A 56434-nucleotide genomic window follows, 5' to 3' on the forward strand; every position below is an offset into this window, starting at 1 on the left:
CTCTCCCTTATCAAATCACCCTAATTGGACCCATAGGTGCTGACGTCAGACAGCATCGATGCGAAGAACGATCAGAGGCGCAAAACAGAAGCCCTGGGGAACAAAGCCCGCCTTGATGCCATCCAAAGCAAACAGGAGATAGATCGAGATGTGGAGACGCAAGACGATACCGCTCTTATTGACCGCCTCACTCGTAACTAGCGCATGCTCTCAATCTCCCGCTGGAGATTTCTGCGACATTGCCGAACCTATCCGTTTCGAGCGTTATGTCGCTTCGGTGGTTGTGACAGGAGATCGCGACACCGCCGAAACGATAGATGCCCAGAACCGCTATGGGGAACGGCACTGCGGATGGTGAGCCATCCGCGATTTGTCATGCGTCGGTTATTGCGTGGCTTACCTTATAAGGCAGATAGACCGAGGCGGTCGAACTATTTGCCAGACACAACAGCCTCAAACACGCGAATGGTATCGGCTCCGTCATGCGCATAACGTGTCCATTGAGGTCTGTGTCAACGGCTGCGACCCTCGAGTAGCCAAGGATATTGCCTCGGCGGGTCAGCCGTTGTCTTGATCTCTGTGTTTTGTTGCGTTCGCAAATAATTTGATAGTTGGTGTGATCAGTGGCTTGTAGGCATAGCGCAACAACCACCCAGGGAGAACGTTGCCTCTTTCCTCATAGGCAACGCGCGCACGCGGATGCTCCATGAACCGAAACCCCGAAGGCCGATACCCTGGGTTTTGTATATGAAAAGCAATTCGATTGATGTACTTAATATTTTTATAACCATAGTGATCTGGCGCAACCAAGCGAAGTGGAGCGCCATGTTGCTCGGCCAGAGGCTGATCATTCAATCGATCAGCCAAGATGACGTTATCTTGCAAGAGATCGCTTAGCGGCAGGCTGGCCTTGGCTCCGTCTCGCGCTTTGAGAATGACAAAGGTTGCGTTTTCATCCGGTTTCGCTAAAGGGCGAATGAGTTCTTCAAAGACGTGTTTGAACAGGATTCCCTGCCATCGCAAGCCAAGACTGCTCCACGTTGTTACGCAATGGAAATCTGCAACAATCTCTACTCGGTGCAAGTTGGCAAGCTCTTCGCTCAGTGCCACCTCGTGCTCAACATCTCCAGATATGTGAAGGTTAGGATCATCATCTTGAGAGGGAAACCGATTTGCAAATTGAGTAAGACCAAATCTTGGCATCTCGCCTATATCAAATTGACCTTTGGGCAGCGGCAATGACATTTTCTGCATCCTTTAACCGTTTGTCTGAGAGATAGGATCCCGAGAAAGCTGAATAATCGGGGTTTTCACTGTATGAAGTGTCTCGTTTTTCTCCACAAAATTGTGGACTTTCTCGCAATGATTAACACTATTTTTTTGAGGACACCTCTATGCGCCAATCAACCGCCATTAGGCGTCCGAGACCAAACGACGCTCCTGATCAGGCGCGAGCAAAGTGCTCGTTTTCTTGGAAAGGGGTAAGGAACAGCCTCGATCGATTGCCTGCTCAACAGACTCCCTGTTCTTCATCACCAAGTAGAAAAATGAGGCTCTTGGATCATCGCGGATTGATCTAACATCTTCAATCCATTGTGGAAGCATCTTGATTTTTTCACCCTCGGCAACGCCGAGCGCGCTGCGTCCGTTTTCTTCTTGAGCGTAGGCAAAGATATTGCCGCAAGTATATTTCTGGTAACCGTCGTAGCGCCGTTTCGAAAGATGTTCTTGCGGACGTTCTGAACAGATAACGTATAAGCCTGTCATGAGTGTTTTCCTAATGTTTCTGCAACGAAACCATAGGGCATACGAGAAGACAACGATGATAGAAGTTGTTCAAAACGTCTGTTTGTCCATTGGTTAGTACAAACAGACACTGGCGCACATTTATCAACCGATATTTCCCAAGTATTTTGGTGTTTGGGTGAAGCTGACGGATTTTACCGTTGTTTTCAAGCTCGGCGTTAGCCGCGTCAGCTGGCTTGGCGGCTTCGCGGTGCTTGCAGGCGTTATTGCGAAGATTTCCGGCGGTTTTTATCCATTTGGGCAGCGCCAAGACGCTGCTGTGGAGCCACTTTTGTTCGGTTTTCTGTGAATGAGGCGTCATGCAAGCCTCGGCGGCGGCTCAAGCACATGTTTTGATGGCTATGGCCATTTTCAAGTGTGATTTCAACTTTGGCTATGGGGGAGCAGCGCCGAGACATCAAAGGCGCATTTGTGATGTCCATCAATGACACACCCGAGATCCGGGAGTGGTTTGATGGTTTCCATATCTATGAAGTGCGGTTGAACTATACGATCGCCAAGTCAGGCGGCAAGAAGGTCCAGGAGCTTATCATCTCAAACCGCGAGTCGCGGGCAGGGCTGCTGTAACTGCGGGGCAGCAGCCTTTGTGCTGCCTCAAGTTGGCGTTTCACACATTCACCCTTTGTTTTGCGTATGTCCTGTGAAACTAAAAGGCTAAGTGTTTGGCTCGGCTGGCTCTTCGCTAGTTTTAGGTTCTGGCGCCAAACAGGGCAGTCTATCGCGATCTTGCGGCGGGCTGTAGGTAAGTCTGTTTCAGCCCCGACAATCCCGACAAACATTTCCTTCCTAAACCGCCCAAAGCGTCCGCAGTGGTCGCATTGGATTTCGACGGTTTTGAAGGGCCAGCCGCGTGATTTCATGTCTATCTGGCCTTACGTGAACAAAAAGGGAGTGGCCCCTGTTTTGCCCTTGTTTCATGTATTGGGGTCTCAACTATAGGAGCCGAAAACGGGAACAAACAGGGGCTTTACCGCGAATTCGCTTACTAGTAGCGCCCTCCGAAGGCAGAGGCCAGAGGTTCGAATCCTCTCAGGTGCGCCACTTCTCTTAACAATTAGACGTTGATCGCCCCCGAAGAGATTCGGTTTTTGCGCGCCAATTGTGGCGCAAACCGGCGGACTTTGAGGCGCAAATTTGGCGCGTTGGGGCAGCCTGGAGGCACCATTGTGGCAACATTTGGGCATGCCCAAACTGCCTAAAATCCCGCTAACATCGCTTTTCGGCCGATTTTGAATTTCCCGACTGGGAACCCCCTGTTTTTCAGGGGTTTAAGCCAAGATTATCGAAGCCCAAACAATTTGAAATGAAGCTGTCCGGTATTGTCCGTTTCCTGTTTGGGACTCGTAAGCCCTGCCGATCTACCACTGAGGGTGGGATTTTAACGGCTCAGGGGTGGGCCATAGGTGGGAACGAGTAGATGTCTCTCAAACATACGAGCTTCATCAAGACCAAGACGCATAGATCGGTCGCTATGCACTCAGAAGGGTGTGCGCAGACGCAGCAGGATCAAAACCTGGCCGCGACTTTGTAACGATTTCTGAGGATAGTTAGATGCCTATTACCATTACTGTGGATCGCAGTAGTGCGCCGATAGAGGTGCGCCCGGACATGTTTGGTGTGAACCTGCTGACCAGCACTAACGAGGTCAACGGGGTTCCAAATGACCGCTATGTGGAAGCTGTGGAATTGGTAGGAGCCACGCGGTTGCGCTATCCGGCCGGACGTGCAGCCAACGAACAGATTACCGAGTTGGATCGTGGTGAAAGTGGTTTCAACCAGATCCGCGAAGATGTGCGCAACTACTTAGATTGGGTCATGGAGAATGATGCGCGCACCACCCTTGTGGTGCCTGCATTGGCGGATGCGCATACCAATCAGCAAGACATTCGGGACTGGGCTGAACTGGTTCTGGAATACATGGGTGACAAGGCTGAATTGATTGTCGGCTATGAAATCGGAAATGAGTTCTGGCAAACCATCGATGAAGTAAAATACGGCGAATATGCAGAAGACATCGCGAACGCTCTGCGTGGAGCCACTGTTGACGGCTATCAGCCCGAAATTTGGGTTCAAACCGCCAACGTGGCCGGTGGCGCGTCCAATTACAAAGGCGGCAATTTTGGCTCGATCAGTGATGCTGATGCTATTGCGGCTATGGAGCATTGGGACGAGGATCATCGGCCTAGTGATTGGAGCGATTCCCAATCTGCAGAGCAATATTACAAAAGCCTAAATGGCTATGAAAAACGCATTGTCAAAGGCAACCTCGAGCTGCTGGAGCAGCTTGATGCGGACCACAACATTGCCAATGGGTTTCAGACCAATAGCGCGACTTCCGCCATTGATGGCATTGTAGCGCATTATTACTTCGACAAGGAACTCGAGGGCTACGATCAGAGCGAGTCTCTGACGCGTTCAGAAAACAAATACCTGGATTTGCGGTTTTCAACTTGGGAAGCCATGTTGCCCCAGGATTTGAGCATTCAGATGACAGAGTGGAATGTCGAAACCGGGCACTGGCATTGGTTGGGCCTTAAGGCGGCCGGTGTAGTGGTCGAGCAGTTTCAGAACATGGTTGAGATGGGTGTAGATGGTGCGGACTTCTGGACCGTGCGTCACAATACGTCCACATCGATTGCTGGCGGCAATGCGGATGACAATCCGGTAGAATTGACACCTGCTGGCGTGATGTTGCAGCTGATGTCGGAGAGCTTAAACCCGGACGAGGGCGCCATGTACGCCCTATCTACTGATGGCTTTGACGAGACAAAGCTGGAGGTCAACGCCTATTCAAATGGCTACACAAGCGTTGTGTATGTCACCTCACACACCGAGACCTTTAACAAGAGTTTTTCTCTGGATTTGACCGAGCTGGTCGGCGACGCAGAGGCCTGGAGTGGCCGGGTGGTCGGCATGGATGCGAGTTCGTCGGACGGATTTAGCGACAATGCGGCTTATGACGAGCATGGCAATCTGGTACAGCGGGTTGGAAAGCGGACCATTGATAGTGCTGAGCGGGCAGATCTGATCGAGGTTCTAGGCGATGCCTATGATGACAGCTTGATCAAGGAAAGCTCCGGTAGCTGGAAGACCTATTTGCCCAAACCGGAGGACATTTATGTTCGGCCTGGCGTTGGCAATCCAACATCGTTAGATGATTTTTACTTTGCGACGGAAACAGACGTTGCCGGCTCGCTGACACTTCTCAGTCAGTCGCAGCTTGGTAGTAGTGCGAGCAACATAAGTTTTCGATTGAACCCCTATGAGGTGATTGAAATCACGCTGGAGCATTCCAACGTGCAATCCGGTGACGGCTCGTCAGAAGTGATGCGCGGCGGTTACGGCGTAGATGAGTTCAATGGCAGCGGAGGCGATGATTTCCTGCGTGGCTACGACGGTATGGATATCCTTGTCGGCGGCACCGGGCACGACTCTGTTTATGGTGATGCAGGAAATGACCGCTTGGAAGGTAAATCCGGCCACGACCGCCTGTACGGAGGCACCGGAGATGACAAACTTGTGGGCGGTGACGGCGACGATTATCTTCGCGACGACGCCGGAAGAGATGACTTCTTTGGTGGCAACGGGATAGATACGGTTTCCTATTGGGGGCACACAAAAGGTGTCTCAGTGAGCCTAAAGTCTGGCAACAATTCCAGCGCAGACACTTATAACAGCATTGAGAATCTGTACGGTTCAAATATCGCCAATGACACGTTGTTCGGCGATGATGCGGACAATTTGCTGTACGGCGCCGGTGAAGATGACCGGTTGTATGGTTACGCTGGCAATGACACCCTTAAAGGGGGAGATGGCGACGATTATCTGCGTGATGACGCGGGCAGTGATGTTTTCCTAGGTGGGGATGGCGAAGATACAGTGTCCTATTGGGGGCATTCTCAGGGTATGACCGTGAACCTGACCACAGGGTATAACACTGGTGGCGATAGCTATGAGAGTATTGAACATCTTCTTGGATCCAATTTTGCGGATGACACGTTTTATGGAAACGCCCGTGGGAACACACTGGATGGAGCAAATGGTGACGACACGCTCTTCGGATATGACGGTGATGATTCCTTAGTAGGACGTGAAGGAAAAGATCGACTGTATGGTGGTACGGGGGACGACACACTTTTAGGTGGCGACGATGACGACTATCTGCGCGACGAGTCCGGGCGGGACCTTTTTGACGGCGGATCTGGGCGCGACATGGCTTCTTATTGGGGGCATGGTTCCGGCGTATCGGTCAACCTTTCAACGGGATACAGCAGCAGCGGCGATACCTATATCAGCATTGAAGACCTGCTCGGGTCCAACAATGCTGACGACCGTCTGACCGGAAACTCCGGTGACAACTACCTCCGTGGTGCCTCTGGTGATGACACCTTGGCTGGAGAGGGCGGAGATGACAGTCTACGTGGTGACAATGGGGCGGATATCCTGATCGGCGGCACCGGGGCAGATAGCCTCCTTGGCGGTTCCGGGAACGATAGCCTAATCGGTGACGATGGAGAGGATCGTCTTTATGGGGACACAGGTAACGACACCCTAATCGGAGGGGATGGAAACGATTACCTGCGCGACGAATCCGGTCGAGATGTCTTTGACGGCGGAGCCGGACGAGATACGGCCGCGTATTGGGGCCATGCCACTGGCGTTACCGTGAACCTTGAAACAGGCGTAAACAGCAGTGGTGATACGTACATCAGCATTGAAGATCTCTTAGGGTCAAACAAAGCGGCAGATCACCTGACCGGCGATTCTCAAGCCAACTACATTCGGGGCGCGTTTGGAAATGACACTTTGATCGGTGGCTACGGCGGTGACACACTTAGCGGAGACCAAGGAAGCGATGTTCTTGAGGGCGGACTTGGCGCAGATAGCCTGTTTGGCGGAAGCAATAATGATGTCCTAAGCGGTGGTGACAACGATGACCGCCTTTACGGCGACAGCGGGAACGATACATTGCTCGGCGGGAACGGAGACGACTATTTGCGAGACGATTCAGGTCGAGACGTTTTTGATGGTGGTAACGGTCGAGACATGGCTGCGTACTGGGGGCATTTATCTGGCGTCACCGTGAACCTTGAGACTGGTGAAAACAGTTCTGCAGACACATACATCAGCATTGAAGACCTGTTGGGGTCCGATCATGCAGCGGATCACTTGACCGGTGACGCGCAAGCAAACTATCTGCGTGGAGCTGCCGGTGACGATACTTTGATCGGTGGAGGAGGCAACGACACTCTGCGCGGTGATGCCGGTGACGACGTCATGACCGGTGGGGATGGCAGCGATCTGTTCCTGTTCCACAATGATTTTGGCCAGGATATTGTGAGCGATTTTGACCTCGCCGAGGATGTATTGAGCTTTGCGTCTGTTGATGCGCTGACGAGTTTCTCTGATGTAGTCAACAATCACGCCACTCAAGTGGGGTCGGACGTGGTGATTTCTGTCAGCGGTAGCCATGAAATTTCGCTGGAAGATGTAACGCTTGGCGATTTGGCTGCGCACCACTTTGACTTTTAAAGAAAATACAGACCGCTTCCGCGGTCCTTATTTTTGGAAAGACTGTCGCCATGTCTGCCATGCTTCGGGTGTGTCCAAGTCAGTTAACGCATGGCGTTCTGGAAGAGGAATAAAATGTACTCCGTCTGCGTGGGATTTTAGAACCGACCGCGCACCAACGTCGCCAGATAGGGCGCGCAATTCTCCAAACAGCTTTTTGGGAAAAACAACCGGGTGGCCCGGTTGGTTATCGATGGAAGTGGCGCGCAAAATTTTGTCTGCTTGCGCCTCGTGAGCCGAGATCATCGAGCGCAAGTCTTGCTCAGTGAGTTCCGGCATATCTGCAGGAACCACCATCACTCCGCTGGCCTGTGCTGGAAGTTGTGCAATGCCGGCACGCAGTGAATGGGCCATGCCTTCAGCTGCGTCAGGCACGGTGACTGTTTGGCAATCCAGCCCCGAAAGAGCAGAATACCTCGCTTCGTCGCCTTCCCGCAGGCACACCAGAACAAAATCACATACTGCGCAAGCATGGCCCGCAAGTTTGCGCAGCAAAGGTTTGCCGTCCACTTCTTCGAGAAGCTTGTCACCTCCGCGCATGCGAGAGGACGCGCCTGCCGCCAAAAGCAAAATGGCTATGTTGCTTTCAGTTGAATGATGTCTCGTCATATAGGGACTTTGGCGTAGGCCTTGTTGAAAGGCTAGCCCTTCATGCGCGCTCCATCCCCGTCAAAGAGCGGTTTGGACAACAGGCGGGCAGGGCGCATTTTGCCGAGAATTTCAATTTCAACTTCAAGGTCGTCTGATATTCGTTCTGTAGGGACAAATCCAATGGCGACAGATTTCTTAGCGTTGTGGGCATAGCCGCCCGAGGTGCAGAACCCGACCACCTCGCCGTCAAGCCAAATTGGCTCATAGGCCTGCACGTCCGCATCATCAGCGTCTACCTCAAAGGCGCAGAGTTTGCGATCTGGCCCCACCTCTTTGTCATGTTCAGCGGCTGCGCGGCCAATGAAGTCTTCCTGCTTTTTAAATGCGATAAACCGATCGAGGCCGGTTTCGGCGGCTGTGTAATCCGGAGAATACTCAGACAGCCAGGACCCGAAGAATTTTTCCAGCCGCAATGACATCATCGCCCGCATGCCAAAGGGGCGCATGCCAAGGGGCTCACCCGCTTCCCAAAGCGTCTGCCACAGCGCGCGTTGCGCCATGGGATCGCAGAATATTTCGAAACCAAGGTCACCGGTATAGCTCACGCGCTGCACGAGGCAATCAACCATGCCGACCGTCAGTGGACGTACGTCCATAAACGCCATGTCGGAAATGTCGTCTCTTGTACAGGTTTGTAGAATTTCACGGGCTTTGGGTCCGGCGAGCTGGAAGCCTGTCAGTCGGTCAGAGACGTTTTTGACCAGCACGCCGTCCATTTCATTCTGTTCAAACCAGCGCATGTGATAGGCCTGCGCGCCGTAAGATGCGGTGAGTTGGAACGCGGTTTCAGACAGACAAGAGACGGTGAAGTCACCGACCAACTTGCCTTTGTGCGACAACATTGGCGTGAGGCTCAAGCGGCCTTGTTTGGGGATACGTCCTGCCATGATGCGGTTGAGCCAGGCACGGGCGTTGGGGCCGGTGACCATGTATTTCCCGAAGTTGTGCACCTCGTTGATGCCAACGGCGTTACGCACAGCCGCCACTTCTCGCGCTGTTGCATCAAAGGCGTTGGACCGGCGGAAGGAGGGGGTTTCATAGCGGGGTTCGTCATCTTGTGCGAAGTAGTTGACCACTTCGAGCCCAAATTGTTGCCCCCAGACCGCGCCCATTTTGTCAAAGATATCATACATTGGCGTTTGCCGGAATGGGCGGGCGGCAGGCAGTTCCTCGTTAGGGTAAGAGACAGAGAAGCGGGTTTGGTAGTTTTCGATGACTTTGGGACGGGTGTAGCCGGGCGTGATCCAGTCACCAAAACGGGCGCAATCCATGGCGAATGTGTCGCGCTCGGTTTCGCCTTCTACCATCCACTGCGCGAGCATCAGGCCAACGCCACCGCCCTGAGAGAAGCCGGCCATCACGGCGCATGCGGACCAATAGTTCCGCATGCCTGGTACTGGTCCAACCAGCGGATTGCCGTCAGGAGCAAAAGTGAAAGGGCCGTGGATCACGGATTTCACGCCAGCGGTGGCAAGGGCCGGGAAGCGTTTGTAGGCAAACTCAATGGAGGCTTCGATTTTGTCGAAGTCATCGGGCAGCAGCTCATGGCCAAAATCCCAAGGTGTGCCGTCTACACCCCACGGGCGACAGGGTTGCTCATAAAAGCCAATGCACAGCCCGCGGCCTTCTTGGCGGAAGTAGCTCTCACCGGCTGGATCCATCACATGCGGATGCTCTTTGCCGTCCTGCATCATCTCGACAATCAGCGGCACATCCTCAGTGACGATATATTGGTGCTCCATTGGATGAAGAGGGAAGTAAACTCCCGCCATCGCGCCGACCTCCCGTGCCCATAGACCCGCTGCGTTGACGACATGCTCGGCGTGGATCGTGCCTTTGTCGGTGACAACGTCCCAGGTGCCGTCCGGACGTTGGGTCGTTGCGGTGACTTTCGTGTGGGTTTTGATTGTCGCTCCGCCCAATCGCGCGGCTTTGGCATAGGCGTGCGTTGTTCCGGACGGATCAAGATGACCGTCCAGCGGATCATACAGCGCGCCGATGATGCCATCGGTGTTCGTGGCTGGGGCAAATTGTTTGATTTCATCCGGTGTGAGAATCTCGGTATCGAGCCCCATAAATCGATGTTTGGCCCGCTCTGCGAGCAACATGTCAAAGCGATCCTGATTGTCCGCTAGGGTCACTCCGCCCACGTGGTGCAATCCGCAGGACATGCCGGTGAGCTCTTCCAGCTCGCGGTAAAGATTGATTGTGTACCCTTGCAGCGCCGCCATATTGGTGTCGCCATTGAGCGTGTGAAATCCGCCGGCTGCATGCCAGGTTGAGCCGGATGTGAGCTCTGAACGTTCGATCAACATGACGTCGGACCAGCCAAGTTTGGTTAGGTGGTACAGAACAGAGCAGCCAACGACGCCGCCTCCGATCACTGCTACGCGGGTCGTCGTCGTGGTCATGGATGCCTCCTGTGTTCCCTGACGTCTATGAAATCGGGGGCATCAGGTGCACAGCATGCTCAAACGCGACACTTTTCGTCGCAAATGGCTTTAAGGCGGTGAGGTTGTTTGGAGGACTTTGACTAAAGCTCTATTTCTTGAGCGGAACGCCGTAGAGCTCAAGCCGATGGCCCTTGAGCTGAAACCCCAGTTTTTCGGCGATTTTTTCTTGCAGCGCTTCAATCTCTGGATCGACAAATTCAATGACTTCACCAGAGGAGATATCGATCAGGTGGTCGTGGTGCTCGCGCTCCGCATCCTCATAACGAGCGCGGCCATCGCCAAACTCCAGCTTGTCCAGAATTCCGGCTTCTTCGAAGAGTTTGACGGTCCGGTAGACAGTTGCGAGGGAGATGCCAGAATCGCGAGCTGAGGCGCGGGCATAGAGCTCTTCCACGTCAGGGTGGTCGGTGCTTTCCTGCAAAACAGTGGCGATGGTTCGGCGTTGCTCCGTCATCCGCAACCCTTTGGATTCGCACCGTTCAATAATGGAGTCGCCCATGCCGCACCTGTGACCTGACTTGTGGTTCTTGATTTGGCTTTCCTGTCTATCCAAAGCTGTCTTAGGTTTCCACTGCTTTTGCACAGCCGCGACAAGAAAGACCGATGCTCAGTCGAGAAGCAGTTTGCCTTCCATTGTCCGCCGCGCTTGCCCAGATACGGTGACACCGCTTGCATTGACGGAAACCGAAATTTCGCTGGGCCGGCGCATTTCGACGCCTTGACGGATGGTTAGTTCCAGGTCGCGACCTTCTATTCTGGACAGAAGCGCGGCGGTCGCGGCGCAAGCGCTGCCGGTGGCGGGGTCTTCGGGGATGTTGTCCAGCGGTGCAAACATACGCGCGTACAAGGTGTTGCCATCGCGGGCGTAGACAAATTGCGCAAAGTCCAAGCCGGATGGATAGCGTGCGTTGCCTTTCCGAATAGCTGCGATATCTGGCGATGTCTTGGCCAGAATGTCCCGGTTTTTGACCTCGGTGATCGTGAACGCCAGTCCTAAGGAAGCCATCACCGGGGGATGCACTTGAAACTGCAGATCGCCGGTTTCGATGCTTAAAGCCTCGGCGACCAAGGCCGGGTCAGGCTCACACAATATCTCGAGCGGTTGTGTGGCCTGAAAGGACGCGCTTTGGCCGTCTGATGTGCAGGCTAGCGGACCCACGCCGAGCTCTAACACCATGTTGTTTGGCGCGCCTTCCTGCGCCAATGCGCAAGCGGTACCGATTAGTGGATGCCCGGCAAAAGGGATTTCCATGGTTGGGGTGAAGATGCGCACTTTGGCGGTGTGTGCGGGGTCATTGGGCGGGTATACAAAGGTTGTCTCAGAGAAATTGAACTCGCGCGCAATTTTCTGCAGGGACTCTTCTGCGATGGTTGTCGCATCGGGAATGACCGCCAACTGATTGCCGCCAAAGGGGGAATTCGTGAAAACGTCATAGACAAAATACTGCGTCATGGCGAAAGCGGCCTTTCCAAAAGGAAGCAGCGTGGATCATGCGCTGCGGTTTAATTCGAGCCAAATTGGCAGGTGGTCGGAGGCAACATGTGCCGGGATACGGCTCAGTACGCCGTGGGCTTGCACATCAATGCCTTTGGTGTGCGCAAAGCCATCCAAACCGGCGATTGGCCGTGGGGCGGGAAAAGTGTGGCCGGTCGACAGGAAGTCAAAACCCGGGGTCACGGCGTCCAGCGCAGCCTTGGAGCCCCATTCGTTGAAGTCGCCCGCTATGAGGGTGGGCATGTCCGGCAACCGACGCACAGCCCGCGCCACCGCGCCAAGTTGCATAAGTCGGTAGCGCCGGATCAGGCCAAGATGCACACCGATGATCCGGATGTCGCCGATGGACGTGCGTAGATCGGCGCGGATTGCGCCGCGCGGCTCCAGCCCTGGAAGATCTAGACCAGACGTTTCCAAAACCTCAACATTCGGGCGCACCAGCATGGCGTTCCCGTGGAACCCAAGCGAGCCTATTGGTTGCCCGAAGTCTATGTGTTGAAAGCCTTTCTTCTTAACCAAGTCGTGTGGAAGGGCGGCTGGTCTTGGCGGGAGACGTTTGTCGGCTTCCTGCAATACCACCACATCGGCCTTCAAAGCACGGATCACCACCATGCTGCGCGCAGGGCGGCGTTGCAGGTCAACGCCGACGCATTTTTGCAGATTGTAACTGGCAATGCGCAGCAATGTTCAAATCCGCTTCAAGAGAGCTCAAAGAAGTATCTCTTTGAGAATAGGGTGTTTTGCTATGATGTTAAGTGCCGCAGAAGGTCTGCGTCACTTTTTCTTCAGCGGTTGGAGGCGTGGTCAGGTCGGTGGCCTCAACGGACGCTTCAAACGGCGCGGCGAGGACGGCGTTGAGGCGGTGAAACAGCTCATAGTCTCCGGCCACGGCCTGGGTGATCATCAACTCAATCTGGTGGTTGCGCGGGATGAGGTAAGGGTTGGATTTTGCCATGACCTCTTCCGGGGATGTCGACTGGTCTTGTTTTCGCGCGGTCCATTGCGCGTGCCATGTGGCGTAGTCACCATGCGCCTCAATCCCGGTTTCCGATACGGAGCCATCGGTCAAATAACGGAAACTATTGGTGAAATCCGCTTTCTGATTCGTCATTATGGCCAGTAGTTGGGTAATCAGCGCTTCGTCGCTATCAATGATTTTCGACAGGCCGAGCTTAGCGGCAAATTTCTCCTGCCAGATGCGTCGCAGCATGCTAGGCATGTCGTTGATGATGTTTGTGAATTCTTCCACTGCGGCGTCTGAGTTGTCCTCCAGCGGGAGCAGTGACGTTGCAAGCTGTGCCATGTTCCAGGCGATGATTTGTGGTTGGTTGCCATAAGCATAGCGTCCATTGCGGTCGATGGAGGAAAACACTTGGCCGGGATGGAACGCGTCCATGAAAGCGCAAGGGCCGTAGTCGATGGTTTCGCCGGAGATGGCGCAGTTGTCGGTGTTCATCACGCCGTGGATGAAGCCAACCGACATCCAATGTGCGATCAGCTCCGCTTGTTTGGCAACAACCGCTTTGAGAAAGTCGGCGGGCGTGCCGGTTGACGGATAGTGCCGTGCGATGGCGTAGTCCAGAAGGGACTGTAATCCTTCAACATCTTGACGCGCGGCCAGGACCTGAAATGTGCCGACCCGGATGTGGCTTGAAGCGACGCGAGTGAGCACGGCACCGGGCAAGGGGCGGTCGCGCATGATTTCTTCGCCAGTTTCTGCGGCGGCCAACGCGCGGGTGGTTGGGATGCCAAGCGCGTGCATGGCTTCTGACACCACATATTCACGAAGGACTGGGCCAAGCCAAGCGCGTCCGTCGCCGCGTCGCGCATAGGGTGTCGGGCCTGACCCCTTCAATTGTATGTCGTAGCCGTTTGATTCCCCGAGCAAAACAGCGCGCCCGTCACCCAGTTGTGGATTCCATTGACCAAACTGGTGGCCCGCATAAAGCTGCGCGATTGGCTCCGCACCATCTGGCACCGAGCTGCCCGAAAACACATTCGCCAGTTCGACGGCGTCGTCCGTCTCGGTCATGCCGAGCGCCTCTGCGAGCGGATGATTGAACGCGAGCAGTTTTGGCCCTCGAACGGGTGTGGGTTTTTGATGTGAAAACAGCCGGTTGGGCAGTGACACATAGGTGTTGTCAAAGGGGATATGCAGCGTCATGGGCGCAGCATATCTGGGTTTGACAAGATTGCCACCGTGGATGGCTCACAAGGCCGCGATTGTGTTCACAGCCTTGCTTTGAAGGTCTGAATCTTAGCGCTTACAAGCGGCTAAGGCGTTCTGCCAAAAGGGAAAAGAACCCGTCTGCATCGACGTCGCCCATAAACATGGCATTGGGCTTGCGATCAGTGACCCGCCACCAATCGGCCACGGTCATGCCCATGGTGAGTTCGGATTGGGTTTCGATCTCCACATTGATATGGCGACCGGAGAACAGCTCTGGCTGGATCAGGTAGGCTGTTACGCATGGATCGTGCAAAGGTGCGCCGTCGGAGCCGTATTTTTCTTTGTCAAATCTCTCAAAGAAATCAGTCATTTCCGCGACAGCAATTCCAACTTTTGTGCCGAGGTTGCGGAAGGCATCGTTGCGCGGCTTGGTGACCAAGGCCTTGTGCGTGACATCCAGTGGCATGACCACTATTGGTACGCCGGATTTGAACACAATATCAGCGGCTTGCGGGTCAACGTAGATGTTGAATTCTGCTGCGGGCGTGATGTTGCCAACTTCGAAGTAGGCGCCGCCCATCAGGACAATTTCCTGTACCTTTTCAATGATATCAGGCGCTTTTTCAAACGCCGTGCCGATGTTGGTCAAAGGGCCGAGCGGGCAGAGTGTGACAGTTCCGGCGTCATGCGTGCGCAGTGTGTCGATGATAAAGTCAACGGCGTGTTGATCCTCGATCTGCATAACGGGGTCCGGAAGCACTGGCCCGTTGAGACCGGTTTTGCCGTGTACGTGTTCCGCGGTGACCAACTCACGGCCCATCGGACGGTCACAGCCTTCATACACTTTGGTGTCCGGCTTTCCCGCTAACTCACAGACAATACGTGCATTTTTTGATGTCAGGGCCAGAGGCACGTTGCCTGCAACAGCAGTGATCCCAAGAACGTCGATCTCTTCGGGGCTTGCCAAAGCCAAGAGAATGGCGACGGCGTCGTCCTGGCCTGGATCCGTGTCGATGATGATCTTGCGCGCGCTCATGATGTGCCCTCGTAGCTGTTGGAAGTCGCACCCTGTCAAGGCATGACGGGCTTGTCTAGCATGGATCACATCAGGCGTGAAAAAAATTTACCAAATGGTCCAAAAAGCATTCAAAACCACGTCGGTATTGCGTCTGTATCACGGCTGTTTTGCGGAGGTGCAAATTTGTGCGTCACGCGTGCCGTTGCACGATTGTGTTAACCCGCCGTGCGGTGGCGGTTTTGTGGTTGCGCTGGGGTACCATCCCCGAAATTCTGCGACGCATGCGGCAGCGAAAGGAATATGACCGGTGGGGATGACAACTCAAACCACGCTGACACGGGATTTGGTGCTGGTAGGCGGCGGACATGCGCATGCCTTGATGTTGCGCATGTGGGGCATGACGCCGGTGCAGGGTGTGCAGGTCACGTTGATCAATCCCGGACCAACCGCGCCTTACTCGGGTATGTTGCCGGGGCATATTGCCGGGCACTACACACGCGAAGCTTTGGAAATAGATCTGGTCAAACTGGCGCGGTTTGCCGGTGCGCGGGTGATCTTTGGGGCGGCGGATGGGATCGATGCAGATCGCAAGGTTATTCATGTGCCCGGTCGCGGCGAGATTGCTTATGATGTGGCCTCACTGGATGTTGGTTTGCATGCGCGGGCGGCGCATATTCCGGGGTTTTCGCAGTTTGGCATCGGGGCGAAGCCGCTGGATGCGTATGCAGACCGCTGGGATGCGTATTTGTCGGAGGTCGATGCTGGCAAAAAAGCAGGCATTGTGGCGGTGATTGGCGGCGGCGTGGCGGGCTGTGAATTGGCTCTGGCCATGGCGCATCGCTTACATGGTTTGGGCAAGACCAATTGTGTCACGTTGATTGAGACAAACACCAAGCTCGCGAATGGGACACCTGGCGCGGATCGGACTCTGCGGGAAGAGATGCTGCGATTGGGCGTTACGGTCGTGAGCGCAGTCGAGGTAGACGCGGTCACTGCGGAGGCGGTGAAGCTGCGCGGGTATTCTGATGTGGCGTCGGAGTTCACAGTCGGGACGGCTGGAGGCTTTGCGCATGACTGGTTGGCGACGTCGGACCTGCCCAAAGATGCCCAAGGGTTTGTTCATGTGGATGAGCGGCTTTTGGTATCCGGCTATGAAGATCTGTTTGCTGCGGGGGATTGCGCGGCTTTGATGGCCAGTCCCCGTCCCAAGGCTGGGGTCTTTGCAGTACGCGCGGCGCCGGTGCTGTATCACAACATTTCCGCCGCATTGACCGGCAGCGAGATGAAACCGTTCCGACCACAGGCGGATTACCTCAAGCTGATGTCGCTTGGCGACAAAAGCGCGATGGCCGCGAAGTGGGGGCGGTGTTTGGTCGCTCCGAAGGCGCAACTGTGGCGTTGGAAAGATTATATTGATCAGAGCTTTATGCGGAAGTTCTCCGAGTTCCCGAAGATGAAAGCAGCAGCGCCAGTGGGGCCAGTGGCGTTGGGTGCGCAGAGCGATCAGATGTTGTGCGGCGGCTGCGGAGCGAAGGTTGCACCGGGGCAACTCAGCGCGGCCTTGGCAGAGATGCCCACCGTGAAGCGATCGGATGTACTGCAGGGCGCCGGCGATGATGCCGCCGTGTTGGAAGTTGGTGGTCAGAAACAGGTCCTGAGCGTCGATCACCTGCGTGGGTTTGTGGCGGATCATGGGCTGATGGGGCGCATCGCTGCGGTGCACGCGCTTGGCGATGTTTGGGCCATGGGCGCCAAGCCGCAATCTGCGCTGTTGTCGGTGACGTTGCCGCGTATGACGAGAGAGCTGCAGGCGCGGGCGATGCGCGAAATTCTGGCGGGGGTTGGGGAGGTCGTGCGTGGCGCCGGTGCGGAGATTGTCGGGGGGCATTCCACCATGGGGGAGGAATTGACCATCGGGTTGACCGTCACAGGGTTGCTTGATGGCGCAGCGATTACTTTGGAAGGAGCCAAAGTTGGGGATGTACTGATCCTGACGCGGCCGATTGGGTCCGGTACAGTGTTGGCGGCAGAGATGCAAGGCAAAGCCAACGGGCGGGACGTGGCCGCGTTGTATGAGATCCTGGCACAGCCGCAGGGCGACGCGGCAGAAATCTTGAGCGTTGCACATGCGATGACGGATGTGACCGGCTTTGGGTTGGCCGGGCATCTGACGGCCATGTGTCGAGCGTCTGAAGTGGCGGCGGATATTAGTCTGGAGGATGTGCCAACCTATGCAGGGGCGGAGGCGCTGGCAGAAGCCGGGCACCGCAGCACAATATTTGAGGACAACAAGCTGGCCGCGCCAGTGTTTGGGCCGGAGAACGCTAAGATGGCTTTGCTGCATGATCCGCAGACGTCCGGCGGGTTTTTAGCGGCAGTTACGGCGGGAGAGGCCGAGCGTTTGCGAGAGGAATTGCAGGCTGCAGGGCACAAAGCAGCGGTGATAGGGCGCTTGATTGAGGGCGCGCCAGCGATTGTGTGTCGCTGAGCGCAAAAGAGGGGCGTTGCCCCTCGCGCAGGCGCGCTCACCCCAGGATATTTGGGGTAAGAAGAAGCGGTCTAAGGCGTTTCAGATGCGATGATTTGGGTGGCCGTGGCGGCGAGCGTTTGGTCAGTAAGGTCCGGTAAGGCGATGTCTTTCGCTGCGCTTGGGTGCGCGCGGGACAAGCGCCTATACCGGGGATCGTAGTGGGTTTCGATCAAGGCGCGGGTGAGCGCTGCGTAGTCTCGTGAAATGGAGAGAGCTTTCCACCGCGCCACTTTTTCGTAGCCGTGATAGCGGGTGAGCATGTCCAGCACTGTGTGCAACTTGGTATCGTCCGCGCGCATGTCCGGATAGGCGGAGATCAGATGGTCGACGCGGGCTGCCAACGGTGCCGTGAGGCGTAGGTTTGGCGCCGCGATCATGGCCTGCCACAGGACCGGTGGGATGATCAGGCGGCCAATTTTGGAGCTTTCCGCCTCGACATAAACAGGGCGGTTGGGCCGCAGTTTGGCGAGGCCCATGGCGAGGCGGCTTTCAAAGGCTTTCTGGCTGGGTTGGGTATCTCCCATGGGGCCAAACAGGCTGCCGCGATGTTCGGCCATGGCTTCCAGATCCAGCGTCTGAGCGCCTTGTTGGGCGAGGTGATCAAGCAGTCGGGTTTTGGCGGTGCCGGTGCCGCCGTCGATCACCACAACAGGGCAAGGCATGGTGCCTCCATAGAGCGCTTTGGACACCAGCCGGCGGTACGCTTGATAGCCGCCCTCTATGGTGTCGGCGCGCCAGCCTATTTGTTTCAGGATGATGGCGACAGAACCGGAACGCTGCCCGCCGCGCCAACAGTAGACCAAAGGTTTGTAGCTGCCTTCTTTGTCAGACAGGGGGCCTTCGAGATGCGTGGCGACGTTGCGTGCCACAATGGCGGCACCGATTTTGCGGGCCTTGAACGGGTCTTCCTGCACATAGATGGTGCCAACGCGTGCGCGCTCGTCATTGGACATGGCCGGAAGGTTGATCGCTCCGGGGACGTGATCCAAGGCGAATTCCGCCGGGGAGCGCACGTCGATGATCTGATCAAACGGCAGGATGGCGAGATCAGAGAGTTGGGTCAGTTTTAGCGGCATGGGTTGTCCAAAAAAGGGGTCCCATGTGCATAGAGGCAAAGGCCGCGACGCGCCATAGGGCAGGCCGCGGCCAATCCGCGCTTAGTAAGCCACCATGGTCAGCAGTTCGTATTCCGCGACCATCTCGTCATCCTGATTGGAGGCGGTGACGTGCCAGCGGACCTCGCCATATTCGTCGTTGCGCTTTGTCTTCTTTTTGACCGTCAGGCGCACTTTCAGGCTGTCGCCGGCGACCACAGGTTTCATGAACCGCAGAGTGTCTAGGCCGGTGTTGGCCAACACTGGGCCTTCGTTGGGTTCCACAAAGAGACCAGCGGCGAAGGACAGGAGGAGGTAGCCATGGGCAACGCGGCCGGGAAAGAACGGGTTCCGCGCGGCGGCGTCTTCGTTCATGTGGGCATAGAAGGTGTCGCCGGTGAAGTTGGCGAAGTGCTCGATGTCCTCCAGCGTGATTTCACGCGGCTTGGTGTAGAGCGTTTCGCCTACGGCCAATTCTCCAAAGCGACGGGTGAACGGGTGTGCGCCTGCGTCGATTTCCTTGGCACCGGGGACCCACTGTTGACCGATGCTAGTGAGGATGTCCGGGCTGCCTTGGATCGCGGTGCGCTGCATGTAGTGTTTTACCGCGCGGATGCCGCCGAGTTCTTCGCCGCCACCTGCGCGGCCGGGACCGCCGTGGACCAAATGGGGCAGGGGTGAGCCGTGGCCGGTGCTTTCGCCCATGCTGTCGCGGTTGTTGAAATAAAGGCGGCCGTGGAAGGCGCCTGCGCCCATGGCGACTTCGCGGGCAACCTCTGCGTCATGGGTGATGACGGAGGCCACAAGGGAGCCCTGGCCTTTGTTAGCCAGCGCGATGGCGTGGTCGAGATCGCGGTAGCCCATGAGGGTGGAGACAGGACCAAAGGCTTCAGAGGCGTGTACGTATTCTGCGGTATCAGGTGACGCGCAGTGGAACAACATCGGTGGGACAAAGGCGCCTTTCTCAGCGTCGGCACCTTCGACTAGGAAATCGTCTGGGTTGCCAAAGACACGCTCAGCTTCGGTGCCCAGCAGGGCGGCTTTTTCCAGCACGTCGCGTTTTTGACCCGCAGAGACCAGCGCGCCCATGCGGGTGGCTTCTAAGCTCGGATCGCCGATCACGATTTTGGCAAGACGCGCGGAGAGCGCTTCGATCACGGCCTCGGTTGCGCTTTCTGGCGCGATGATGCGGCGGATGGCGGTACATTTTTGTCCCGCTTTGGTGGTCATTTCACGACTGACTTCTTTGATGAAGAGGTCAAATTCGGGTGTTCCTGGCGTGGCATCTGGGCCGAGGATCGACGCGTTCAGGCTGTCGGCTTCGGAGGTGAAGCGCACAGAGTTACCCAAAATCAGTGGGTTGGAGCGCAGCTTTAAGGCCGTGTCGGCGGAGCCGGTGAAGGCCACCGCATCCTGGCAGGTCAGATGGTCGAGCATGTCGCCGAGGCCACCGGCCACCAGCTGCACTGCGCCGTCAGGCAGGATGCCGCTGTCGACCATGAGGCGCACACAGAGTTCGGTGACGTAGCAGGTGGATGTGGCGGGTTTTACAATTGCTGGCACACCGGCGAGCAGGGTGGGGGCGAGCTTTTCCAGCATGCCCCAGACCGGGAAGTTGAAGGCGTTGATGTGTACCGCAACGCCCTGAAGAGGCATGCAGATGTGTTGACCCATGAAGGTGCCGTTGCGGGAGAGCTGCTCCACGTCGCCATCTAGATAGACAGTGCTGTCGGGCATTTCGCGGCGGCCTTTGGAGGCAAACACCAGCATGGTGCCAATGCCGCCATCGATGTCGATCATGTGATCGGCCTGAGTGGCGCCTGTGTTGAAAGAGAGCTCATACATGGCTTTGCGGTGCTCGCGGAGATGCAGGGCGAGCGCTTTCAACATGCGGGCGCGGTCATGGAAGGTCATCTTGCGCAGCGCCGGGCCGCCGACGCTGCGGGCATAGTTGAGCATGGCCTGCACATCGAGGGCGTCATTGCCAGCGGTGGCGATGACGTCGCCTGTGATGGCAGAGGCGATGTTGCGCGCACCGGCGCCGGGCGCGATCCATTGACCTGCGGCAAAGCTTGAAACGTTTTGGATGGACATGGCTCTCTCCCCGATATGTCTCCGTGAATCATTTATTGACCAACCGTTCGGTTTATGCAAGCTGGAGCGTGAGGAGATTGTGTTGGGAGGCACAGATGACGCCAAAAGAGCGGGCCGAGAAAAGCGCGGCGGCGATGTGGTCGACAGACCGCGCAAGCCAGCACATGGGCATGCAGATTGTTGAGGTGGATGAAGGGCAGGCGACGCTCTCCATGACGGTGAAGCCAGAGCATTGTAACGGCCATGGGATTTGCCATGGCGGGTTCACATTCACACTGGCCGACAGCGCGTTTGCCTTTGCCTGCAACAGCCGCAATCTGGCGACAGTGGCGCAGCACAACAACATTTCTTACATCGCGCCGGGGCGTGAGGGGGATGTTCTCACAGCGAAGGCGCGGGAGATCAGCCTGACCGGGCGCAGTGGGATTTATGATGTGACTGTTTCCAATCAGGACGCTCAGGTGATTGCCGAGTTTCGTGGCGCGTCGCGCGCGATCAAAGGGCGCCTGTTTGACGAACAGACTGAAGAATAATCGACGTTGGGGAGGACGTTATGAAAGATTTGTCACCACGTAAGGAAGAGCTGGAACCCATTGAAATTGCGTCGATTGATGAGATCCGCGCAACGCAGTTGGAGCGACTGAAGTGGTCACTGAACCACGCCTACAATAACGTGCCGATGTACAAGCAGCGCTTTGATGACGCTGGGGTGCATCCGGATGATCTGCAAAGCCTGTCTGATTTGGCGAAGTTTCCGTTTTCCTACAAAAACGACCTGCGCGACAATTACCCTTTTGGCCTTTTGGCAGTGCCGCGCCAACAGATTGCGCGGCTTCATGCATCTTCTGGCACCACGGGCAAGCCAACGGTGGTGGGCCATACCGCCAAAGACATCGACAATTGGGCGGATTTGATGGCACGCAGCCTGCGGGCGTCGGGGCTTCGGGCTGGCGATTTGGTGCACAACGCCTATGGCTATGGGCTGTTCACCGGCGGTTTGGGCGCGCACTACGGGATCGAGCGGCTTGGCGCCACGGTGGTGCCGATGAGCGGCGGGCAGACCGAGAAGCAGGTTGGGTTGATCACCGATTTTCAGCCGGATGGGATCATGGTCACGCCAAGTTACATGCTCAACATTCTGGAGCAGTATCATAAGCTTGGTATGGATCCACGTGAGAGTTCGTTGTCTGTGGGCGTGTTTGGGGCGGAACCCTGGACCGATGCGATGCGCAAAGAAGTTGAAGCCGCTTTTGACATGCATGCGGTGGACATTTACGGGCTTTCCGAAATCATGGGACCCGGTGTGGCCAATGAATGTGTGGAGACCAAAGATGGGCCAGTGATTTGGGAGGACCATTTCTATCCTGAGATAATTGACCCGGAGACCGGTGAAGTCCTGCCAGATGGCGAGTTGGGCGAGTTGGTGTTCACCACGTTGACCAAAGAAGGACTGCCGATGATCCGCTATCGCACGCGGGATTTGACGCGGCTTTTGCCAGGCACGGCACGATCGATGCGGCGGATGGAGAAGATCACCGGTCGCTCCGATGACATGATCATTCTGCGTGGCGTGAATGTCTTCCCAAGTCAGGTGGAGGAGCAGGTGCTTGCGACCGGAGGGCTTGCGCCATATTACCAGATTGAACTGTATAAATCAGGTCGCATGGATGCGATGCGGGTGTTTGTGGAGGCGATGCCAAGTGCGGCAGACAACCTGTCCAAGACCGCAGCGGCGCGTATGTTGACCAAGCATATTAAGGACATGATCGGCGTGACAGTGGAAGTGATGGTGGGCGATCCCGGAGAAGTGGAGCGCAGCCAGGGTAAGGCGAAGCGTGTGGTCGATAATCGGGGCGCCGGATAATGGCGCGCACAATTGCCAAGGATCACGAGCAGAAACGGGTGCATATCCTGAAATCGGCAGCACGGGTGTTTGCCGAGCAAGGGTATGACCGCGCGTCCATGTCGGTGTTGGCCAAGGAGTGTGGCATCTCCAAAGCCAATATCTATCACTACTACGACAGCAAAGATGCGCTGTTGTTTGATGTGCTGGACACCTATCTGAAAGCCCTGCGGGATCGTATTTGTGGGATTGATTTGAGTGGCTTGGACGTGAAATCTCAACTTAGATCGGTGGTGCGGGAAATCCTTTTGGCCTATCAGGGTGCAGATGACGAACACCGCGTTCAGAGCACCGGCATGCGGGCGTTGCCGGTGGGGCAACAGCAAGTGCTGCGCGGGTATCAGCGGGACCTGGTGAACCGGGTGAGCGAGGTGGTTGCTGCCAGCGCCGAGGGTGTGTTTGACAATGATCCGGTGCGCCTGCGCGAGACCACCATGTCGGTATTTGGCATGCTCAACTGGTATTACATGTGGCAGCATGGTGCCGACACAGAAGCCCGTGAGCGGTATGCAGATCTGGCGACAGATTTGGTGCTAGGAGGGGTGCGCGGCCTTGCCTAGACGGGCAGGGCGCTAACGTCGCCCTCAGATCGTTTTTGGACCACTTAGTTAATTTGTGTTAAAACATGCCCATTACCGTTTCTATTTATAAAGGGTAGCGTTTTGAAAAAACAACTTTGTGGCGTGGCGTTGGCGGCGATTTTGACCGGGAGCGGCGCAGCTCAGGCCGATCCGTCTTTTGGATTTGGTCTGACCTATGTCTTTGGCGGCGATTGGGCCTTGGGCGTACGTGTGTTCCATGATGATGAGCCGGAAAGCGCGGTTCTGGCCTTGGGATTTGACTACAAGTTTGGCTCTCAGGCATTCCGCCCCACGATTGGGGCGGCTTATCTGGACGAAGATTTCTACATCGATTTTAGCCTTGGCTACGACACCCGATTGCAGGCGTTGGACTATGGCATTGGCGTTGGCGCGGCGTTTGAAACCGAAAAACCTGCATCAGCTGGCGGTGGGGGTGCGACAACCACCGGCGGTGACAGCACGCCAACCCCAACCGGCACGGACGCTGGGAGTGGGGCCTCGGGCGGGGGTGACGCTGACACTGGCAGCGGTACGGGTGCAGGTGATGATGGTGGTGGGACCGACAGCGGCGGTGACACGGATACCGGCGGTGACACAGGAGGTGGTGGTGATACTGGTTCGGGCGATGGCGGTACCGGCACCGATGGCACAGGGGATGGAGGTTCTGACACTGGCGGATCAGGCGATGGTGGGACAGATACCGGCGGCACCGGGGATGGCAGCACTGGCGATGGGGGCACTGATGGTGGTGGCCCCAGTGACGGTGGCACTGATGGTGGTGGCACCGATGTGGGTGGTACGGATGGCGGAAGCACTGATGGGGGAACCGATGTGCTTTGATACCAGTATGGCATAATCATCCAATTTGGATCCGGAAAACCGCGTGAATTTCCGTTGTAAGCGCGGGTTCACAATTGGGTGCGGGTGTTTTTGACACATTGGCGCGTCCAAGCGATCCATGGTATTTTCCCATCAACTAATTGCGGTGGGAGAGAAAATTATGAAACGAGCTTTAACAGCCGGCCTTTTGGGCGCTGTCTTGGTTTGTGGAACTGTCGCGCAGGCAGACCCGTCTTTTGGCCTAGGTCTGACCTACACCTTTGGCGGAGATTGGGGTGTTGGTGTGCGGGTGTTCCACGACGACGAGCCGGAAAGCGCGGTTCTGGCGATTGGAGCGGATTACAAGTTTGGCACACAGGCGTTCCGTCCAACTGTTGGTGCGGCCTATCTGGATGAAGACTTCTATGTCGATTTCAGCTTGGGGTACGACACGCGCTTGCAAGCGTTGGATTACGGCGTTGGCGTCGGTGCTGCATTTGAGACCCAGCCGAAGCCGTAAGGTCTTTGGTGCTTGCGGAGAAAATAAAAGGGCGCCTTTGCCGCGCCCTTTTTTTATTGATCGTAGTCGACAACCACTTTGTCGGTGACCGGATAGGACTGACAACTGAGGATGAAGCCTTTTTCAACCTCATAGTCCTCCAGCGCGTGGTTGGTCATCATCTCAACTTCACCTTCGATGACGCGGCATTTGCAGGTCGAGCAGACGCCCGCCTTGCACGCATAGGGCGCGTCCATCGTGTTGGCGCGCGCGGCGTCCAGGATTGTGGTGTCGCGGTCCATCTCGATGGTCTGAGTGGCGCCGTCCAGGGTAATTTGGGCGGTAACCGCTTTGCCGGCATCTTCGGTGCTAGCAGCCTTGCGCTTGGCGCGGCCGGGTTGACCGGAGGCGAAGAGCTCGAATTTGATCTGGTCTTCAGAAAGACCGTGGTCTTTCAGTGCCTTCGCGATTCCCAGCATCATCGGCTCCGGACCACAGATGAAGGCGGTGTCCACAGAGTTGATGTCGATCCAGCCGGTTTGGAACAGCTGCGCGCATTTTTCTTCGGTGACCATGCCGGTGAAGAGATCAATCTCCTGCGCGTCGGTTTCCAGCACGTGGATCACGTTGAAACGGCCCATGTATTGGTTTTTCAAGTCCTCCAGCTCCTCGCGGAACATGATCGAGGTCACACCTTTGTTGGCGTAGATCAGGGTGAAGGAAGACTGCGGTTCTCGCGCCAGCGTGGTTTTGATCAGCGAGAGTACAGGTGTGATGCCGGAGCCGCCCGCAAAGCCTAGGTAAGTCTTGTCTGCGGTTGCATCGAGTTCGGTGAAGAAGCCGCCCATTGGAGGCATGGCCTGCACCGTGTCGCCAACCTTCAGTTCGGTGTTGGCCCAGGTGGAGAATGCGCCGCCGTCGACGCGCTTGATGCCAACTTGCAGGATGCCGTCGTCTTTGCCGGCGCAGATAGAATAGCTGCGGCGCAGTTCTTCGCCGTCAAAGTCGCGTTTGAAGGTCAGATATTGGCCTTGGGTGAAATCAAACGCTGCCGCTGCGCCGTTCACAGGCGCAAGCGTGACCACCACGGCGTCGCGGATGGTTTTGCGTATGTTGATGACCTCAAGGTCGTGAAAGCGCGCGGATTGGGCCATTCGGGTCTCTCCTCAGATGCACTTGAAATAGTCAAAAGGCTCCAGACAGGCGGTGCAGCGCCATTGGGCCTTACAGGGCGTAGAGCCAAATTGGCTCATTTTCTCAACAAGTTGGCTGCCGCAATGCGGGCACTTGTCGGGGCCGCCAGCGGGCTGGGGCGGGGCGATGCCATAGGCTTCCAGCTTGTCGCGGCCGGATTGGGTCATCCAGTCGGTGGTCCAGGCGGGGCTAAGTTTGCGACGCAGCTCAAGCTTCTCAATACCGTGGCCGCGCAGAGCAGTTTCGATGTCGAGATTGATGATGCTGGTCGCTGGGCAGCCCGAGTAGGTTGGCGTGACGGTCACGATCAGTGTGTCACCCTCGTAGTCCACGTCGCGAATGATGCCGAGATCGGTGAGGGAAATCACCGGGATCTCGGGGTCAGGCACCGCGTGCAGCCAGGTCCAGACCTGCGCCACGTCTGGTAAGCCAGTCTCCCGACCAGCAGACATATGCCGGTCGCCGATTACCACGTTGCGCCAGGATACGCGCGTTGCAGCCACTGCATTTGGGTCAGCAGGTGACCGAGATGCTCAGTGTGGGTTTTGCCGTTGCGACCACCTTTGTGGGCAAAGTCGCTGTCTGGAATGGTCAGGGTAGCCTCTGCAAACACTTTGCCGATCAGCGCGTCATATTCTGCGCGCAGGCTGGCTGGATCAGGCGCCACACCTGCCGCAGCCATGGCGGCGTCAACTTCATCAGAGACAAACATCTCGCCGACATAAGGCCATAGGCGGTCCAGCGCGGCCTGCATGCGCTTGTGGCTTTCCTCTGTGCCATCGCCGAGGCCGACCACGGTTTCGGCAGAACGCTCGACATGGTAGGCGGCTTCCTTGCTGGCTTTTTCTGCAATCTCTGCAACGGCTTGGTTGGAAGACTTCATCAAGCGCGGCAGAAGGATCGACTGATAGGCGTCAAACAGGAATTGGCGCATCAGTGTTTGCCCAAAGTCACCGTTTGGCAGCTCCAGAAGCAGCAGATTGCGAAAATCCCAGGCGTCGCGCAGGAAGGCGATGTCGTCGGCTGTTTTGCCGTCATCCATGACTTCGACGGCATAGCCGAGCCAGAGCTGGGTCTGACCAATCAGGTCCAGCGCGGTGTTGGCGAGCGCAATGTCTTCTTCCAGCACCGGCGCATGGCCGCACCATTCAGAAACCCGGTGGCCCAGAATGAGGGTGTTGTCGCCCATCCGCAGCAGGAACTGCGTGAGCATCTCCTTATCGACGTTTGCCATCACATGTGCCCCACTTCGTCAGGGATGTCGAAGAAGGTTGGGTGGCGGTAGATCTTGCTCTCGGACGGCTCATAAAGCGGGCCTTTTTCCGACGGGGAGGAGGCCGAGATGTTGTTGGCTTCCACAACCCATATCGACACGCCTTCGTTGCGACGGGTGTAGACGTCGCGGGCGTTTTTGATCGCCATCTCGGCGTCCGGCGCGTGCAGGCTGCCGACGTGACGGTGGCTCAGGCCGTGTTGGCCGCGAATGAAGATTTCCCAAAGGGGCCATTCTTTGCTCATGATCTCAGTCCTTATTCTGCGGCTGTTTTTGCGGCGCGTTTTTTCTCTGCGTGGGCCATCAGACCATCCCGCACCCAGGCACCGTCATCCCAAGCTTTGTTGCGGGCTTCCAGACGGTCGACGTTGCAGGGGCCGTTGCCTTTGAGCACGTCAAAGAACTCGGACCAGTCTGGGTCGGAATAGTCGTAACCGCCTTTTTCCTCGTTCCATGTCAGGTTTTCATCCGGAATGGTCAGGCCGAGGTATTCGGCTTGTGGCACGGTCTGGTCGACAAATTTCTGGCGCAACTCGTCGTTGGTGTTCATTTTGATTTTCCACGCCATGTTTTGCGTGGAGTGCACGGAGTCCTTGTCGGACGGGCCAAACATCATCAGGGATGGGTACCACAGACGGTTGAGCGCATCCTGCGCCATTTTCTTCTGTGCCTCAGTGCCTTGGGCCATCTTCATCATGATGTCGTAGCCCTGACGCTGGTGAAAGCTCTCTTCTTTGCAGATGCGGATCATCGCGCGGGAGTAGGGGCCATAGGAGGTGCGTTGCAGCGGAACCTGGTTCATAATAGCGGCGCCATCGACCAGCCAGCCGACCGCGCCGATGTCAGCCCAGTTCAGCGTGGGGTAGTTGAAGATGGAGGAATACTTCATCTTGCCGGACAGCAGCTGTTCGGTGAGGTCATCGCGGCTCACACCCAGCGTTTCGGCGGCGGCATAAAGGTAGAGGCCATGGCCAGCCTCGTCCTGCACTTTGGCGAGCAGGATCATTTTACGCTCCAGCGTTGGGGCGCGGGTGATCCAGTTGCCTTCCGGCAATTGGCCAACAATTTCGCTGTGCGCGTGCTGGCCGATCTGGCGGATCAGGGTTTTGCGATAGCCTTCCGGCATCCAGTCACGCGGCTCGACCTTGATGTCGGCATCGATCTTGGCCTGAAACTCTTTGAGTTGCTCCGGATCGTCGGTGGACGCCTCGGATTTGATCATCTGTGCATACATGACTGGGTTCCTCCTCAGGCTTGGGGTGCCTTAGACCCGTTCGAGAATGATGGCGGTGCCTTGGCCAACTCCGACGCACATGGTGCAGAGCGCATAGCGGCCGCCGGTGCGTTTGAGCTGGTAAGCGGCGGACATCACGATGCGTGCGCCGGACATGCCGAGCGGGTGGCCCAGCGCAATCGCGCCGCCTTGGGCGTTTACGTGGGGCGCGTCATCCGCCACGCCCAGTTCACGCAGGGAAGCAAGGCCCTGTGCGGCAAAGGCTTCGTTCAATTCTATCACATCCATCTGCTCGATAGTGAGTCCGGTACGGGCGAGCACTTTGCGGGTGGCTGGGACCGGGCCGATGCCCATCACGCGGGGCTCCACGCCTGCGGCGGCCATTCCCACAATGCGCGCGATCGGGGTCAATCCGTTTTTGGCGGCGGCAGCTTCAGTGGCCATCAGAATGGCGGCGGCGCCGTCGTTTACGCCAGAGGCGTTGCCTGCGGTGACCGAGAGGTCAGGACCGTTTACACCACGTAGTTTGGCGAGCTTGTCCACGCCAGTGCCTGGCCGTGGGTGTTCGTCGGTGTCCACGACCAGATCGTCACCCTTACGTTGGGGAATGGTCACAGGTGTGATTTCATTAGCGAAGTGACCGGCCTCATGCGCAGCAGCCCAGCGCGCTTGGGAGCGGGCGGCAAAGGCGTCCTGGTCTTCGCGGCTGATGTTGTAGTCTGCGGCGACGTTATCGGCGGTTTGCGGCATGCTGTCGATGCCGTATCGCGCCTTCATCTTCTTGTTCACAAAGCGCCAGCCGATGGTGGTGTCAAAGACTTCGTTGGCGCGGGAGAAGGCGGTTGTCGCCTTCGGCATCACAAAAGGCGCGCGGGACATGCTTTCAACACCACCTGCGATGGCGAGATCATAGTCGCCAGCGCGCAGTCCGCGGGAGGCCATGCCCACCGCATCCATACCAGACGCGCAAAGGCGGTTGATGGTGGTGCCCGGCACATCGGTTGGAAGACCCGCGAGCAGGGCTGCCATACGGGCTACGTTTCGGTTGTCTTCCCCAGCTTGGTTTGCGGAACCGTAGATCACGTCATCCAGAGACGCCCAATCAACTTGCGGGTTGCGGTCTACTAACGCCGCAATTGGAAGTGCAGCGAGGTCGTCGGTGCGAACCGAAGAGAGCGCGCCACCGTAGCGGCCAATTGGGGTGCGGGTCGCGTCGCAGATGAAAGCTTCGGTCATAGTGTCTCCGTGGCAGTGGTTCCGGTCCTGTTCGCATTAGCCGACCGTATGGTTGGGATATAGTGCCCTGCGATTCGAAGCAATTAAAATGTTACGATCGTGTTAGGGTAAAGTAATTATGGTAACGTTTTGGTGTGGTGTGTCGCAAAATTCCGGGCGTCGGTGAGCGGTGCACGAATCCTAAGATGCCCGATGGAAACAGAGGTAAACCATGCTGCTCAAATGGCTCGAAATCGCGATGTTGAGTCAAAATGATCCAGTCTGGTTTGCCCGTTGCAAAAGGGAATTTGAGCGTGGGGAACGGCAATTGTGATACATATAAAAAAGCGTATGTGTATCGCGCCTATTCCTGCTTAGCGTGCAGTTTTTGTGAGCAAATGGCCAGTCCTTTGCTCCGTTAAATCTGTTCTTTGACGGCTTTCACTTCCACGGCATGATTAAAGTAAATTACAGGCAATCGTTTTGCAGCAAACCTGACCTCACTACGAGGTAGCAGGAAAACATCAGCAGGTGTTTACGTGGCAAGAATGACGACCCATTCGCCCCAAAGACGCGAGTTTTTGCGGGGGGCATTTTGACAAAAGCGATTTTCTACGTCCACCCGGGGCGTTGGATTTGGCGTCTTTTGTCGAGACCTGCACGCGATGTGGGGACTGCGCCGCCAACTGCCCGCAAGCAATCATCACAGCTGATGAAGACGGCTTTCCTATGGTCGACCTTAACGCCCGTGGATGCATCTTTTGCGGTGAATGCGCTGAGGCGTGCCAACCCGCAGCTATTCTACCCACACAAACTTGGTCTTACCGTGCCGTTGTCAGTGACAATTGTCTGTCGCTGCAAGGCGTGACCTGCCGCAGCTGCGAAGATCATTGTGATGAGAGCGCGATCCGTTTCCGGTTGATGACCGGTGGACGGTCTGCGCCACTTATTGACCTAGAAACCTGTACCGGATGTGGCGCCTGTGTGGCGCCTTGCCCGTCTGATGCCATCACCGTTGAGCGCCCAGCGTCTCAACATACCGCCAGCCCATCAACTGCCAGCGAGATCAACGAATGTACAATATCTGCGGATGCCTAGTCCACGCGATGCCTGAAAAAACGCCGGCCGTTGTGTCGGCGATCGAAGCGTCTGAGGGGTGCGAAGTGCACGCCCATGAGGACGGACGCATCGTGGTGACGGTGGAAGATACCGACACCCGGCGCGCGTCCGAAATCATCATGGACATGCACCAGATCCCCGGCGTGATCACGGTCACGCTGACTTATCACCATTTTGAACCAAGCGGCGCAGATGCGACCGCATCCCAAGCGCTCTAAGGAGGACCAGCCATGACATTGCCAACGTCCCGTCGCACATTTTTGAAAGCCTCTGCCGCAGCCGCCACGGCGTCTGCAGCGGGCATCACTTTGCCGAAAGAGGCCCAGGCGCAGGTGGGGACCCCTGACATCCGCTGGGACAAAGCGCCGTGCCGTTTCTGCGGCACCGGATGTTCTGTTCTGGTTGGTACCAAAGAGGGGCGGGTGGTTGCGACCCAAGGTGATCCGAAGGCGCCTGTGAACCGGGGACTGAACTGTATCAAAGGCTACTTCCTGTCCAAGATCATGTATGGCGAAGACCGTCTGACCACGCCGTTGTTGCGTAAGACGGGCGGTGTCTATGACAAAGAGGGCGAGTTCACCCCGGTGAGCTGGGAAGAAGCCTTTGATGTCATGGCGGAGAAGTGGAAGGCTGCGCTGGCCGACAAAGGCCCAACCGGTATTGGCATGTTTGGCTCCGGTCAGTGGACCGTTTGGGAAGGTTATGCCGCGGCCAAGCTGATGAAAGCGGGCTTCCTGTCCAACAACATTGATCCTAACGCGCGCCACTGTATGGCGTCTGCTGTGGTGGGCTTCATGCGCGCCTTTGGGATTGACGAGCCCATGGGCTGCTACGACGACCTTGAGCATGCAGACACCTTTGTGCTCTGGGGCTCCAACATGGCGGAGATGCACCCGATCCTCTGGTCGCGTCTGACCGACACCCGTCTGACCAAGCCAGGTGCGCAGGTGCATGTGCTTTCGACTTTTGAGCATCGTTCGTTTGAGTTGGCCGACAACGGCATGATCTTCACGCCCCAGACCGACCTCGCGATCCTGAACTTCATCGCCAACTACATCATCGAAAATGATGCGGTGAACTGGGACTTCGTGAATGAAAATGTGAACTTCACCAAAGCCGTGACCGACATCGGCTATGGCCTGCGCGATGAGCACCCGCTGCAACAGGCGGCCGCAAACCCGAACAACGGCAAACTCGAGAGCATCGATTTTGAAGCCTACAAAGAGTATGTCTCTGAATACACGCTTGAAAAAACAGCCGAAATCTCTGGTGTTTCCGAAAACGCGCTTCTGCGCCTCGCGCAGCAATATGCGGATCCAGACCGCAAGGTGATGTCGCTCTGGACCATGGGCTTCAACCAGCACACGCGCGGGTCTTGGGTGAATGGCCTGATGTACAATGTGCACCTGCTGACCGGCAAAATCTCTGAGCCCGGCAACTCGCCATTCTCCCTGACAGGTCAGCCATCGGCCTGTGGTACGGCGCGTGAAGTGGGTACCTTTGCCCACCGACTGCCGGCGGACATGGTTGTGGCCAATGATGAGCACCGGGCGATTTCTGAGAAGAAGTGGAAGCTGCCTGCCGGTATCCTGAACGCCAAAGTGGGTTCCCACGCGGTGAAACAGAACCGTGACCTGAAAGACGGCAAGATCAACGCCTATTGGGTGCAGTGTAACAACAACATGCAAGCCGCACCGAATATGAATGAGGAAGGCTACCCGGGGTATCGTAATCCGGACAACTTCATCGTTGTGTCTGACCCATACCCAACAGTGACCACATTGGCCGCCGACCTGATCCTGCCAACCGCGATGTGGGTGGAAAAAGAAGGCGCCTATGGCAACGCCGAGCGTCGGACACAATTCTGGCGTCAGCAAGTGGATGCGCCGGGTGAAGCCAAGTCTGATGTGTGGCAGTTGATGGAGTTCTCTAAGCGCTTCACCACCAATGAGGTGTGGCCTGCGGAAATTCTCGACGCCAATCCGGAGTACAAAGACAAGACTTTGTTTGAAGTGTTGTTTGCCAACGGTCAGGTCGACAAATATGGTCTGGACGAGCTGCAGGAAGGCTTCGCCAACGATGAATCCAACCACTTCGGGTTCTACGTGCAGAAAGGGCTGTTTGAGGAGTATGCCTCCTTCGGTCGCGGCAAGGCGCACGATCTGGCGGAATTTGACACCTACCACAAAGCGCGTGGCCTACGTTGGCCTGTCGTGGACGGCAAAGAAACGCTTTACCGCTTCCGTGAAGGGTACGACCCATATGTGCCCGAAGGCGAGGGCGTGAAGTTCTACGGACACAAGGACGGCAAGGCCAAGATCATCTTTGCGCCATATGAACCGCCAGCTGAAGCACCGGATGACGATTTCAATCTGTGGCTCGTGACAGGTCGTGTTCTGGAGCATTGGCACTCTGGTTCCATGACCCGCCGTGTGCCGGAACTGCACCGTTCCTATCCATACGCGCAAGTGTTCATGCATCCAGAGGATGCACGGGAGCGTGGTCTGCGCCGGGGTTAGGAAATCGTGATCTCCACCCGCCGGGGGGACATGCACAGCCGTGTAGAAACCCGTGGTCGGAACAAGATGCCAAAAGGCGTGGTGTTTGTGCCGTGGTTTGACGAAGGCCAGCTGATCAACAAGCTGACTTTGGACGCCACATGTCCGCTCTCCAAAGAGACCGACTTCAAAAAATGTGCCTGCAAGGTTGAGCGCGTCTAAGCGCACTTCCAACAGGATCGAAAGCTAGAGCCATGTTCGCTACGTCGACACAGCCAAAGAATCCCGCCCGGCGCCGCTTCCTTCAGGATGCTGCGCGCGGAACGGCAGGCTGTGCGGTGGCGGGCATGACACTGGCGTGGTTCATCAAAGACGCGCGAGCGTTGCCGGACCGTGCCATTCGCCCGCCTGGGGCTTTGCCAGAAGACGACTTTTTGGCCGCCTGTATCCGTTGCGGTCTGTGTGTGGGGGATTGTCCTTATGACACGCTGGTTCTGGCTGAACTGGGTGTCGATGGGGCTGCGACCGGTACTCCATTTTTCACCGCCCGCGATATACCGTGCGAGATGTGTGAGGACATTCCTTGAGTGGCTGCCTGCCCGACTGGGGCGCTGGACAAAAGCTTGACCGACATTGACGACAGCCGCATGGGGCTGGCGGTGCTTATTGATCAGGAAAACTGCCTGAACGCCTTGGGCCTGCGCTGTGATGTGTGTTACCGCGTCTGTCCGGTGATTGACGAGGCCATCACGCTGGAGCGGCGACACAATGAACGTTCCGGCCACCATGCGATCTTTATGCCTGTGGTGCATTCGGACCACTGCACGGGGTGTGGCAAATGTGAAAAATCCTGCGTGTTGCCGGGCGAGGCCGCGATCAAGGTGTTGCCGATCCGTATGGCGCAGGCCGATCAGGCGGATCACTACAAACGCAGCTGGGAACAGCGCCCCGACATCGTGGATGAGATTATCGACCTACCGGATCGACTGCCGGGCGCGGGCACAGATAATCTAGCTGCACCAGGCGGTTTTGAGCCGACCTTCAAGTTGCCAATAGGCGCAACTATGGGAGGGGTGGGGCAATGAGTGACAAGACTGCACTGCCGGTAGGCGCCGAAGCTATTCGCGACAAAGGCTATTGGTTGGCCTACCGTTTCCTGATTTTGCGCCGCGCGAGCCAAGCGTTTTTCTTGAGCCTGTTTTTGCTCGGGCCTTGGTTTGGCATCTGGTGGGTGAAAGGCAATCTCAGCGGATCTCTGACGTTTGATTTTCTGCCGTTGACCGACCCGTTCATCGCGCTTCAGGGCATGGTGGCCGGACATTGGCCGGAGCTGACTGCCCTGATTGGTGCGGTGATAGTTGGCGTGACATATGCCCTGATTGGCGGGCGTGTTTATTGCAGCTGGGTTTGCCCCATAAATCCGGTGACGGACGCGGCCAGTTGGTTGCATCGCAAGTTGGACCTGCCGAAAGGTTGGCAGCCCAAGCGCGGCACCAAGTATTTCATGCTGGCCATGGTCCTCGGCGTGAGTGTTCTGACCGGCACCGTCGCCTGGGAGTTTGTGAACCCAATTTCCATGCTGCACCGCGGACTGATCTTTGGTGTCGGCTTTGCCTGGGCCCTGGTCCTTGGTGTGTTCATGTTTGACCTGCTGCTGGCCCGTCGTGGCTGGTGCGGGCACCTGTGCCCGGTCGGGGCTTTCTATGGCCTGTTGGGCAGCAAGTCTCTCTTGCGGGTCACCGCGCAAAAACGCGCGGCCTGTGATGATTGTATGGACTGCTTTGCGGTCTGTCCGGAAATGCAGGTGATCACCCCTGCGCTGCGTGGCAAGGACGCGGACACCCCGCTGATCCTGTCGCCTGATTGCACAAATTGTGGCCGCTGCATCGATGTGTGCTCGGTCGACGTTTTCCACTTTACCCATCGATTTGACGAGACGCCCGCGCCGGGGCGTGTCCGAGACCGAACCAACCCAGCGCCAAAGGTCGGCAAAGCCGCCTGAGAAGCTAAGGAGAAAGAAAGATGAAAAAACATCCCCTCATCAGTGCCCTGACGGCAGCGGCCATTGTTCTTGGCAGCGGGTTTGCCGTCGCGGATCAGGCAAGCGGTGTGAAATCTCTACGCAATGATCCGATTGATGCCTCCAACCGTCTGGACGAGCCGTTGCACCAGCAGTCCGGACGCGTGGCGCGGAACTATCGTCAACAGCCACCGCTGATCCCACACACTGTCGATCAATACCAAATCGACCTGAGCGCCAACCAGTGTTTGGCTTGTCACGACTGGACCAAAGCGGGTGAGCGCGGGGCGCCAACTCTGTCGATGACCCACTACTTGGGCCGTGAAGGCCAGCAACTGGACGAAGTGGCCGGTACACGTTGGTTCTGTAACCAATGTCACGTGCCGCAAGCCAACGCGCCTGCGCTGGTTGAAAACGAATTTGAGCCGTCCAACTGACGCCCGGAAGAAGGAAGGTAGCTATGTCTGATCAAGACAATCCCACCGGTAAAAAGCCCGGATTTTTCCGTCGCACCTGGAGGACGCTGTGGTCTCCGACGTCTGTGTACTCGTTGGGTGGTCTGCTGTTTGGCGGGTTTCTGGCCGGTATTCTGTTTTGGGGCGGGTTCCACTGGTCGCTGGAACTGACCAACACCGAAGAGTTCTGTGTGTCCTGTCATGAGATGGAGCGCAATTTCGAGGAATACACAGAAACCATCCACTACAATAACCGCTCTGGTGTGCGGGCGACCTGTCCGGATTGTCACGTGCCCAAAGAATGGCAGCACAAGATCAAAGCCAAGATCCTCGCGTCCAAAGACCTGTATCACACCGTAATGGGCACCATCGACACCGAGGAAAAATATGAAGAGCATCGTCTTTCGATGGCTTCTGCCTCTTGGGTGAAGATGAAGAAAAGCGACAGCCGTGAGTGCCGGAACTGCCACAAGTTCACCTATATGGACTTCACTGTGCAGGAAAACCGTGCCGCTGCACAACACCAGCTGGCCTTGGACGAAGGCAAGACCTGTATCGACTGTCACCAGGGCATCGCGCACCGACTGCCTGAAAATTATCTGAAGACCTATGAAGAGGTTACTGCGGAGCTGGAAGGTGAGATTGTCGTGCCGGAAAATCCGGGACGTGACGTCGCCGCGGCGGGCAGTGAGATCAAGGGGTATCTGGCCGCCAACTGATCCGTTTGTTGTTTTGAGAATTGAGAGCGCCTCCGACTTGGAGGTGCTTTTTTTGTTAGGGGACCACAACGCAAAGCGCCGATTGCTCGGGTGGGAGCAACCGGCGCTGGCCTTGTGTCCGTGAGTGGTCTGACTTGGGTTCAGACCGGCACCTAATGTCAAGGCGTAACGCTTGGTGCCGACAACCAACTCCAGCAGGGGGAGGAGGAGGGAGATAGTGAAGTTGGTCGTTGTCGTCGCACCACCAATTGAGGGAGGGAGTGAGGTGGCGATGCGGGTCTTCTGGAGGAGTGGTGCGGCGTTGTCCCCAGGCCGTGTCGTCCTCTGTGATACTGATATGGGAAAGGGGTAAACAAATCCTTTTGGAGTTTAGGAAATGTCTTTGTGATTTTGCGCCAATCGCAACGTGGTTTTGTTTTTGCCCTTATCCTGCTTGACCTTTGGGGACGGCTTGGAGGACAAAAGCTTAAGAGAGGCGGGCACTTATGAGACATCTGGTTAACAGTCTACAGGCCACCGTGGCGCGGTTCACCGCCAAAAACGGCTTTATGCGCAGTTCACATTTAACGCTGTCGTTTGTGTTCGCGCTGTTTCCGTTTTGCTTGTTTGCCCTTTCTTTGGCTGGTGTCCTGAGTCCTCAGGCGCAAGTGGACGACATCATCGACTTTGCCATTGGCGCTTGGCCGGATGCGATTGCAGGACCGATAAAGCACGAACTCAGAGCAGTGCTGCAGTCTGCGAGCTCAACGCTTACCCTTGGTGCTGTTTTGGCAATTATTTTTGCCTCAAACGGTGTAGATGCCATACGCTTGGTGATCACAGACGCTTACCGCGAAACCGACCCACGCCCATTTTGGAAAGTCCGCGCACTAGCAGTTTTGTTTGTTGTGGTGGGCAGTGCATTACTCACAGTGGCGGGTGTGATCAGCGTGATTGTGCCCATCGCCATACACTTCTTTGACGACCTGGTGCCGTGGCTGGATCAATCGATCCTGAGTAACGATCAGTTTCGGCAAGCCACAATTTTTGGCGTAACCATGTTCTACCTATATGCGTGCCACAGGTGGCTCCCAGGGGTGCCACATAAGGCAAAAAGTCTGTGGCCAGGCGTCTTGCTTTGTTTGGTTCTTTGGTATGTGGCATCGAAAGCCTTCACTTTCTACATCAGCAGCTTCTCGACCTATTCCGTGACCTATGCTGGCCTGGCCGGGATCATGTCCGCGTTGGTCTATCTCTATCTGATGTCAGCAATTTTTGTGCTTGGCGCAGAGTTTAACGGCCAATTAATGGACGAAGCTCGCGCACGCGGCGAACCCGTATAACTACGGCCAACGGTACGTCACTCTTGTTGTTGCCCCCGGGCTGTCGTTGGGTACGCTCCGAGATGGGGAAGAGGAGATTTCGCGATGGTTGAAACCATTGGAGCGTTGTTTGATGCGCGGGCTAAGGCGTTTTCAAACCATAGCTTTTTGCAGGTGCCTGCCAATGCGGCGCGCAACTATCATCCGGATGGCTATCTGTGCACCTATGGGGAGGCGGCAAAGGGTGTGTCCGAGATGGTGGCTAGACTTTCCGATGCTGGCTACGGCCACGGGCACCGGATTGCCGTGTTGCTGGAGAACCGCCCGGAGATGCTCCTGATCAAACTGGCACTGGCAAAGCGCGGGATCAGTTGGGTGCCGGTGAACCCGGACTATCGTCCTGCTGAAGTGGCGTATCTCTTGCAAGACAGCGCGGCGAATTTGGCGTTGGTGGCGCCTGAGTTGGCTGAGTTGATGGCGGCTGGGATCGCGGAGAGCGGGTTGGACGTGCCAACCGTCGAGATGACGGAAAGCCTGCCGGAATTGCCGCAAGCTAAGCGATCTGCGCCGACTGACCAAACGGTAAGTGGCGCAACAGAGGCGAGTTTGATCTACACCTCCGGCACTACCGGACGACCAAAGGGCTGCATCATGAGCCACGCTTATGAAGTGGAGATGGGGCAGTGGTATGCTTCGCGTGGTGGGCTGATTGAGTTTGAGGCAGGTGTGACCAAGGTCTATTGCCCGCTGCCGCTGTTCCATGTGAACGCTGCGATCCTGCTGTTTATGGCGGTGATCGACACTGGCAGCGCGCACATCATTCCCGAACGTTTCCGCGCCAGCGCCTGGTGGCGCGAGTTGGCAGAAACGGGTGCGACAGCGGCGCATTATCTTGGCATCATCATTCCGGCCTTGATGAACCGAGAGCCGGAAGAATGGGAACAAAAACATCAAGTTAAATGGGCTGTGGGGGCGGGGGTCGAGCCAACGTTACACCGTCCATTTGAAGAGCGGTTTGGCTTCCCGTTGATTGAGGTCTGGGGCATGTCCGAGATGTGTCGCATGTTGGCGGATTGTCATGAGCCACGCAGCATCGATACCCGCGCGATGGGACGGCCTCAGCCGGGATTGGACATTCGTGTGGTCGATGAGAAAGACGTCGAGGTTCCACGCGGTGTGCCGGGGGAGATGACATTGCGATACAGTGCCGAGACACCCAGACGGGGCGCATTTTCGGGATACCTGAACCTGCCGGACGCCACCGAAGAGGCTTGGCGCGGTGGCTGGTTTCACACCGGTGACACCGTGGTGATGGACGAGTCAGACATGGTGACGTTTATAGATCGCAAGAAAAACATCATTCGGCGGTCTGGGGAGAACATCGCTGCAGCAGAGATTGAGGCCTGTTTGCAAGACCACCCAAAGGTCGATCGCGTGGCAGTTGTTGCGGTTGCAGATGCGATGCGCGACGAGGAGGTTATGGCCTGTATTCAAGTACTTGGCGCAGTGGACGACGCACTAGCCCAAGAGCTGTTTGACTGGAGTTTTGAGCGGTTGGCCTACTACAAGGCGCCGGGGTGGATCCGGTTCATGGATGATATTCCGGTAACCGGTACGCAGAAAATTCAAAAACACAGTCTGTTTGGTAAACAAGGCACAGAGACGGATGGCGCCTTTGATTTCCGGTCCCAAAAGAAGCGGGGATAGCTCGTTTAACAGATGATCTTGAACGAACCGGTCGTGCACAGAATGATGAAGTCACGGTCGGTTTCGATCAGATGCCAGCCGCGTTTTCGCACCGCAAGCTCCAAAGCGGCGCGTCCACATTCTGCTTCAACATCCTGAATGCGGCGGCGCACGGCGCCGGCCTCTCCGGATTTGAAGGAGGAAAACACCTGGTCCAGCCAATTTTGGCCGGTGGTCGTATGTGACAAAGTGGCCTGCATGGACTCACTGTGATGGTAAACTGGTGAATCTCGGGTTAATCGATCCGCTAAAGTTGCGTGTTTGGTGGAAGTGCGGTTTGGATCGGGGCGGAAGACTGTCTCTTACCAAATGGTAAGTCGGAGGCGCCTTGCCATTTGGTAAGGCTCCTAGTCAGCGTCCAGAAAAGCTTTGAGCTGGGCCGCAACTGCTTTTTGGCGCGCGGATTTCTGAGCGGCGGTATCCTCGTTGCGCAAAAAGGCAGCAAGAGCATCCTCGGAGATCAGAAGGTATTGCGCGCTGCCAATCACGCCATAAAGCCCCAGCAACAATTCCATATCGGTGGCCGCCTTTTTTGCGGGCACCGCGCGTGCCAAATCCAGCAGCGCTTTGAGGTAGGGTTTCAATGGCGCAACGCCGGTTTCTGTGGTGCTGTCCAAAAGGTTGCGCAGGATCAGGCGGGCGTCTGCTGTGCTGTCCGTCTCGCCGCCGAGAAGGTCTTGAAAATGCAGGATAAGGCGCAGCTTTGGGGAGACGTCAGGCGTGTCGTTGAGCGACGCCAGTAGGCGGTCTGTAAGCGCCTCCAGCGCCGTGTTGTAGAGCGCGTCTTTGGTACCAAAGTGATGCAGCAACGCCTGTTTGGTCACGCCTGCGGTTTTGGCCAGATTGGCCAGGCTCAGCCCGTGATAACCGTGGTTGGCAAACCCTTCGGTGGCGAGGGTGATGTAACGGTCGCGGGCGGGGGACGGCTGAGACATGATAGGGTCCTGCGTAGCTCGGTTTCTGAAGCTAATCTTACCGGATGGTAGGAGCTTGCCAATTGGTAAGCCATGTCTACTTCGAAAGTACTGACCAAACGGTAAACGGCGGCGCAAACCCTGCAGACAAAGAAAAAAGGGCGGGAAAATCCCCGCCCTTTGAGTGTTCGAAATGTGGGAGGTTTAGGCGCGACGGCGGCGGCCACCACCGCGCCGTCCGCGGCCACTTTCACCTTCTGCCGCAGGTGGCTTATTAAATTTGATCCACTCAGCGCCGCCTTCGTCGTTGTTGGTGAGGAAGTTGGCGGCGCGGATGGCCTCCATTTCCTTGCCTGCACGCGCTTTGGTGGAGCCCAGTCCAAACATCTGGCAGAAGGCCTCGTCGTCCATGCCTTCCGGCAGGATGATGCCCGCGGCTTCAACTTCGGCCTTTTTCTCGGCCAGCTTTTTAGGGCCGACGGGCAGGGCGATCGGGTTCATGATCGCGCTGGTCATGCCAGTGGCCATCGCCATTGGCAGGAACGCATTGTTGATGCCGTGACGGTTTGGCAGGCCAAAGGAGATGTTGGACGCGCCACAAGTTGTATTCACACCCAGCTCGTTGCGCAGGCGGTTGTTGAGTTCAAACACCTGCAAGCCAGCCGTGCCCATGGCGCCGATCGGCATCACCAGCGGGTCGACAACGATGTCATGGGCCGGGATGCCAAAGTCTGCGGCCCGTTCAACGATCTTTTTCGCGACGGCAAAGCGGACTTCCGGGTCTTCGGAGATGCCGGTGTCGTCGTTGGAGATCGCCACAACAGGCACGTTGTATTTCTTCACCAAGGGCAGAACAATTTCCAGCCGCTCTTCTTCGCCGGTGACGGAGTTCAACAGCGGGCGGCCTTTGGCCACTTCCAAACCGGCTTCCAGCGCACCAGGCACGGAGCTGTCGATACAGAGCGGGCAGTCGGTGACTTCCTGCACTTTTTCCACGAGCTGGCGCATCAGGTCCGGCTCAACAAAGTTGTTGTCGGCATAGCGCGGGTCTTCGGCCATTTTGTTGGAGAACACTGCGCCAGAGTTGATGTCGAGCACGGTGGCTCCAGCCGCTACCTGCGCAATCGCGTCGGCCTGCACACGGGAGAAGTCGCCCGCTTCAAGCTCCGCGTTCAGGATTTTGCGGCCCGTTGGGTTGATGCGTTCGCCAATCACGGTGAACGGTTGATCAAAACCCATGATCGCGGTTTTTGTTTGTGATTCAATAACGGTACGGGTCATATTTAATCCTGTCAGACTTTCGCAGGCTGCGCCGAGGCACCGCCGTTTTCAATGGCCCAGTTGGCGTTGGTCTTTATGCCGCCAAGTGGGAAGAAATGCACCGAGTCGATGTTGAACTCGGGATTGGCCGCTTTGTGGTTGGCCAGATCGGTCAGCACCTCGGTTGGCTCATACGGCAGCAGCAGTTTGGACACATCCATAGCGCGTTTTTGCAGCACCTTAAGGGACGGTCCCACGCCACAGGCGATGGCAAATTTGATCAACGTTTGCAGCTTGGCCGGGCCGGCGATGCCAATGTGGATCGGAATATCGACACCTGCCGCTTTCACGCCGTTGGCCCATTCGATGATTGGCGCGGCCTCAAAAGCAAACTGGGTTGCAATGGCCATTTTGGCGTCAGAGCGCTGGGAGAAATCCTGTTTCCATTGTAGCGCGGCGTCGACATTGGCAGAGCCACCGGACGGATCGATGTCTTTGTTGCCTTCGGGATGCCCTGCGATGTGCAGGCGCTCAAAACCGGCTTTGTCAAACAGACCGGTGTCCAGGAGCTGCATGGAGTCAGAGTATTCGCCGTGTGGTTCGGCCACACCACCAGCCAGCATCAGGCCTTGTTTGACGTCGGCTTCGCCCTGATACATGGCGATCCAGTTTTCCAGCGTGGCTTTGTCCTTGATGATGCGCGCCGGGAAATGAGGCATGACGTCATAGCCTTCGGCCGCGATGCGACGGGCTGTATCGACCATGTCTTCAATGGGCGTGCCTTCGATATGGGCAATGTAAACGCGCGTGCCAGCAGGCAAGAGGGCGCGGAAGTCTTCCACCTTGGCCGCCGTGCGCGGCATAACCTCAATGGAATAGCCCTTCAGAAAGGCTTCCATTTCTGGCGTAGTGGTTTTGACCTCCTCGGTCTTGCGCTTGAAATTCAACAAAGCCATTGCGGCCTCCCAAAAAGAGGGGCGTGTCATGCCCAGCCTTCATTGTTGATCAGCGCTTTGAGCCGCTCCTGATCAAACTCTGCCTCAAGCCGGGCCACCTCGCTTTCAACGATGGCACCTGGCTCGCCCTCCACAGGATAGGGATCCCCCTTGCGCCATTCCGCCAAGTAGGCGTCGGTATCCGACGCGCCCACCTTCATTGCCGCGCGGTCGATGGCCTGTTCAAAGCGTTCGGCCAAAGGTTTTTTCGCGCCGCGGCGCCCTTTGCCCACAATCACTTGAGCAGGAATATCGCGCCAGTAGACAATGGTGACGTCAGGCATGGGTTTGATTCCTCCGGTATCGGTTCTTCATTCCTAGGACAGGGTTCTCGACCGATTTGGCTCAATTTCGACAATAGGACAGCGTAACGCGACCTTGGGGTTTGTTGTGGGGGCTTTGTAGCCAGAGGCAGCCCTGCTTGGCTATGGGGCGGGCTGTGAATTCTTTGCATGAAGAAGATGAGGGGCGGCGGGTGCCCATCACACGTGGCCGGGTGTCCATCACAAGTGAATGTCGTCGAAACGGGATTGCGCGGGGCAGGGGGACGCACTACGTTGAGAGTAACACGAAATGGAGGGCGTAACGATGGCGCCCAAGCGTCCCAAAGGTGCGGGCGCGTTCCCTAAACCGGTTGAGAGCCCCGCGCCGAAACCGTCCGATCCCAGCGCGCTTTACGCTGCGCTAGATCTGGGCACAAACAGTTGCCGCATGTTGATTGCCCAACCCAAGGGCAGTCAGATCCATGTGGTGGACAGCTTTAGCAAGTCTGTCCAACTGGGTTCCGGGCTGGAAAGCACAGGACGCCTGTCGCGTGGCAGTATGCGACGCACGATCCAGGCCATGCGCATCTGTCAGCAAAAACTGAAGCGTCACAAAGTCAAAAGCATGCGGCTTGTGGCGACTGAGGCCTGTCGGCGCGCCAAAAACGCGCGCGAATTTGTGCGCCAGGTGCGGCGCGAGACCGGGCTGCAGTTGGAGATCATCCAACCGGAGGAAGAAGCCCGTTTGGCGGTGATCTCCTGCGCGCCTTTGGTGAGCACCAAGACCGAACAGCTTTTGGTCGTGGACATTGGCGGCGGCTCTACGGAGCTGGTCTGGATGGACCTGACATCGGTACCCCCTCTGGAACGGGCGCGGGCCATTATGCGGTTGCGCAGTGGGTTTCATTCGGCGGACAGTCCCTTTCCGGCGGCGAAAGTGGTGGATTGGATTTCTGTGCCTTTGGGAGTCGCCACGCTGCGCGATCAGTTTCGCGATGTCGAAGACGACTCGGCACGCTTTGCCCTGATGAGCTGGTTTTTTGAGGAAAACCTCAGTGAGTTTGCGCCCTACAAAGATGCGCCGCCGAGCGAAGGGTTTCAGATCATTGGCACCAGCGGCACGGTGACTACGGTAGCCGCGAGCCATCTGGGTTTACGCCGTTACGACCGCACCAAGGTGGATGGGCTGCGCATGACCAGCGAGCAAATCGACAAAGTTATTCGCGGATATCTTGATCTTGGCCCCAAAGGACGCAGGGCGGACCCGCGCATTGGGCTGGACCGGCAGGCCTTGATCATGAGCGGCTCTGCAATTTTGCAGGCGCTTTTGCGCTGTTGGCCCACGGATAGGCTTTCGGTTGCAGACCGTGGCCTGCGCGAGGGGCTGCTTTATGCGCAGATGAGCGCGGATGGCGTGCTTGAGGACGGCCCGTTTTAAGACGGTTGCCCTTGAGCACAGCGCAAAAATGACTAGAAGGCTTTGTTTCAAAGCAATGTGGTGACGGAAATGGCCAAGAAACCTACCGGTAAAAATACTTCGGGACGTGGACAGCGGGATTTGACCATCAAGGTGAAGTCGGCGCGGGGGCGTAAACTGTCATCCACACGTTGGCTGCAACGCCAGCTTAACGACCCCTATGTGGCCCGCGCCAAGGCCGAAGGCTATCGCGGACGCGCGGCGTTCAAGATTATGGAACTGGACGATAAGTTCCGCTTCCTTGTACCGGGCGCGCGTGTGGTAGATCTTGGTTGTGCGCCAGGAGGCTGGCTGCAAGTAGCCGTGCCGCGCATCAATGCGTTGGGTGAAAAGTCCGGCAAGAAAGTTGGCACCCTATTGGGCATCGACTTGCAGGAAGTTGAAGCTGTTGCCGGCGCGGATATTCACCAGCTCGACTTTATGGACGAAGGCGCGGACGACAAGGTCAAGGAATGGCTGGGCGGCAAGGCCGATGTGGTGATGAGCGACATGGCCGCGTCTAGCTCTGGTCACAAGCAGACTGACCACCTCAAAATCATGGCGCTGTGTGAAACCGCTGCCTATTTTGCCTTTGATGTGCTGGAAGAGGGCGGCACCTTTGTGGCCAAAGTGCTGGCCGGGGGCGCGGAAGGGGAGCTTCAAAAGCTGTTGAAGCAGAAGTTCACCAAGGTTGCGAATGTGAAACCACCGAGCAGCCGTTCCGACAGCTCGGAGAAATTTGTTGTTGCGACAGGGTTTAGGGGCTGACCAATCGGTCAGTTCGCGCGTAGCAGAGAGTTAGACGCGGACTTCAGCATCCGGTCCGTGTTGAACTCAAACTCCACTTCCAGAGCTTCAGAGCCTTTGGCTTGAACCTTTGGCTTTGGCGCAACTCTAACCACATTCGCCGGCTTCTTCTTTGCTGCGAGGTTTTGCTGACGTATCAGCTCCCACAGGCGGGCATGACGGGACGGCGCTGCGGCCGCAGCTTGGGGCGCGTGATACATTGGATGTCTCCTTAGGCAGCTTGTGTGGCCAAAAGTTTGCAGAAAAGGCCACAGTTTAGCTATGCGCGCCGCCTGTGGTCAAAGTGGCGCGCAAATGTGGAGATTTTGGGGAATTGCGCTTTAGTTGCCGCGCGCCCGGTCCTCGTCTGTGTCATTGCCGGCGTCGCGCCACCGATTATGAGTCCACATCCACTGACCAGGGTGACGACGCACTATGGCCTCCAAGCTGTCATTCAGCCTTTGGGTCATTTCCTGCGCATTTGTGTGGGGAATGGGCGCTTCGGTTTCGATCACAAAGCTGCCATCTGGTTGTCGAATGCCGTAACAAGGAACCAAGTCCACTTTGTACTTTAAAGCCAATTCAGCAGCGGATTCCGCCGTGCGAGCTGGTTTCCCCATAAAATCATAGATGGGGGCTTCATTAATACGCTGGTCGTGTACGATGCCGACAAACCAACCGCCACGCAGGTGCTTGAGCATATTGGACATGCCGCGACGCCCCCGTTCGAACATCGGTTCACCAAAGTCGGCCATGGCAGCGACGTAGTGTTCGTTGAAAAAGGGGTTCGACATACGCTTATAGAGAACACCAATAGGCATGCCGCGAGACAAGAAAGATCCGCGCACAGCTAGATAGTTGCCAAAATGCCCAGTCACCAACAGCGCAGCTTTGCCGTCTTTATGTGCCTGCTCCAATACTGCGTTGCCGGGGCCCTCAATTTTCGCAGCCGCCGCGCGTTCTTGAAACTCTTTTCCGGAATAGGTCTCCATCAGCATGCGGCCCATCGATTGTGCCACTTCATGTACGATTTTCTCGCGGTCTGCTGTGGAAAGCTCGGGCATCGCCAAATCAAGGTTGGCGCGGATGCGACGACGGTTGCCAGAAAGCGGTGCCAGAACGTGGTCCGCCAACCAGGCCACTGTGTTCATACGTGTATCGTAGGGTAATTTGAGCATCAGGGACAAAAAGCCCCGAATGACGGCGTCGCTCAGCTTGTAGCCAAAATCGTTCTTGGAAGTGCTCATATGCTGCCTGCGCCCTGCATGTTCTACATCAATGTGTCGCGCGATACTTAAGTTTCAAAGACCAGCGGCGCAAGCGGGATGCGGCAAATTGCGATTGCACCACCGCGGGGTGCGTCGTAACACCAAGGGAAAGCCCTGTCCGGCCATTATGCGGCTGTGTTGGGTGACACTTAGCTCGAATGGCGTGCTTTTGCGGTGCGTGAAGAGGGGAACGACACATGATTCTTGGACACATTGGCGCGCGCAGAGGCTCCAAAGGCGTGCCTGGCAAGAATTTTCGCGAAATTCAAGGCAAGCCGCTGATAGATTGGTCTTTGGATATGTTGTTTGCACATCCGAAAGTAGACGCTGTTGTGGTCTCGACGGACGATGAAGAGATTTACGCGCATGCAATTGCGAAAGGCGCTTTGGAGATTGGTTTGCGTCCTGCGGAGCTGGCAACAGACACTGCGCCGAAATGGGGGGTATGGCAGCATGCGCTGGAGGCCAGTGAGCAGGCGTTGGGCCAACAAGTCTCTGCGTTTTTGGATCTGGATTGCACAAATCCATTGCGGGTTCCAGAGGACATAACTGGGGCGTTGTCTCTGTTTGAAACCGAGAAGCCGGACATGGTGATGAGCGTGTGTGAGGCACGAAAAAACCCATATTTTAATTTGGTCGAGCCAGATGAAGATGGGGCGCTTCAGGTCTGCAAAAAGCTGCCGGGTGGCGTTTGGGCGCGCCAGTCAGCGCCCAAAGTCTATGAACACGTCGGCTGTGTCTATGTGGTGGCACCGGAATATCTGCAGACAGCAAAGACCATTTACGAAGGGCGGGTTTTGCCGTTTGAAATCCCCTCAATTCGGGGGTTCGATATCGACGAGCCGCATGATTTTGGGCTGGTGCAGTACCTGCTTGGCGAGTTGAACGCAGGTCGTCTTTAATTATGTGATTTCGCTGCTGCGAGCGCGTTCGGGATCGCTTGCAGCAGTTTCTGCGTGCCGCCCGCATGGTCCTCAAAGAATGCGTTGATTTCGGCCTCAGATGGTGTGAAATCTCCTGAAAGCGCCTCAGCTAAAGCAGCTGCATCAGCTTCTGCACAGGCTACGCCGGCGGCCTTTGCCTCTTCAAAAGGGTACTCGATCGTCCAGGTTTCCGGTCCGGTGATCACCGGTTTTTTGAGCGCCAATGGCTCGATGATGTTGTGCGCGCCCGCCGGGACAAAACCGCCGCCCACCACAGATTTGTCGGCCATGGAGAGATAGAAATACATCTCTCCGAGACTGTCGCCAAAGAAGATGTCGGGTTGCGCGTTGGGGGGAGGGGTGTCCGTGATGGCTTCGGCGGAAATGGCTTTCGGCAAAGCGGCGGAGCGGCGCAGAACGTCAAAACCTTCAGTGACCAGCATGTCATGAATTTCGTCAAACCGCTCTGGCCGACGAGGGACGTAAACAAACAATGGTTTGGTGGCTGAAGTTGCTAGCATCTTCTTCATCGTCGCGATGTAAAGGGCGTCTTCGCCTTCCACGGTGGAACCAAAAGTCACAACCGGTCGCTTCGAAGCCCCAATCCAGTCACGCGCTACTGGGCCGGCCGCTGTCAAGTGCGGCGGAATGGGTTGGTCAAAGCGCAGTTCGCCGGTGACGTGAATGTTAGGCACGTTGACGGCGGCAAAACGCTCCGCTTGCAAGTCAGATTTCACAAAGGCCCCCGCAAACTGGGCCATAACAGCAGAGCGCAAGCCAAATGACTTCTGGTCTTTGACAATGGACTTGGAGGGGTATTGCGCGTTGCACATAAAGAGAGGCACACCCGCACGTTTGGAAGCCATCACCATACGCGGCCAAATTTCGATCTCCATCACAAGGCCAAACTTGGGCGCGAAGGTTTTGAAAAAGCCGCGAAACGCCCAGGAGGTTTCCAACGGTACCCAGACGCTTTGAAGCTGGCCTTTGGCGATAGCTTCGGCAAACACCGTTTGGGTCTCACGACGGCCTGCCGGAGTGAACTGTGTGACCACGACCTTTTCACCCCGGTTCAAAAACGCTTCGATCAGCGGTACCGCGCTGCGCAATTCGCCCAGCGATACCGCATGCACCCAAACGGCTCCCTGCATAGGTGTTTTATAGCGGCCAAACCGCTCACTCAGATGTTGACTGTAGAGTGTATCCTTGCGGCCTCGGCGTCGTAGGTAGGCAAGAACCAGCGGCAAGAAGAGATGCCACAGAAGCGACCAGAGCCCAAGAAAAGCTCGTAATTTCAGGGGCATGGGGGTGCATTCCTAACTTGCAGGGCGCCGAAGCGCAGGATGGGCAGTATAGATACTGACCTATGTGAGATCATGAAAGGCTTTCTGCAAACCTTGGGTCCAGAAGCTCGCTTCCTGCAGGGTTTCCACAAAACGTTCGGCGGCGCGACCTTCCCCAAAACCAGTATGTGGCACGTGGCGGTGGCCCCATTCCTTCGCAAGGAATGCATCAATAGAGGCCCGGTCGTTGGCGGCGCAGTTGAAGACGGAGCCGGATTGTGCGCGGTTGGTTTGGCGGGTGCCAATGTCCAGAGAAGGCAATCCAAGAAACGGCGCCTCGCGTACACCGGCAGAAGAGTTGCCCACCATGCAGGCCGCGTTTTTCATCATCTCAGAGAAATGGTTGAACCGCATCGACGGGAATTGACGAAAACGTTCGGCGGGCAATCTGTCGAGCACCGCAAAAATATCGTCAGACCCTGGATCATTGTTTGGTGCGATCACAATGAAGTTGCGCCCCGAGGCCTCCAGCGCATCAAACAAGTCCTGTGCCTGCGCGCCCATAGTGGCCTGCTCCGAGGTCACGGGATGAAAGGTTACCAAGCCAAAATCATCAAAAGCGATGTCGTAGCGGGCTTTGACGTCGTCCAAGGTCACACCAGATGCACCGGCATGGAAATCCAGCTCTGGGGAGCCAATCACGTGGATCGCGCCTTCCGATTCGCCCATTGCCATCGCGCGACGCTTGGCGTCTTCCGAGCTGACAAAATGGTGGCTGGCCAGTTTAGTGTTACAGTGACGATAAATTTCATCAATTGTGCCAGACACTTCACCGCCTTCGATGTGAGCGCAGGGGATGTAGTTTGTCGCAGCCACCAGCGCACCCGCAAGGGCTTCGATCCTGTCCCCGTGCACGACAACGAGGTCAGGGCGTGTCTCTGTCACATAATCTGAGAACCCAGTGACGGTCTTGGCCAAAACAATGTCCTGTGGATCGCCTGGGCGCTGATTGAGAAACTCGTGCTTGGTGACGCCCGGCATGCGATGGACTTCAATTTTGGTGCGCCCATACCGTTCCAGCATATGCATGCCGGTTATGAAAAACGAGACGTCAAAACCAGCGTCGCGCGTGGCGACTGCAAGTGGCTCCAGCTTGCCAAAATCGGCGCGGGTGCCAGTGAGGAAAAGCACGCCTTTGGCTTGGTCTGATGATGTGGTCACCTGCGTCTCCCGGACAGTGAGCGAGGTGGGGCGGGCCCGGATCACATCGCCTTTTGATCTGTTTTCCAGGAATTTAAACGGGGGATTTGGGGAAAACAAGATAGCGTTAGCTGTGCGAGGCTGCTGGACTTTTGGGGGGCTCAAAGCTAGGAGTCGGGCCATGCGCAAAGCCGTGTCAGTGTGCGCCAATGTCACTTGGAAAGGTCGACAAATGAACCGGGTCATTTTGACAATGAAGTGGGGCACTTTGTACTCCGCTGAGTACGTAAATGTTCTCTTCAATGCGGCGAAGGCCAATTTGGATGAAGATTTTATTTTTGTGTGCTTAACAGATGACCCAGAAGGCATTGATTCTGACGTTGTGACACATCCAATTCCCGAAATTGGTCTGCCTCAATCTGCCTGGAAAGCGGGAGCCTGGCCAAAGCTTTCGGTGTTTGTAAGCGACTTGTACGGTTTGAAAGGTCGGGCTCTGTTTATTGATCTGGATACGGTGATTTCAGGTGATTTGTCTGAGATGTTCGCGTTTCCTGGGGCATTTGTTTGTTTGGATTCTCGCCCGTGGCGTTACAAATCCGGTCCTGCGCGAACTGGGACTGGCATTTTTGCATTCGATATTGGGGAGGTCGGTCAAGTTGTAGATCACTTCGTGGCAAATATGGATGAACACCTGGAACGTTACGGGAATGAACAAGATTTTCTGCATGGAGAGTTCGCGGACCTGGGATACGGTGAAATAACGTATTGGCCGGATGCATGGCTGCAAAGTTTCAAATACCATTTGCGCCGTCCGCTTGTTTTAGACCGTGTTCTGCACCCACGAGCGCCGACTTCAAAAATCTTGTGTTTTCACGGCCGACCGCGTCCGATTGATTTGATCGATCCCCCAGTCGGAAATTGGGACAGGTTTCCACACTACGGACGAGGTCGTGTACCATGGATGGTCGACTATTGGACTAAGTATGGCGGCGTTCTCAAAGGAAAAGTGCAATGACACGTCTAGTGCTTTCCTTGACAACTATTCCACCACGGTTCCCATTTGTTGGTGAAAATCTGTCGCACCTGTTGGAACAAACCGCAGAAATTGAGGCAATCAACCTTTACGTTGCGCGAAAGTATAAGCGCTTTGAGTATGATTTAGAGGAATTACCCAGAGTACCCAATGGGGTCAACTTGCGCATTGTTGATGAAGATTTGGGGCCGGCAACAAAGGTTCTTCCCGCCGCTCGCGAGTACCGAGGGCAAGATGTTCACATTCTTTTTTGCGACGACGACAAACTTTATGATGCAACTTGGGCGCAGCGTTTTGTTGATGCCGCCAAAACCCACCCGGACTGCTGTATTTGTGAAGAAGGTGGCCATTTGAACGCGCCGCACTACGCAAACGATGGATGGCAAGGAGAGCGGAAACCACGCGCCGGTTTTATCGAGAAGGATGTTAAGTATCGACTGAAGCGGGCGATGAGTTTGGGGCGGTGGAAGCCGTCCAAAGCCAATGCTTCCGGCTACGTCGACATACTTGAGGGCTGGGGAGGCGTTTTGGTTCGTCCCGAGTTCTTTGACGAAGAATGCTATCACATCCCAGACGTACTTTGGACTGTAGACGATGTGTGGTTGTCCGGGTGTTTGGAACGCCGGGGAATTCCGATTTGGCTCAATACTGAACGAAAAGTGCGGTCGTCGGGACACAATGTAAATCTTCGAGGGGACTCCTTGGCGAAGCTTGTTCACGAAGGTCATGGCAGAGTTGAAGCGAACCGTGCATGTATAGAGTACTTCCGAAATACCCACGAGATTTGGCAAAACTAGGGTTTTGACCCCGGTGTTTCGGGAACGCCTAAAAGAGCATTCGATTTCTAAACAACCACCAAAAACGCCGTAGATAATTTGCAGCTTTCAAACGAAAATGCGGCAAGCGTTTGGTCCAATGTGGTTTTTTGACTTTATTGAAATCTGCTCCGGTTATGGTGGAAACGCCGCCATCATCAGGATGACTGGCAAACGGTTCGAGACCAATCTGACGGTAGTCATGACGAAAAAACCGGTTCAACTCGTGATCCATGGCGCGCGTTTGCGGCCAGATATTGGGCAGTAATTTCGCTGCCAACTCTCGGGTTATCAAGTAACAGGCGTTCCCGGTAAAGGGCCCGATGTACGCATTGAAACTATAGCCGTTTTTGGTGCCCTGGCTGACAGGCATTTTAGCGCGAATGCAATTGAAGCGAATGAGATCCCAGCGCGACCGCTCGGATAAGGCCGTCTCCAGGGCACGCAAAAAGTCGTCGTGAAAGACAACGTCGTCTTCCAAGATCAAAGCGACCTCCTTGTCACTGGCCAAGAATGCCTCCCAGACACCCACGTGACTGGCATAAACGCCCATCTTTCCTGGAAGTAGCGGTTGCCCCATATTGCGCGCATATGCAGTAGAATCCACGCGCTGTGCTAACTCGTCCGCTCTTTCCTTTCCGTTTACCGCCTCAATCAAAGTGGCCTCGATCCCCAGCTTAGTAAGCTGAGACATCATGGTTTTACGCCTGTCTGAGTCTTTGGGCAGATTGATCAACCAGACGCCGAGATTTTCAGGCACCGCACTCAAGAAAGATCGCCCCACTTAAGCTGCGTGTTGCGCGTGACAGCTCTCGTAAGGGTTTTGCCCACCACTTTGTCAAAGTCATAGCCGGGGATCTCGCCGGAGCCGGGACGGCGCGCCCAGATGTCTTCTTCCCCAATCACGTGGCCGGCTGGGAGATCTTTGTCTGCCACCACAGAGGCGCGAGCAAAGGCATACACAGACTCTTCGGCCTCAGTACGCTGTTTCGGGTTGTTGGCGGCAATCCAGATTTCACGGGAGCGTTCGATGATGTGGCGCAGCTCGGACGGGTCCATCGAGTTGATGATGTCCGGTCCTTGGCGATACCGCGTGTCGGTGTAGTGCCGTTCCAGAATACAGGCCCCCAGTGCCACAGACGCCAAGGCCATTTCCGGCCCAATCGAGTGATCCGAGAAGCCCACAACCGCGTTTGGAAAGGCGTCTTTCAGGTCGGTCACACCGCGCAGAGAAACGATCTCAGGTGGCGACGGGTAAAGGTTGGTGCATTCCAACAGCGCATACTCAATGCCAGCGTCTTCGAGGATCGCTACAGATCGGCGCATGGTGTCGATGGTCTGCATGCCTGTGGACAGGATCACCGGTTTGCCAAAAGACGCGATGTGGCGGATCAGGGGCAGGTTGTCCGCCTCGCCGGAGCCAATCTTGTAGGCAGGCACGCCGGCGTCAGCCAGGAAATCTGCAGCGCGGCGGGAAAAAGGCGTGGATATGAAGATCATGCCGAGCTCTTCTGTATAGCGCATCAGCTCCAGCTCCTCCTCAGCAGACAGCGCACACTGCTCCATAACTTCCCAGATCGAGACATCCGCATTGGGCGGGAAAATCTCTTTGGCTTCGTCGGTCATCTCGTCGTCGACAAAATGCGTCTGATGTTTGACCATCTCACAGCCGGAGAGGGCGGCAAGGCGCACCATCTCTTTGGCAACAGAAAGATCTCCGCCGTGGTTGATGCCAATCTCGGCGATCACAAGGGGAGGGTGGTTGGGGCCAATTTCGCGGTTGCCGATGCGCATGACTCATCCTTTTTGTCGGTCGCCTGTGTGACACGACAGCTATCCGTTCCGCTTCTGGCTGTAAAGTTGTGCCGGCGGCAAAGCGCCACGCGTTTAAGCAGCGGTTTTCACTAGATTGCAGCCTGCTGTCTTGGCAGCATAAAGCGCATCATCTGCCTCTTGCATGGCAGCCTGAGAATCGTTGCCATCGCCAATATGGCCAATGCCGATGCTGACCGTGACCGGGATCTTGCTGACGGACGTGCGGATCGGGGTGCGCGCGACTGTGGCTCGCATCCGCTCGGCAATATGCGCGGCGTCTTTGGGGGAGGTATTGGGCAGAAGCACAATGAACTCTTCACAGCCAAACCGCGCCACCAGGTCATCCCGACGGGTGTTGTTGATCAAACGATGAGCGGTCTCTCGCAGAACAATGTCCCCAACAAAATGCCCATGGGTGTCGTTGATCGCGCGAAACTGGTCAATATCGATCAGCAGAAGGATGGACGAGGTGTCTGGCGCAAGGGATTGCAATTTATCAAAAAAATACTGCCGGGTGACTGTCGATGTCAGAGAGTCGTGATCGACAGCATGTTGCAGTTTCTGCGACATTCGATTCAAGTGCATTATCATGCGACCGCCCAATAGAGCTGGCAAGGGCGTCACAACTGCGGGCACTGCAGCCGCAAGAGCCAAACTGCGCGAGCTTGGCGTGACATCAAACACCAAAACCGCCAGCGCCACGCACAAAAGCACAGCCAAAACAGTCCACCCGAAGGCAAAAAAGGCAAGATGGGCTCGGGTGCGGATCATCGCGGTCTCACGGCAAAAAGGGAGGTCTCTTAAGACTTAGCGGGTCGGCGCTAATTTTCCTTTAAGCGGAGGGTGCATTTGAACGTCCCAAAACGAGGTCTGCGCGCAGCCCCCCAAGACGTTCACTTTCGCCCAAACGCAGGATGCCGCCATGGGCGCGGGCCACGTCCGCAGCGATCGACAGCCCCAATCCCACGCCCATGCCTTTGTTCTGGTTGCGTCCGGGTTCCAAGCGCGCAAAGGGTTTGAGAGCTTCTTCGCGCTGTTCCGGAGAAATGCCAGGCCCGTCGTCTTCAATGCGCACGCGCAGATAGCGGTCGGTGATCTGCACCGAGACTTCCGCGTGATTGGCGTAACGCACGGCATTGCCAATTAGGTTCTCGATCGCGCGGCGGACGGTCACAGGGCGCAGCGACACCATGCCGTGGCCGTCAACTTCTTGCAGCGTCACATCATCGCCTGCACGTACAAAATCCTGCACCACATTTTGCACAAAGCTCATCGCGTCGACCTCTTCGCTGTCGTCCTCATAGGCGCCGCGCGCGAAACTGAGAAAGGCGTCCAACATGCGCTGCATTTCTTCGATGTCGCGCTCCAGCGGTTCCCGGTCCTCGTCTTCCAAAAGCGAAACGCCAAGCTTGAACCGGGTCAGAGGTGTGCGCAGGTCATGGCTGACCCCCGACAACAACAGGGTGCGCTGTTCGATCTGCCGCTCGATTCTGGCACGCATGTCCAAAAAGGCACTGCCGGCGGCGCGCACTTCGACTGCGCCGCTCGGCGAATAGGATACGCTTTGCCCACGCCCAAAGGCCTCTGACGCCGCAGCCAGTCGTTTGATAGGGCGCAATTGGTTGCGCAGATATAGATACGCCACAAAGGTCAACAACGCACCAAAGAACACCATGTTTACAAAGAGCTGGTGGGAATTGGCCGCAGAGACCCGACGACGGTCAAAATGCACCCGCAGATTGCCATCGGCATGCTGCATAAAGAGATAGACTTGGCCTTTTTCGGCAAGCTCAACGGCAGTAACACCGGGCAAGTACTTTCGAAATTCACGTGAGATGATGAAGGCTGAAAAATCATACCAGACCCGCGTGTCTTTGGTTGGCAACTGTTCCACAAAGTCCACGCGCATATCCAACGTTTCCAGCACGATGGGTAGGGCGTCCGGCACCTCGTCTTTATGCTCCACGCCTTCGAGCACCAAAAGCACTTCACGCGTCACAGCGCGGGTCATCTGCTCGGTCACACCCTCAAAATGCCGAGTTATCAGGCCAAAGGACACCACAAGCTGCAACAGCACCACCGGCAAAATCAGGATCAGCGCGGCCCGGCCATACAGGCTGCGTGGCATATAGCGTTTGAGCCACTGAAAGAACATGCGTACACCTTGCCGAAAGACCACTGTCAGAGAGGAAGACCATGGACGCGCAGATGATGGCTTTCAACCCCGAACCAGGGGTTGCGGTGGCGTTGGAACCCAAGGTGCGGCGAATCCTTGCGCCCAACCCGTCGCCTATGACCTTTCGGGGTACAAACACCTACCTGGTGGGCACGCGAGAGTTGGCCGTGATCGATCCCGGGCCGGAAAGCGATGCACATTTGCAGGCCATTCTGGAGGCGTTGGAACCCGGCCAGTCCATCACGCACATCTGTGTCACCCATGCGCATCTGGACCATTCCCCTTTGGCTGCGGCGCTCTCAGCGCACACCGGCGCGCCGATTCTGGCTTTTGGTGGCCCGGAGACCGGGCGGAGCGCAGTCATGCAAAGACTGGCCGAGTCGGGCCTTGCTGGAGGCGGGGAGGGCGTGGATGCCAGCTTTGCCCCGGACGTGGTTCTAGCAGAGGGGGAGGTGATCGAAGGGCCGGATTGGGCGCTCGAAGTGATTCACACCCCAGGCCATTTTGGCAACCACATCGCTTTTGGGTTTGAAGACATGTGTTTTGTTGGCGATCACGTGATGGGCTGGGCCAGTTCGCTGGTCTCACCGCCGGACGGTGATCTGACTGACTTCATGGCGTCATGTGAAAAACTGCGGGTGCGGCCTTGGCGGGTTTTCCATGCCGGCCATGGTGCACCCATCGAGACCCCAGCGGAGCGGCTGGATTGGCTGATGGCACACCGAAAGTCTCGCGAGGCCGAGATTCTATCCTCGCTCCAGCGAGGCCCGGCGACCGCCCAGGCTCTTG

The 56434-nt window shown here is 56.5% G+C and carries 54 protein-coding genes and 1 pseudogene (1 of these 55 cut by a window edge); 25 read left to right on the top strand and 30 right to left on the bottom strand.

The genetic code is table 11. The features are described from left to right. Window positions 1-558: 558 nt before the first annotated feature. Entirely contained in the window at window positions 559-1245 is a 687-nt protein-coding gene (locus MK208_RS05075) for a molybdopterin-dependent oxidoreductase (protein ID WP_294114572.1), read from the bottom strand. A 168-nt stretch (window positions 1246-1413) separates the two neighbouring features. Beyond that, window positions 1414-1767 carry a hypothetical protein gene (locus MK208_RS05080; RefSeq protein WP_294114574.1) on the bottom strand — a complete coding sequence of 118 codons (354 nt, stop codon included), beginning with the start codon at window positions 1765-1767 and terminating at the stop codon, window positions 1414-1416. 157 nt (window positions 1768-1924) lie between these two features. On the opposite strand from MK208_RS05080, the gene MK208_RS05085 reads away from it, so the two are divergent. The 3 genes from MK208_RS05085 to MK208_RS05095 all read left to right on the top strand — a co-directional run bounded on the left by MK208_RS05085 (window position 1925) and on the right by MK208_RS05095 (window position 7338). Continuing rightward, window positions 1925-2095 (top strand): hypothetical protein, encoded by a 171-nt coding sequence (locus tag MK208_RS05085; protein WP_294114576.1) that lies wholly within the window; start codon window positions 1925-1927, stop codon window positions 2093-2095. 86 nt (window positions 2096-2181) lie between these two features. After that, window positions 2182-2373 (top strand): hypothetical protein, encoded by a 192-nt coding sequence (locus MK208_RS05090; protein WP_294114578.1) that lies wholly within the window; start codon window positions 2182-2184, stop codon window positions 2371-2373. A 984-nt stretch (window positions 2374-3357) separates the two neighbouring features. After that, on the top strand, window positions 3358-7338 hold the full coding sequence (locus MK208_RS05095; protein ID WP_294114580.1) for a calcium-binding protein: 3981 nt from the start codon (window positions 3358-3360) through the stop codon (window positions 7336-7338). A 27-nt stretch (window positions 7339-7365) separates the two neighbouring features. On the opposite strand, the gene MK208_RS05100 is transcribed toward MK208_RS05095, so the two are convergent. From MK208_RS05100 to MK208_RS05130, 7 genes are all read right to left on the bottom strand, one after another. After that, window positions 7366-7986 carry a nucleotidyltransferase family protein gene (locus MK208_RS05100; protein WP_294114582.1) on the bottom strand — a complete coding sequence of 207 codons (621 nt, stop codon included), beginning with the start codon at window positions 7984-7986 and terminating at the stop codon, window positions 7366-7368. A gap of 32 nt (window positions 7987-8018) precedes the next feature. After that, window positions 8019-10439, bottom strand: a complete 2421-nt coding sequence (locus MK208_RS05105) for an FAD-dependent oxidoreductase (protein WP_294114583.1) — start codon at window positions 10437-10439, stop codon at window positions 8019-8021. Window positions 10440-10569: 130 nt separating this feature from the next. Further along, on the bottom strand, window positions 10570-10980 hold the full coding sequence (locus MK208_RS05110; protein WP_294114584.1) for a Fur family transcriptional regulator: 411 nt from the start codon (window positions 10978-10980) through the stop codon (window positions 10570-10572). Between the two features lie 108 nt (window positions 10981-11088). Continuing rightward, the gene (locus MK208_RS05115; protein ID WP_294114586.1) at window positions 11089-11934 is read right to left on the bottom strand and encodes a PhzF family phenazine biosynthesis protein; all 846 of its coding nucleotides are present in this window, start codon (window positions 11932-11934) and stop codon (window positions 11089-11091) included. Window positions 11935-11970: 36 nt separating this feature from the next. Next, window positions 11971-12660 (bottom strand): endonuclease/exonuclease/phosphatase family protein, encoded by a 690-nt coding sequence (locus MK208_RS05120; RefSeq protein WP_294114589.1) that lies wholly within the window; start codon window positions 12658-12660, stop codon window positions 11971-11973. A 67-nt stretch (window positions 12661-12727) separates the two neighbouring features. Then, on the bottom strand, window positions 12728-14140 hold the full coding sequence (locus MK208_RS05125) for a protein adenylyltransferase SelO (RefSeq protein ID WP_294114592.1): 1413 nt from the start codon (window positions 14138-14140) through the stop codon (window positions 12728-12730). A 100-nt stretch (window positions 14141-14240) separates the two neighbouring features. Then, a complete protein-coding gene (locus MK208_RS05130; RefSeq protein WP_294114594.1) occupies window positions 14241-15182 on the bottom strand; it encodes a nucleoside hydrolase in 942 nt (313 codons plus the stop codon). A 295-nt stretch (window positions 15183-15477) separates the two neighbouring features. Here MK208_RS05130 and selD point away from each other — a divergent pair, with 295 nt between their 5' ends. Beyond that, window positions 15478-17652, top strand: coding sequence for a selenide, water dikinase SelD (selD, locus tag MK208_RS05135; RefSeq protein ID WP_294114596.1), 2175 nt, complete (start codon window positions 15478-15480; stop codon window positions 17650-17652). Window positions 17653-17723: 71 nt separating this feature from the next. Here selD and mnmH read toward each other — a convergent pair whose 3' ends face one another. Together mnmH and paaZ are read right to left on the bottom strand one after the other, a co-directional pair. Next, window positions 17724-18770: a tRNA 2-selenouridine(34) synthase MnmH gene (gene mnmH / locus MK208_RS05140; protein WP_294114598.1), complete on the bottom strand. Its 1047-nt coding sequence runs from the start codon at window positions 18768-18770 to the stop codon at window positions 17724-17726. An 81-nt stretch (window positions 18771-18851) separates the two neighbouring features. After that, the gene (gene paaZ, locus MK208_RS05145; protein WP_294114599.1) at window positions 18852-20882 is read right to left on the bottom strand and encodes a phenylacetic acid degradation bifunctional protein PaaZ; all 2031 of its coding nucleotides are present in this window, start codon (window positions 20880-20882) and stop codon (window positions 18852-18854) included. A 95-nt stretch (window positions 20883-20977) separates the two neighbouring features. Here paaZ and paaI point away from each other — a divergent pair, with 95 nt between their 5' ends. The 5 genes from paaI to MK208_RS05170 all read left to right on the top strand — a co-directional run bounded on the left by paaI (window position 20978) and on the right by MK208_RS05170 (window position 24705). After that, window positions 20978-21415: a hydroxyphenylacetyl-CoA thioesterase PaaI gene (gene paaI / locus MK208_RS05150; protein WP_294114601.1), complete on the top strand. Its 438-nt coding sequence runs from the start codon at window positions 20978-20980 to the stop codon at window positions 21413-21415. A gap of 20 nt (window positions 21416-21435) precedes the next feature. Then, window positions 21436-22746: a phenylacetate--CoA ligase PaaK gene (paaK, locus tag MK208_RS05155; RefSeq protein WP_294114603.1), complete on the top strand. Its 1311-nt coding sequence runs from the start codon at window positions 21436-21438 to the stop codon at window positions 22744-22746. Continuing rightward, entirely contained in the window at window positions 22746-23345 is a 600-nt protein-coding gene (locus MK208_RS05160) for a TetR/AcrR family transcriptional regulator (protein WP_294114605.1), read from the top strand. The genes paaK and MK208_RS05160 overlap by 1 nt, the downstream gene beginning before the upstream one ends. Window positions 23346-23447: 102 nt before the next feature. Then, a complete protein-coding gene (locus tag MK208_RS05165; RefSeq protein ID WP_294114607.1) occupies window positions 23448-24206 on the top strand; it encodes a hypothetical protein in 759 nt (252 codons plus the stop codon). Between the two features lie 160 nt (window positions 24207-24366). Further along, a complete protein-coding gene (locus MK208_RS05170; protein WP_294114608.1) occupies window positions 24367-24705 on the top strand; it encodes a hypothetical protein in 339 nt (112 codons plus the stop codon). Window positions 24706-24758: 53 nt separating this feature from the next. Here MK208_RS05170 and MK208_RS05175 read toward each other — a convergent pair whose 3' ends face one another. Genes MK208_RS05175 through pcaF form a run of 6 tightly spaced genes read right to left on the bottom strand, consistent with a single transcriptional unit; the run spans window position 24759 to window position 29621 of the window. After that, window positions 24759-25838: a 2Fe-2S iron-sulfur cluster-binding protein gene (locus MK208_RS05175; protein ID WP_294114609.1), complete on the bottom strand. Its 1080-nt coding sequence runs from the start codon at window positions 25836-25838 to the stop codon at window positions 24759-24761. Between the two features lie 12 nt (window positions 25839-25850). Beyond that, window positions 25851-26330: a 1,2-phenylacetyl-CoA epoxidase subunit PaaD gene (gene paaD / locus MK208_RS05180; protein WP_294114610.1), complete on the bottom strand. Its 480-nt coding sequence runs from the start codon at window positions 26328-26330 to the stop codon at window positions 25851-25853. A 14-nt stretch (window positions 26331-26344) separates the two neighbouring features. Continuing rightward, window positions 26345-27112 (bottom strand): 1,2-phenylacetyl-CoA epoxidase subunit PaaC, encoded by a 768-nt coding sequence (gene paaC / locus MK208_RS05185; RefSeq protein WP_294114611.1) that lies wholly within the window; start codon window positions 27110-27112, stop codon window positions 26345-26347. Further along, entirely contained in the window at window positions 27112-27396 is a 285-nt protein-coding gene (gene paaB, locus MK208_RS05190; RefSeq protein ID WP_132860101.1) for a 1,2-phenylacetyl-CoA epoxidase subunit PaaB, read from the bottom strand. The genes paaC and paaB overlap by 1 nt, the downstream gene beginning before the upstream one ends. Before the next feature lie 11 nt (window positions 27397-27407). Continuing rightward, complete coding sequence (gene paaA / locus MK208_RS05195) at window positions 27408-28385, bottom strand: 1,2-phenylacetyl-CoA epoxidase subunit PaaA (RefSeq protein ID WP_294114616.1); 978 nt, start codon at window positions 28383-28385, stop codon at window positions 27408-27410. A 30-nt stretch (window positions 28386-28415) separates the two neighbouring features. Further along, complete coding sequence (gene pcaF / locus MK208_RS05200; protein ID WP_294114617.1) at window positions 28416-29621, bottom strand: 3-oxoadipyl-CoA thiolase; 1206 nt, start codon at window positions 29619-29621, stop codon at window positions 28416-28418. A gap of 537 nt (window positions 29622-30158) precedes the next feature. On the opposite strand from pcaF, the gene napF reads away from it, so the two are divergent. From napF to MK208_RS05250, 10 genes and pseudogenes are all read left to right on the top strand, one after another. Further along, window positions 30159-30698 carry a ferredoxin-type protein NapF gene (gene napF / locus MK208_RS05205; protein WP_294115227.1) on the top strand — a complete coding sequence of 180 codons (540 nt, stop codon included), beginning with the start codon at window positions 30159-30161 and terminating at the stop codon, window positions 30696-30698. A gap of 8 nt (window positions 30699-30706) precedes the next feature. Then, window positions 30707-30937 (top strand): chaperone NapD, encoded by a 231-nt coding sequence (locus MK208_RS05210; protein WP_294114619.1) that lies wholly within the window; start codon window positions 30707-30709, stop codon window positions 30935-30937. A gap of 12 nt (window positions 30938-30949) precedes the next feature. Further along, window positions 30950-33439 (top strand): annotated as a pseudogene (napA, locus tag MK208_RS05215) (nitrate reductase catalytic subunit NapA). A gap of 125 nt (window positions 33440-33564) precedes the next feature. After that, on the top strand, window positions 33565-33804 hold the full coding sequence (locus MK208_RS05220) for a hypothetical protein (RefSeq protein WP_294114622.1): 240 nt from the start codon (window positions 33565-33567) through the stop codon (window positions 33802-33804). 36 nt (window positions 33805-33840) lie between these two features. Then, the gene (locus tag MK208_RS05225; RefSeq protein WP_294114626.1) at window positions 33841-34302 is read left to right on the top strand and encodes a 4Fe-4S dicluster domain-containing protein; all 462 of its coding nucleotides are present in this window, start codon (window positions 33841-33843) and stop codon (window positions 34300-34302) included. Further along, the gene (gene napH / locus MK208_RS05230; RefSeq protein WP_294114627.1) at window positions 34299-35219 is read left to right on the top strand and encodes a quinol dehydrogenase ferredoxin subunit NapH; all 921 of its coding nucleotides are present in this window, start codon (window positions 34299-34301) and stop codon (window positions 35217-35219) included. Before MK208_RS05225 ends, napH begins: the two co-directional genes overlap by 4 nt. A gap of 20 nt (window positions 35220-35239) precedes the next feature. Next, window positions 35240-35674 (top strand): nitrate reductase cytochrome c-type subunit, encoded by a 435-nt coding sequence (locus MK208_RS05235; RefSeq protein WP_294114630.1) that lies wholly within the window; start codon window positions 35240-35242, stop codon window positions 35672-35674. Window positions 35675-35697: 23 nt separating this feature from the next. Beyond that, window positions 35698-36411, top strand: coding sequence for a NapC/NirT family cytochrome c (locus MK208_RS05240; protein ID WP_294114633.1), 714 nt, complete (start codon window positions 35698-35700; stop codon window positions 36409-36411). Window positions 36412-36929: 518 nt separating this feature from the next. Next, on the top strand, window positions 36930-37733 hold the full coding sequence (locus tag MK208_RS05245) for a YihY/virulence factor BrkB family protein (protein WP_294114636.1): 804 nt from the start codon (window positions 36930-36932) through the stop codon (window positions 37731-37733). Window positions 37734-37817: 84 nt separating this feature from the next. After that, window positions 37818-39419 (top strand): AMP-binding protein, encoded by a 1602-nt coding sequence (locus MK208_RS05250; protein WP_294114637.1) that lies wholly within the window; start codon window positions 37818-37820, stop codon window positions 39417-39419. 5 nt (window positions 39420-39424) lie between these two features. Here MK208_RS05250 and MK208_RS05255 read toward each other — a convergent pair whose 3' ends face one another. From MK208_RS05255 to MK208_RS05275, 5 genes are all read right to left on the bottom strand, one after another. Then, a complete protein-coding gene (locus tag MK208_RS05255; RefSeq protein ID WP_294114639.1) occupies window positions 39425-39658 on the bottom strand; it encodes an N-(5'-phosphoribosyl)anthranilate isomerase in 234 nt (77 codons plus the stop codon). Window positions 39659-39805: 147 nt separating this feature from the next. Continuing rightward, window positions 39806-40393, bottom strand: a complete 588-nt coding sequence (locus tag MK208_RS05260; protein ID WP_294114640.1) for a TetR/AcrR family transcriptional regulator — start codon at window positions 40391-40393, stop codon at window positions 39806-39808. 183 nt (window positions 40394-40576) lie between these two features. Continuing rightward, a complete protein-coding gene (locus MK208_RS05265; RefSeq protein ID WP_294114642.1) occupies window positions 40577-41653 on the bottom strand; it encodes a methyltetrahydrofolate cobalamin methyltransferase in 1077 nt (358 codons plus the stop codon). An 11-nt stretch (window positions 41654-41664) separates the two neighbouring features. Then, window positions 41665-42588, bottom strand: a complete 924-nt coding sequence (locus tag MK208_RS05270; RefSeq protein WP_294114644.1) for a methylenetetrahydrofolate reductase — start codon at window positions 42586-42588, stop codon at window positions 41665-41667. 26 nt (window positions 42589-42614) lie between these two features. Further along, entirely contained in the window at window positions 42615-42911 is a 297-nt protein-coding gene (locus tag MK208_RS05275; RefSeq protein WP_294114646.1) for a virulence factor, read from the bottom strand. A gap of 304 nt (window positions 42912-43215) precedes the next feature. On the opposite strand from MK208_RS05275, the gene MK208_RS05280 reads away from it, so the two are divergent. Beyond that, window positions 43216-44328 (top strand): Ppx/GppA phosphatase family protein, encoded by a 1113-nt coding sequence (locus tag MK208_RS05280; RefSeq protein WP_294114647.1) that lies wholly within the window; start codon window positions 43216-43218, stop codon window positions 44326-44328. 69 nt (window positions 44329-44397) lie between these two features. Beyond that, window positions 44398-45114, top strand: coding sequence for an RlmE family RNA methyltransferase (locus MK208_RS05285; RefSeq protein WP_294114649.1), 717 nt, complete (start codon window positions 44398-44400; stop codon window positions 45112-45114). Between the two features lie 8 nt (window positions 45115-45122). Here MK208_RS05285 and MK208_RS05290 read toward each other — a convergent pair whose 3' ends face one another. Beyond that, entirely contained in the window at window positions 45123-45353 is a 231-nt protein-coding gene (locus MK208_RS05290) for a hypothetical protein (protein WP_294114652.1), read from the bottom strand. A gap of 120 nt (window positions 45354-45473) precedes the next feature. Next, window positions 45474-46379 (bottom strand): lauroyl acyltransferase, encoded by a 906-nt coding sequence (locus tag MK208_RS05295; RefSeq protein ID WP_294114655.1) that lies wholly within the window; start codon window positions 46377-46379, stop codon window positions 45474-45476. A 218-nt stretch (window positions 46380-46597) separates the two neighbouring features. On the opposite strand from MK208_RS05295, the gene MK208_RS05300 reads away from it, so the two are divergent. Beyond that, the gene (locus MK208_RS05300) at window positions 46598-47302 is read left to right on the top strand and encodes an acylneuraminate cytidylyltransferase family protein (RefSeq protein ID WP_294114659.1); all 705 of its coding nucleotides are present in this window, start codon (window positions 46598-46600) and stop codon (window positions 47300-47302) included. On the opposite strand, the gene MK208_RS05305 is transcribed toward MK208_RS05300, so the two are convergent. Continuing rightward, entirely contained in the window at window positions 47299-48627 is a 1329-nt protein-coding gene (locus MK208_RS05305) for a glycosyltransferase N-terminal domain-containing protein (RefSeq protein ID WP_294114660.1), read from the bottom strand. The genes MK208_RS05300 and MK208_RS05305 overlap by 4 nt on opposite strands. Window positions 48628-48687: 60 nt before the next feature. Continuing rightward, window positions 48688-49827 carry a UDP-N-acetylglucosamine 2-epimerase gene (gene neuC, locus MK208_RS05310; protein WP_294114661.1) on the bottom strand — a complete coding sequence of 380 codons (1140 nt, stop codon included), beginning with the start codon at window positions 49825-49827 and terminating at the stop codon, window positions 48688-48690. 160 nt (window positions 49828-49987) lie between these two features. Between neuC and MK208_RS05315 the strand changes: the two genes are divergently transcribed. Both MK208_RS05315 and MK208_RS05320 read left to right on the top strand, forming a co-directional pair. Next, on the top strand, window positions 49988-50821 hold the full coding sequence (locus MK208_RS05315; RefSeq protein ID WP_294114662.1) for a hypothetical protein: 834 nt from the start codon (window positions 49988-49990) through the stop codon (window positions 50819-50821). Continuing rightward, window positions 50818-51636: a glycosyltransferase family 2 protein gene (locus MK208_RS05320; protein ID WP_294114664.1), complete on the top strand. Its 819-nt coding sequence runs from the start codon at window positions 50818-50820 to the stop codon at window positions 51634-51636. The genes MK208_RS05315 and MK208_RS05320 overlap by 4 nt, the downstream gene beginning before the upstream one ends. Window positions 51637-51664: 28 nt before the next feature. On the opposite strand, the gene MK208_RS05325 is transcribed toward MK208_RS05320, so the two are convergent. The 4 genes from MK208_RS05325 to MK208_RS05340 form a co-directional block, all read right to left on the bottom strand. Beyond that, window positions 51665-52414: a glycosyltransferase family 25 protein gene (locus MK208_RS05325; protein WP_294115229.1), complete on the bottom strand. Its 750-nt coding sequence runs from the start codon at window positions 52412-52414 to the stop codon at window positions 51665-51667. Between the two features lie 5 nt (window positions 52415-52419). Further along, window positions 52420-53448, bottom strand: coding sequence for an N-acetylneuraminate synthase family protein (locus MK208_RS05330; protein ID WP_294114666.1), 1029 nt, complete (start codon window positions 53446-53448; stop codon window positions 52420-52422). A 93-nt stretch (window positions 53449-53541) separates the two neighbouring features. Next, window positions 53542-54240, bottom strand: coding sequence for a GGDEF domain-containing protein (locus MK208_RS05335; protein WP_294114667.1), 699 nt, complete (start codon window positions 54238-54240; stop codon window positions 53542-53544). Between the two features lie 61 nt (window positions 54241-54301). Next, window positions 54302-55624: an ATP-binding protein gene (locus MK208_RS05340; protein ID WP_294114669.1), complete on the bottom strand. Its 1323-nt coding sequence runs from the start codon at window positions 55622-55624 to the stop codon at window positions 54302-54304. Between the two features lie 53 nt (window positions 55625-55677). On the opposite strand from MK208_RS05340, the gene MK208_RS05345 reads away from it, so the two are divergent. Next, window positions 55678-56434: the 5' portion of an MBL fold metallo-hydrolase gene (locus MK208_RS05345; RefSeq protein WP_294115231.1), read on the top strand. 146 nt of this gene lie beyond the right edge of the window; 757 of the gene's 903 nt are visible here — the first part of the coding sequence; its start codon is at window positions 55678-55680; its stop codon lies beyond the right edge, outside the window.

Source organism: Shimia sp. (genome assembly GCF_022448905.1).
Taxonomy (GTDB): domain Bacteria; phylum Pseudomonadota; class Alphaproteobacteria; order Rhodobacterales; family Rhodobacteraceae; genus Shimia.

Excerpts from the sequence above, each read along its gene's own strand:
- MK208_RS05290 (WP_294114652.1), bottom strand. The coding sequence starts at position 45,353 with ATGTATCACGCGCCCCAAGCTGCGGCCGCAGCGCCGTCCCGTCATGCC.
- paaC (WP_294114611.1), bottom strand. The coding sequence starts at position 27,112 with ATGGCAAACGTCGATAAGGAGATGCTCACGCAGTTCCTGCTGCGGATG.
- MK208_RS05220 (WP_294114622.1), top strand. The coding sequence starts at position 33,565 with ATGACACTGGCGTGGTTCATCAAAGACGCGCGAGCGTTGCCGGACCGT.
- MK208_RS05115 (WP_294114586.1), bottom strand. The coding sequence starts at position 11,934 with ATGACGCAGTATTTTGTCTATGACGTTTTCACGAATTCCCCCTTTGGC.
- MK208_RS05235 (WP_294114630.1), top strand. The coding sequence starts at position 35,240 with ATGAAAAAACATCCCCTCATCAGTGCCCTGACGGCAGCGGCCATTGTT.
- MK208_RS05160 (WP_294114605.1), top strand. The coding sequence starts at position 22,746 with ATGGCGCGCACAATTGCCAAGGATCACGAGCAGAAACGGGTGCATATC.
- MK208_RS05075 (WP_294114572.1), bottom strand. The coding sequence starts at position 1,245 with ATGTCATTGCCGCTGCCCAAAGGTCAATTTGATATAGGCGAGATGCCA.
- MK208_RS05110 (WP_294114584.1), bottom strand. The coding sequence starts at position 10,980 with ATGGGCGACTCCATTATTGAACGGTGCGAATCCAAAGGGTTGCGGATG.
- MK208_RS05315 (WP_294114662.1), top strand. The coding sequence starts at position 49,988 with ATGCGCAAAGCCGTGTCAGTGTGCGCCAATGTCACTTGGAAAGGTCGA.
- paaA (WP_294114616.1), bottom strand. The coding sequence starts at position 28,385 with ATGTATGCACAGATGATCAAATCCGAGGCGTCCACCGACGATCCGGAG.
- MK208_RS05265 (WP_294114642.1), bottom strand. The coding sequence starts at position 41,653 with ATGACCCGTACCGTTATTGAATCACAAACAAAAACCGCGATCATGGGT.
- MK208_RS05340 (WP_294114669.1), bottom strand. The coding sequence starts at position 55,624 with ATGTTCTTTCAGTGGCTCAAACGCTATATGCCACGCAGCCTGTATGGC.
- paaZ (WP_294114599.1), bottom strand. The coding sequence starts at position 20,882 with ATGTCCATCCAAAACGTTTCAAGCTTTGCCGCAGGTCAATGGATCGCG.
- pcaF (WP_294114617.1), bottom strand. The coding sequence starts at position 29,621 with ATGACCGAAGCTTTCATCTGCGACGCGACCCGCACCCCAATTGGCCGC.
- MK208_RS05250 (WP_294114637.1), top strand. The coding sequence starts at position 37,818 with ATGGTTGAAACCATTGGAGCGTTGTTTGATGCGCGGGCTAAGGCGTTT.
- selD (WP_294114596.1), top strand. The coding sequence starts at position 15,478 with ATGACAACTCAAACCACGCTGACACGGGATTTGGTGCTGGTAGGCGGC.
- MK208_RS05285 (WP_294114649.1), top strand. The coding sequence starts at position 44,398 with ATGGCCAAGAAACCTACCGGTAAAAATACTTCGGGACGTGGACAGCGG.
- MK208_RS05300 (WP_294114659.1), top strand. The coding sequence starts at position 46,598 with ATGATTCTTGGACACATTGGCGCGCGCAGAGGCTCCAAAGGCGTGCCT.
- MK208_RS05095 (WP_294114580.1), top strand. The coding sequence starts at position 3,358 with ATGCCTATTACCATTACTGTGGATCGCAGTAGTGCGCCGATAGAGGTG.
- MK208_RS05080 (WP_294114574.1), bottom strand. The coding sequence starts at position 1,767 with ATGACAGGCTTATACGTTATCTGTTCAGAACGTCCGCAAGAACATCTT.
- MK208_RS05330 (WP_294114666.1), bottom strand. The coding sequence starts at position 53,448 with ATGCGCATCGGCAACCGCGAAATTGGCCCCAACCACCCTCCCCTTGTG.
- MK208_RS05305 (WP_294114660.1), bottom strand. The coding sequence starts at position 48,627 with ATGCCCCTGAAATTACGAGCTTTTCTTGGGCTCTGGTCGCTTCTGTGG.
- napH (WP_294114627.1), top strand. The coding sequence starts at position 34,299 with ATGAGTGACAAGACTGCACTGCCGGTAGGCGCCGAAGCTATTCGCGAC.
- paaK (WP_294114603.1), top strand. The coding sequence starts at position 21,436 with ATGAAAGATTTGTCACCACGTAAGGAAGAGCTGGAACCCATTGAAATT.
- MK208_RS05175 (WP_294114609.1), bottom strand. The coding sequence starts at position 25,838 with ATGGCCCAATCCGCGCGCTTTCACGACCTTGAGGTCATCAACATACGC.
- MK208_RS05275 (WP_294114646.1), bottom strand. The coding sequence starts at position 42,911 with ATGCCTGACGTCACCATTGTCTACTGGCGCGATATTCCTGCTCAAGTG.
- MK208_RS05255 (WP_294114639.1), bottom strand. The coding sequence starts at position 39,658 with ATGCAGGCCACTTTGTCACATACGACCACCGGCCAAAATTGGCTGGAC.
- MK208_RS05170 (WP_294114608.1), top strand. The coding sequence starts at position 24,367 with ATGAAACGAGCTTTAACAGCCGGCCTTTTGGGCGCTGTCTTGGTTTGT.
- MK208_RS05210 (WP_294114619.1), top strand. The coding sequence starts at position 30,707 with ATGCCTGAAAAAACGCCGGCCGTTGTGTCGGCGATCGAAGCGTCTGAG.
- MK208_RS05320 (WP_294114664.1), top strand. The coding sequence starts at position 50,818 with ATGACACGTCTAGTGCTTTCCTTGACAACTATTCCACCACGGTTCCCA.
- MK208_RS05240 (WP_294114633.1), top strand. The coding sequence starts at position 35,698 with ATGTCTGATCAAGACAATCCCACCGGTAAAAAGCCCGGATTTTTCCGT.
- MK208_RS05335 (WP_294114667.1), bottom strand. The coding sequence starts at position 54,240 with ATGATCCGCACCCGAGCCCATCTTGCCTTTTTTGCCTTCGGGTGGACT.
- MK208_RS05260 (WP_294114640.1), bottom strand. The coding sequence starts at position 40,393 with ATGTCTCAGCCGTCCCCCGCCCGCGACCGTTACATCACCCTCGCCACC.
- MK208_RS05125 (WP_294114592.1), bottom strand. The coding sequence starts at position 14,140 with ATGACGCTGCATATCCCCTTTGACAACACCTATGTGTCACTGCCCAAC.
- paaI (WP_294114601.1), top strand. The coding sequence starts at position 20,978 with ATGACGCCAAAAGAGCGGGCCGAGAAAAGCGCGGCGGCGATGTGGTCG.
- MK208_RS05090 (WP_294114578.1), top strand. The coding sequence starts at position 2,182 with ATGGGGGAGCAGCGCCGAGACATCAAAGGCGCATTTGTGATGTCCATC.
- paaB (WP_132860101.1), bottom strand. The coding sequence starts at position 27,396 with ATGAGCAAAGAATGGCCCCTTTGGGAAATCTTCATTCGCGGCCAACAC.
- MK208_RS05100 (WP_294114582.1), bottom strand. The coding sequence starts at position 7,986 with ATGACGAGACATCATTCAACTGAAAGCAACATAGCCATTTTGCTTTTG.
- MK208_RS05105 (WP_294114583.1), bottom strand. The coding sequence starts at position 10,439 with ATGACCACGACGACGACCCGCGTAGCAGTGATCGGAGGCGGCGTCGTT.
- mnmH (WP_294114598.1), bottom strand. The coding sequence starts at position 18,770 with ATGCCGCTAAAACTGACCCAACTCTCTGATCTCGCCATCCTGCCGTTT.
- MK208_RS05280 (WP_294114647.1), top strand. The coding sequence starts at position 43,216 with ATGGCGCCCAAGCGTCCCAAAGGTGCGGGCGCGTTCCCTAAACCGGTT.
- MK208_RS05295 (WP_294114655.1), bottom strand. The coding sequence starts at position 46,379 with ATGAGCACTTCCAAGAACGATTTTGGCTACAAGCTGAGCGACGCCGTC.
- MK208_RS05130 (WP_294114594.1), bottom strand. The coding sequence starts at position 15,182 with ATGAGCGCGCGCAAGATCATCATCGACACGGATCCAGGCCAGGACGAC.
- paaD (WP_294114610.1), bottom strand. The coding sequence starts at position 26,330 with ATGTCTGCTGGTCGGGAGACTGGCTTACCAGACGTGGCGCAGGTCTGG.
- MK208_RS05270 (WP_294114644.1), bottom strand. The coding sequence starts at position 42,588 with ATGGCTTTGTTGAATTTCAAGCGCAAGACCGAGGAGGTCAAAACCACT.